We start from the raw sequence: 57,671 nt of genomic DNA, 5'->3' as shown, positions 1-57,671 counted from the left end.
GATACGACGACCAGCAGGGGTTCTATTTATAATTACAATGCTATGCGGTAGCCTTTCGCTTCAATACTTGCTTTAATATCTGAAAGTCCCAATTTGGATGAGTCATATTTTACATTCACGGTGTGCTCTTCCAGGTTTGCATGTCCCTCAGCACCAATCGCTTCAAGCGCACCCTCGACCTTCCTGGCGCATTTCTCGCAGTTCATACCCTCGACCTTGACTGTTGTTTCTTGCATAGTCTCACCTCCTCCCTCACTGAGTTCCATGCTCTCGCTACTGCTCTCTATTCATCAAGTTATCCTCGAAGCTTCACACGTTGCAGACGAAGTGCGTTCAGAACAACAGATACCGAGCTTAATGCCATAGCGGCCCCGGCTACCCAAGGCGCCAGGAATCCTAATGCTGCGATCGGAATACCCAGCGTGTTATAACCGAGTGCCCAGAACAGGTTCTGCTTAATGTTGCGCATCGTCTTCCGGCTCATATAGATCGCATCCGGAATACTGGACAGGTCGCCACGCATCAAGGTTACATCAGCGGCTTCCATAGCTACGTCCGTACCTGTACCGATCGCCATGCCGATATCTGCGGTTGCCAGCGCCGGAGCATCATTGATGCCGTCGCCGACCATAGCCACCTTCTTGCCTTCTGCCTGCAGCTTCTTCACTTCCTCGGCTTTGCCTTCCGGCAATACCTCGGCGCGGACGTGATCGATACCGACTTGGTCGGCAATCGCTCTAGCCGTACGTTCATTGTCACCGGTGATCATGATGACCTGGAGACCCATTTCCTTCAAACGGCTTACCGCTGCCGCCGAGCTCTCCTTAATCGTGTCAGCTACAGCGACCATACCCGCATATTCATTATTAATCGCGACCAGCATCGCCGTCTTGCCGGATTCCTCCAGCTTCGACATTGAGGCATAAGCATCTGTCGCGTCTACATCAAACTTATCCATCAAACGGCGCGTACCCATCAGAATATCGTTGCCTTCGACCACAGCCTTGATGCCGAATCCGGGAATAGCCTCGAAGGAATCCGTACCCGGCAGATCTATATTCTTCGCCTTGACTCCCTCGACGATCGCTTCAGAGAGCGGATGCTCCGAATTTTTCTCCGCTGCACCAACTAATCTTAGGAACTCAGCCTCATTCCGTTCTGTCAGCACATCGGTAAGCTCAGGTTTGCCTTTGGTAACTGTACCTGTCTTATCCAGGATAATGGCGTCGATCCTATGCGTCTGCTCCAGATGCTCGCCGCCTTTGAACAGGATGCCGAATTCCGCCGCACGGCCAGACCCAGCCATAATCGAAGTTGGAGTAGCGAGACCGAGCGCACAAGGGCAGGCAATGACGAGCACGGCGATCGCTTTTTCCAAGGAACCGGCAAAGTCCCCCGGAGAGACAAGGAAGTACCAGATGAGGAAAGTAACAAGCGCGATCCCAACCACAATCGGAACAAAAATGCCAGAAATCACATCAGCTACACGCTGAATCGGCGCCTTCGAGCCTTGGGCCTCTTCCACGACTTTAATAATCTGCGCGAGTGCCGTCTCTTTGCCAACCTTGGTCGCATTAATTCTGAGCATGCCATTCTTGTTCATGGTTGCGCCTATAACGGTATCGCCCGCCTTCTTCTCCACGGGAATGCTCTCACCTGTCAGCATCGACTCATCCACCGACGACATGCCCTCCAGCACTACACCGTCAACCGGAACTTTATCACCTGGACGAACGAGCACGACATCCCCCGTAATCACTTCTTCGATCGGAATACTTAATTCTTGACCATTACGGACGACTAGAGCTGTCTTCGCCTGCAAGCCCATCAACGACTTGATCGCTTCGGACGAACGCCCCTTTGCCAGTGCTTCGAACAGCTTACCCATGACTACCAGCGTAATTAGCACGGCACTGGTCTCATAATACATCGATGGTCCATGATGAACATCAGCGCCGTTCGCAGCCCACGCGATCGTTAGATACAAGCTGTAGAAATAAGCTGCAGACGTACCGAGCGAGATGAGCACATCCATATTAGCACTGCCATTGCGAAGCGCTTTGTACGCTCCGATGTAGAACTGTCTGCCTATATAGAACTGAACTGGCGTAGCCAGAATCAGTTGGAACCATGGATTCATGAAAAGATCCGGGACCCAGATCCACGTTGTAAAGGAGAAATGACCCACCATCGACCACAATAACGGTAAGGAGAGGATCGCCGACACGATCAGCTTGCGCTTCTGTCGGGTTATCTCTTGCTTACGATGCTCGGATGGATCCGCCTGCTCCTGCTTAAGGGAAGCTTTATAGCCTATCTTCTCTACCCTTTGCTGCATATCGGGGACGCTGACTTCAGCCGGATTATACTCCACATGAGCGGTCTCCATCGCAAAGTTAACGGTCGCTTGACTCACACCGGGTATCTTATTCAGTGTCTTCTCAATTCTCGTGGCACAGGCCGCGCAAGTCATGCCGCTTAATTCGAGCTCTACCTTTTCCTTGATGGTGTCATAGCCGAGCTTCTGGATGCTCTGCTCCATCCTTGCTACATCGACGACACTTGGATCATAAGTAACTGTCGCCCGCTCAATCGCGAAGTTCACATTCGCTTCCGAGACGCCTTCGAGCTTATTTAAACCTTTCTCAATCCGATTCGCACAGGCCGCACAAGTCATCCCCGTTATCTGCAAGGATGTCTGCTTTGTTCCTTCCATTTATATCACCCGCTTAAAATTAGGATATTACTCTAATGCATGTTCAAAAAGTCCGGTTTTCAGCACCGAGAAGGTTGGATGAAGCTAGGGCCTGAGGAGCGGAGCGTACGTAGTGAGTACGTGAGCACCTGAGATGTTTCCGAAGGAAACATGACTTCGTAAGCATTTGCTAAGGCCTGGCTGAATTCAAGATTCGATGTCGAATATGCTCTCAGTGTTACTTCGTGTTAGATATAGAATTTATTCGTTATCAACGGAGTTGATGAAATTCTATATCGCAAGAAAACCTACATTTGAATCGCGGTCGCTCATCCTTGAATGACTTCGATCGGTTTTCTTATCAAAAGCGGACTTTTTGAACTACCTTTATTACTCAACGTCGTAGCCTTGATCCTCGATGGCCTCCTTAATATGGTCAATGGAGAGCTTGCTCTCGTCGAACTCTACAGCAACCGTTCCCTTCTCCAGATCAACCGTTCCTTTTGCCCCGATCTCTTTTAGAGCTCCCTCCACCGAATTAACGCAATGACTGCAAGACATTCCCTTCACGTTAAGCAATACATTTTCCATTTCGATTACCTCCTGATTATTCTAAGGTTCGCCAATAACTTATGGCGTTATTATTATCTTTCCTCAATTCCATAACTATATAGTACAGATCATTGAGCGTCCTGATTACAAATATAGTATACCCCTCTACCCTATATTTAGTCAACGGTTATTCTCGACAAATCCCAAATAAAAATTCCCCTATGCAAAATCCGCAGCAGACATCCATCATTGTCCAGCCAATGGAGGAACGATATAATAATACGATAACGACAATTTTGGAGGCTTCTATATGGATCCAAAAACGAGGCATAAGGACGAATTACAACGCGGCAAACAGAATAGGATTCAGCTTGTCATCGAAGCGGCCGAAGAAGTATTCAAAGAAAGAGGCATTGATCAGACCACGATGCAGAATATCGCGGATCGAGCTTGCGTTGGTGTAGCCACCGTATTCCGCTTCTTCCCGAAGAAGGAGAAGCTTGTCGTCGCCGTGGCGACGAGAAATCTGGAAATCGTACTGCATACCTTCCAAGCGATCGCCGAAATGCAGGTGCCCTGTTATGAGAAGATTAGCCTTCTCTTTGATGATTTCATAACTCTGCTCGATAGCGACGATAGTTCCAATGTGAAGCTTCTTGAGAATTTCGAGAGCTATGCCGCCTACTACAAAGAACCCATCGAGGATATCGATATCTTTAATAAGATATATCGGCAAATTTCCGACGTCTTCTCAAGCATTATCCAGCAAGGGATGGAGGACGGCTCCATAAGGAATGATATTCCGGTAGATAAAGTACTGACAACGGTCATCAACACATTCGGAAATTTCGCAAGAAAGCTGTCCCTGCAGAAGAATATTCTCACCGTTGAGCCTGACCTGGATCCAAAGGAACAACTCCTGATCCTGAAGGATATCCTGCTTAGTTATCTTAAGGGTTAAGCTCAGCCATGAACCGCATGAATCGCTATTCTTATTCACAATGAACCGTGCAACATGAGAAGAGGCCTGCTAATGAATCGTCATTAGCAAGCCTCTCTGTCTAATTAGTGAGATGAAGCATCAGCTCGAAAAATTCTGCCGGACAGAGCGGTATTTGGTAGGAGAAACCCCCTCACGTTTACGGAAGGCCCGCGAGAAATTGTTCTCATCCACGAATCCAACCTGCTCTACAATCTCTTTGATGGAGAAGTTGGTCGTCTCGAGCAGTTCCTTAGCCTTTTCGATACGAATTCTAGATACATATTGCATAAGAGGAAGCCCGTTCTTGTTCTTGAAATAGCGTGTTACGTAAGAAGGCGTCAAGGATAGCTGCTCAGCTACTGTCGAAAGACTCAGATTGTAATCCGCATAATTCTGGGCCACATAGCTCAGCATTGAAGAATACAGGCGATCCTCATTCGAATCCTCTCCAAGGCTGTCCTGGATGCTGCGGGATACATCAAGCAGATTGGCACAGGCCTCTCCGACCGTCTCGGACTTATGATCAGCCAGCGTCTCCAGCTTATACTTAATCGCTTCGCGGTGGGAGAGCGAGATATTGTTCACGATCTGGTTCAAAGTAAATATCATCTGCAGAAAGGTCAGGCGAAAAGCAGAGGCATCCTCCAGCCAAGTGAACCTCTCCTTCAGCTCCTGAATCAATCGCTGTAATCTCTCCGGATCCTTCGAGCATACCGCAGTATGTAATTCCTCCGCTATATCGGTAATCTGGCGTTTATCGCCGACCATATCCTCCTCTATTTTCTGCTGCTGAATGACCTCCGACTGGGTGATGATCGATTGCTTGCCTGCAAAAATGCGGTACTCAGCCAATGATGTGGCTGAATTATAGGATTGGTACAATTCCGCCGCCGATTGAGGTTCGCCGATCGTACAGGACAAGGAAAGTTTAAAGTGCCTGTCCATAAATTTCAGAACCTGGGCTGCGAATGCCCGACTTCGCTCCTCCCATTGATCAGCGAACTCATTATTCCATGATACGATGCCTACAATACCGTTATCGATCGCCAGATCCAGCGCATAATTAATACCATGCTCTCCGGACAAATTCTCAAACACATTGCATACCGCGTATTTCAGCAGCCACTGCTCGCTTAGCGGCTCTTTTCCCACCTTCGAATTGTAGTCATCGAACATAATCACCAGCACATTGCTCCATTCTCGGCTGTCAAGCAACTTATGGAGTACGCTGCGGTTAGCCTGCGTCGTGTTATCTACATTTAATTTGCCCATTAAAACGGCGAGCAGCAGCTGATTCCGAGTCAATATCTCCTGATTATGCATCATATGGGACATATTAATGCTCTCGTCCCTCATTTGCTCGATATAACGCGTGAGCTGGGCAAGTTCATCTTCATCATGAGCGATGGATCTCTCCGTTAGCGAAGGAAGACGGCTAGACAGCTCCTGGATCGGCTCATAGCTCTTGCGGGCCGAGCGGAAGCTAAGCACCAGCCCAAGTCCCAGTGACAGCAGTACAATTCCGAGCGAGACCGTAAGCGCGACATAATATTCATGGAAATAAGCATTCCGCTGGGTAGCGTTCACCACATGGAACTGCTGCTTCTCAGAGGTTTCCTGCAAGAGAAGATACCCACGGAACCTCTGCTCCGAATTCTGGACAGCAAGCGCCAGCTCCCTCCAATCCAAATCAGGACTTCCGTCCAAGTAGAAGAACGGTGTACCATAGCGATCAAAAATAATCAGACTGCTTGCCGGGTCGATCGTCCTCTGGAAGCTGTCTATCATAGCCGCATAATTCAATTTATAGATCATGATTCCATTTGAATAAGGCGTACTGTCCAACGGAACGAGAAGCAACAATACATGATCCCTGCCCCCTTGATTATGCTCGTTGGTTAATGAGGACAGCAGCATCGGCGTCTTTAAGTCCTCCATCAGCGAACGCAGGCTCTCCGGTGCGATCTTGCTCCGGCAGATGAGCTTGGCGTAGCTCTCCGCCGTATACATCCCCGTATCTGTGAAGATGACATCCTCCAATGAGCTATACGGCGTATTCCTATAAAATAAACCGATCGAATCAAGCTCCGAAGAAGGCGCTTTCAACTTATCAAGTTCATCAGCAATCAAATACGGGTAATTGATCTGCTCGTGTAATTGATAAGGAAGCAGCCTGGTGTCATGTGAGACGGACAAGGTCAGCTTCTGCAGATCAAGGATCCGAGTATCCAACTGCTCGGTCATGTGCGCCATGAATCGATGAGTATTCTCCGTCAGACGATGATAGGTATTTGAGAGAGAAATAATATTAGTAATTAACAGCAACAGACCAGACACTGCCAGAATCAGCAAATACCTGCCAAGAAAATTTCGATACAGCTTCGATTGCAGGGCTTTCCGCACAATACTCACTTCCCATGATGAAATATGCAAAAAAGATTATATCGAGTATACGAATTTTGACTAGGGTTATCAATTGATCTTAGCCAAATAGCAAAAATAGACGATTCACTGCGAAAATTGCCGGGTTCAAATTCACGCCAAAAATCAATCCTTGCCGTCAAAAGCCAAATATCGATGATTGCCCCATCCGAGCGGATTCTTTAATATCAAGGCCATAGAAACGCGATTCCGGCCGGACTCGGTTCTGATCCACAAATATACAACTATGATCTGCTAAGGAGAAGGAGGCTTATCTTATGCCTGTAAAGGCTAAATCGGCGCCTGCTTCGGTCCATAAATCCGCCAGAAAGAAGCTAGGCATACGGAACAACTGGGATTACCTGATCTTCATTATCCCAGTCATCCTTTACTTTCTTATTTTCTGTTATGGCCCGATGTACGGCGTACAGCTGGCATTCAAACGCTTCAATCCGGCTCTTGGGATCACATCGAGCCCCTGGATCGGAACGGATAATTTCGAGCGGCTGTTTGGATCATTCCAATTTGCCCGTATTTTAAAGAATACATTAGTCATCAATTTGCTTAAAACCTTCATCAGCTTCCCAATACCAATCATCCTTGCGCTTATGTTCAATGAGATCAGACGGGAAAGATTGAAGAAGACATTTCAGACGATCACTTACGCTCCATATTTCATTTCCACGGTTGTTTTCGTCGGGATTATCAATTTATTCCTTACCGGAGAGAACGGCTATATCAACAATGTTCTAGAGATGTTCGGAATCGCTCCGATTCCCTTTCTAACCTCTCCCGATTATTTCTCCGGAGTCTATGTCAGCTCTGATATATGGCGAAATAGCGGGTGGAACTCAATTATCTTTATTGCCGCATTATCTGGAGTGGACCCCCAACTACATGAATCAGCGCAAATCGACGGGGCCAGTCGGTTCAAGAGAATTATTCATGTGAATCTCCCTTGTATTATGCCGACCATTGTTATTCAATTCATTCTACAGATGGGGAAGATGATGACTCTCAGCTACGAACGCATTCTTCTTATGCAGAACAGCCTCAATATTGAGGCGTCTGAGGTCATATCTACTTACGCTTACAAGACAGGTCTGATCAATATGGATTACGGATTCTCTACTGCCGTGGGGCTCTTCAATAACGTTATTAACATCGCACTGCTGTTGGCCGCCAACAAGATCGCCAAACGCTACAGCAGCAGCAGTCTGTTCTAGAGGGAGGGAAAACCATGGAAGCAGCTTCACAGCGCATTCGGGAGTCTAAGGGAGATCGCGTATTTCTAACGATAACTTATATTCTGATCGGGATCCTGGTTCTGGCTATCCTCTACCCGCTCATTTATGTAGTCAGCGCTTCACTCAGCGATCCCAAGCTGGTCATTTCCGGAAAAGTCGGACTGATTCCGAAGGGGTTCAATCTGGAGGCCTATCAGCGGGTGTTCATGAATCACGAGATCTGGATCGGATACCGCAATACGATTCTGTATACAGTCATCGGCACCGCCGTCAATATCGCTCTCACGATGATGGGTGCTTATCCGCTGTCGCGCCGGAATTTCCCTTGGCGCAGGTCCTGCATGGTGTTCTTTACGATCACGATGTTCTTCAGCGGAGGAATCGTACCTATGTACCTGCTCGTCCGCGATCTAGGCCTGTATAATTCGATGTGGGCCCTGATCCTGCCGACTGCCATCAACGTTTACAATATGATTGTGGCAAGGACTTTTCTAGAGACAACCATAGACGAGCAGATTTATGAATCGGCTTATATCGACGGTTGCAGCAATATACGCGCCTTCTTCTCCATCGTGCTGCCGCTTAGCGCCCCGATTATGGCCGTGCTGGTTCTGTTCTATGCCGTTTACCATTGGAACTCCTACTTCGAGGCGATGATATATCTCAAAGATCGGACGTTATATCCGCTGCAGCTGTTCCTCCGCGAGATTCTCGTGATGAACCAATCGGATAATGTCATGATGGATTCCATTGAGATGGACACGAGCAAATTCCTCGTCGCGGAAGGCGTCAAATACGCAGTAATTATCGTGTCGAGCGTACCGATCCTCATGCTCTACCCATTCCTTCAGAAGTATTTCGTAAAAGGAATGATGATCGGAGCCCTTAAGGGATGACGCTTGCGAGAGAACGAATTCACGAATTCACTAGTTCACCATATAAAAGGAGTTGCTTACGATAATGAAAAAGAGACTTGTCTTGCTGATCACGCTCGTACAAATCGCGTCGCTTCTCACCTTAACTGCCTGTGGGACGACTGGCAAAGGGAATGCAGACGTTGCGGCCAAAGATGAAGAGACCGCGGCCAATATTACAAAGACCGGCCTTCCTATTGCCGATAAGCCGATTCATCTCCAGGGGCTTGTCGCCAAATATGAGCTTGTTACAGACTGGAACCAACATACGGGATTAAAAGACTACGCGTCAAAATCCAATGTCATCATTGACTGGGATAGTGTGCCACAGAACGCTTTTGAAGAGCGCCGAAACCTTCTGTTCGCTTCCAATGATCTGCCTGACTTCGTCATGCGGGCCGGTCTGACACCACAGCTTATCACTTCGTATGCGGCCGCGGGTCAAATCATCCCGCTTGATGATTTGATCGAAGCCGGCTATGCGCCTAATTTATCCGCGCTGATGGCAGCGGACGAAGGGATTCGCAAATCGATCACCTCGGCGGATGGCCATATCTACTCCCTACCCAATATCAGCGAAGCCGACGGGCGCATTGGTTCGTCATGGATTAACAAGAAGTGGCTGGACAAGCTCGGACTTGAAATGCCCACAACAATGGATGAGTTCTATCAGGTCATGAAGGCGTTCAAGGAACAAGACCCCAACGGAAATAACAAGGCTGATGAAATCCCGCTCTCCGGATACAAGGAGAAAGCCAATAACGGGAACGAATTCTTCAAATCGTTCTACGGGAACTGGGGCTTCGGCGGTAATTCGGGAATTATCGCACCTTACATGGATGTAGATGATAACGGTAAGATCCGTTATATCGCCACAGATGAGAAATTCAAGGAGATGCTGACCTACTTCAGCAAGTTCTGGGCAGAAGGCTTGATCGATAAGGAGATGTTCTCACAGGATATGAACCAGGTTGTAGCCAAGGTGGATGAAGAACGGATCGGCTACGTGGCCAAAGGTAACAACAATCTATGGATGGGCAAGAACCGCGGAGATTACGTGCAGAATCCGGTCATGAGAGCGATCGACGGCGATGTCTATTGGACAAGCGTCAGCCCGAAGGTACGGGATATCGGCTCCTTTGTCATCACCAGCAAGAATACGCATCCTGAAGCTACACTGCGCTGGGCGGACTATTTCCTTAGTGAAGAAGGGACCGCCATGGCCCGCCTGGGGATTAAGGATGTGACCTACACGATCGACAGCGACGGATTCTATAAATTGAAGGATGAATACGCGAATAACCCTGATGGCCTTACTGTAGATGAAGCGCTCTCCGACTATACGATCTTCCAAGGCGGACAGATACCGCAGCGGGTTACACAGAAGGTCGATCAGAGCGCGGCTGTACTTCCTGAGATGATCGCTAATAAGGATGTCGTCCGCCCTTATCTCGTACCCGATGAGAAGCTGATGATCCCGAACTTCTCCGAGGATGAGAATATCCAATTGAGTACCTATGCCACAGATATCGAAGCATACACCGAGGAACAGGTGGTCAAATTCATTACAGGTGCCAAATCACTTGATGAGTGGGATAATTATGTGAGTACACTCAATAAAATGCATCTGGATAAATATCTTGCGATTTACCAGGCGGCCTATGACCGCTGGAATCAGCAGTAATTATCCACGGAAGATGGGAAGGGGAAATCAGCATGAAATTTTACGGTACGAGCGCGGCCGAAGGGATTCCGAATCCGTTCTGCTCCTGTCCGGTATGCGACAATGCCCGGCGAACAGGCGGTTCAGAGATCCGGCGCCGCTCGATGATCCGGCTCAATGAGCAGGTATGCATCGATCTGAGCGCGGATTCCTTTCAGCAAGCGATCGAATATGGGGACTTCACCAAGCTTAAGCAGGTGCTTGTAACACACACCCATGAAGACCATTTGAATTATATGATGATGAATGTACGCAATATGGTCATCGAACACCAAGATGAACCATTGCACTACTACTTCACCGATAAAGCCTATGAGATCGTTGATTTCTACCGGCAGAGCCGTCCAATCATCAAGGGGATGACAGCGGATTTGGAGAACCGCGGCATTATTGCCTTCCATAAGCTCGAATTCAATAAGCCGGTAGAGATAGCGGGCATGACGGTAACGCCACACCGCGGCAACCATATCGGCAATATGGGCGAGAACTGCGCCAACTACTTGCTGCAAATGGCCGACGGGAAAAAATACTATTATGGCGTCGATACGGGGTGGTATTTACCGGATACGTTCAAGGCGTTGGAAGGCGTGGCGCTTGATGTGCTGATAAGTGAGTGCACCTTCGGCCTGACTGAGGGGCGCGGGCTCCATCCGGATGGGCATCTAGACGCATTCAGCTGTATGGAGCTATTCCGCAAATTACTGGAGCAAGGAACGATTCATGCCGGCTCCCGCATCTACCTAACCCATATTAACCACTACACTTCAACGCATGCCGAGCTGACAGAGTGGTTCGCCAAGCAGGATTTCCCGTGTGAAATAACCGTGGCTTGGGACGGGATGGAGATCAGATAGTAGAAGTGTCTCTCAAAATACACAGGGTGCCCCAGTCCTTCCAGACTTCAGGGCACCCTATTTATTTTCCTATGGGTTCAATCTTTCTATTTCCCCGCTCTGATGTTCTCCATCGTCACCTGCTCGAGCTGAACATCCGAGAAATCACTAATCAGGCCCTCGCCAGTTGGCGATTGGGAGACCAGTCCAACTTTGAGGGTATTCGAGGCTTTCAAGTTGAACACTCTGACCATGTGATAATGAGAACCGTCCGTAGAGTAATGCATGGAGAAGGCATCGCCCTTCCGGCCGATTTGCAGCCATACGCTCTTATCTGTCAGGTTCTGGCCGTTGGCATCGTCAGATACTCCATTGGTAACGACACTAACTACTGCATATGTATTTAGATCCGTATATTCGTAACAGAGTTTAGCCCAGCGATCCTCACGCTCGCTATCCATAATAAATAGAGCGGCTCCATCAAAGGTAGATATGAATTCATGTCTTACTTTGGCGCGAAGCACGAAATCACCTTGCACATTAGCATATAAGAAAGGCGCATTATTCTTAACATCGCCGCTCTCTGGATTGATGAAGTAATCCGTCTTTCCGGGTGCAGAGATTTGCAGCAAATTGTCCTTCATTTCGAGCTGAGACTCATTCAACCAAAGATTAAATAAATGCAAGACCATCTCTCCTAACATAAAGTTTGCCCCCATTATAGCTTATATCTGAATATACTAACAGATACTTCCATGGAAATGATAGAGAGTGGTCCAATTAATAATCAGTCGTCCAGAGGAAGGCTCTCAACCGCTGTAAAGAACACATCTAACATATCCATATCGAAGTTGACTTTGACATACTCGGAGACCTTATCCAACTCTTCCAAACTGCTATATTCCAGGCATGGGCGACCCTCGCTCCATAACACTCTGCATTGAAATAACTGGGCCACCTGCTCAAGAATATAGTCTTGATCCGCTGCTCCACGATTAAGTACCAATGATCTGACGCTCCCTTCCTATGTGACTTTTCTCATTAGAACTATCTCCTCTTATTATTCAAAATTTAAGTTAATTGTTCCGATGACATTTATCACATCTCAAGGCTAATCCTCTATTTGATATCGATGCTCCCCGAACGACTTCTGACGGTTAATGAGTTCTCCCCAGCGCCTATGATCCCGCTGATTTCCTTGTCAGTATTCGTCGTTCGTGAGAGATTTTCTAAGTGAACCGCAGTATCTCCAAATGATTTTACCGTATTCTCGTATGAGCTGTTTGCCTAACTGCGGGACAAAGCGACGTACCTGCCGAAGCAGGAGTTCATTGAGAATGGGCGGCGCCATCGCCGTAAAAAGATACGGAAGGTACTCAATATTGGCTGATGACTGCCGGAAAATCAATTGAACGAGCCAAGTGATCGGAATCGCGGCTAAATAGCCCAGAAACGAATTCATGATTAAGGCATATGCTCCATAAAAAATGCCTAAAGCGGAAAATTGCTTATGATTCTTAAAGTAGGAAATACCAATGAAGCAAGCAAATAACGAAACTGCCCCCCAGACCCCAACGAAATACGTGGAGACCCAGCCAATCAGTAAAAAGACAGATAACCAAACGATCATTTCTCTAATCGTAAATGAGTAGCGCGAAACGGATTTGAAAATAAAAAAGAAGCTCAATATTTGAATTGCCATAATCAGATTAAACATTCAAGCACCACCAGCCCTACATAACGGCTCCAAAATTAAGCAGCAATCTTCCTAAGTCGCCACTTTCTTGCATTACTTCTCATTCTAAGACGAAAGTGCGAAAATGTCTCTCTCGAACGAAAACAAAAAGCACCCCTATATCGGGTATAGGTGAGACAAAGTCCCACGTTCCCGAAATAGAGGTGCCTTAAATTTACTCAGACACAATATTCCGCTGCCGTTATTCATCCTCCGCCAGGACAGGCTGAATTGCAACTTTTGAGGCGGTACGCTCTGAATGCTTCTCTTCTTTCAGGTGCTGCATATACCGCCTGGTCTCTACCACCACAACTCCTGATAAGCCTAATAAAGCGATTAAGTTAGGCAATGCCATTAGTCCGTTCACTATATCTGCCAGCAACCAGATAGCCTCCAACTTAATAAATGCGCCGAAGGCGATCAAGAGGATAAACACAATGCGGTAAGGCAAGATCGACTTCACACCGAACAAGTAAGTGATACAGCGCTCACCGTAATAGTTCCAGCCCAGAATCGTCGTGAATGCAAACAGCATCAGACATAGCGTGAGAATGATCGAGCCATATGGGATTGCAGCATCAAAAGCAGCTTGGGTCATCATCGCTCCACGCTCAGCGCCTTGCCATACCCCTGTTACGATCAAGGTTAATCCCGTTAGGGTACAAATAATAATCGTATCAAAAAAGGTACCCGTCATCGACACAAGTCCCTGCTCCGCCGGCCACTTGGTCTTTGCAGCCGCTGCTGCGATCGGCGCGCTCCCCAGGCCCGATTCGTTGGAGAATACCCCGCGCGCGACACCGTTACGGATCGCCATCATCACCGTGGCCCCGAGGAAGCCTCCGCCCGCCGCTGCTGGCTGGAATGCACTTTCGAAGACCAGCGCCACCGCATGCGGGATTTGATCAGCAAAGGTGAACAACACGACTAGTGCAGCAACAATATAAAGAATAGCCATCAAGGGTACAACCTTCGTTGAGACCTTGGATATGCTCTTAATCCCGCCAAGGGTAACCAAAGCGGTTAACACCGTCATAATCCCCGCCGTCACGATAGCTGGTACGCCCCAGCTCGACTGCGTTGACGATACGATCGCATTCACCTGCGGGAACGTCCCAATGCCGAAGAGTGCAACTAGAACCCCACTTATAGCAAAAAATACAGCAAGCGGCTTGAACTTCCTCCCCAGCCCCCGCTCAATATAATACATCGGTCCGCCAGAGACCTGCCCTTTGTCATCCATCGTCCGGTACTTCACGGCTAATAAGCCTTCGGCATACTTTGTCGCCATCCCAAAGAATGCGGCCATCCACATCCAGAACAACGCTCCGGGGCCACCAACTTGGATTGCAGTGGCAACCCCAACGATATTCCCTGTGCCGACTGTTGCAGCCAGCGCCGTCGCCAGAGCGCCGAAGCTCGACACGTCTCCTTCACCCTCGTTCTTGGCCTTGAATACCAGTCTTAAGGCGAGCGGCAGCCGAATGACCTGCAGCAGCCCGAGCCGGCAAGTCAGCCATATTCCTGTTCCCACTAATAAGATGAGCAAAGGCGCTCCCCACACCCATTGGTTAATCTGCTCTAATACTTGCATTTGCTTCTCCCCCTCATGATGTTGCATTTTCCTAGAGTAGACATGAAAAAGAGTCAAATCCTTCGGATTTGACTCTGGGGACATTTTGCAGATTGTCGGCACGTCAATCTTTATATATGTGAAACTAAGCACATATCGATTGAAGTTATATACCACATATAAATTCCGATACCGATCCCGCAATCCCTGTCCTTTTACCTGAGAGTTTTAACGCGGTGCTCATTGGCTGTTACCCTGCCTGCGCGCGTATTGCCCCTTCGGTGCTCCATTAACGGAGTCTCTCCAGAGTCCTGTCCATTTACGGTCCTGCCTAAGGTCGGGTGTTCCCAACCCTATAGCGCCTGAGAGTTTAATGCCCCTTCGGCCAAGCCTGACGCTTATCTCCCGTAAACTTCATCCAGTGTATATGCAATTAGACGCTAATCATTATAGATTCTCTTGATTGATTTGACAAGGAAGTTTGTGTTATTGGAGTTAATTCCCTTTAATTTTTTTGAGTTTGTAACTAAATTCCTAAACATTTCATTCTATTAGCCATCCAGTACCATTGCCTATCATTCTTATACTTGGTAACATACTATTATTTAGGAATATATTAGGAGTATAGATAAAGGAGAGAAATTAATGACGATTCAGCAGCAAGCAGCCATGCAATCGATGATCGAATGGCTGGAGCATGAAAATGAGCTTGGGCGAAAGCCTAGCAAAATTGAGATTGTGGGGGAATTTGAGCTACACGAAATGCACTACTATATTTTCAAGTACAAAAAATCGATGTTAGGAAAATGGCTGCTCGGAGTCTGCGGCGGATATGAGAATCCATCTGATACAGAGCACTGTGGTCATATCTTCAGTGAGATGCAGCCGTATGATCCGGCCACTGCTGAGCAGGAAGCCATCAAGATGGTCGAGATGATCCGCGAATACTGGATGAAGCAAGCGGCAGCCATAGAGGCTGAACAATCGGAAAGTGATGATATAGAAGAGCAGGAAGGTGCATCCGGCATATTCAACGGATTCGTTCTGCTGAATACCCATGAATGCGATCTTGAGCAGATCAAGGCAAATTTACTGGAAGACTGGGGCATCGTCTGCCCACCGGCTGATGAGGAAGATGCAAGCTCTGCAGAGAAAGAAGGAACTGTAGTCTTCGAAGCAGATGGATTCACTCTGGCACTTAGCTTCGTAGATGCGCCCGTACCGGATGGGGAGGCCGAGCATAACGCAAAAACGAACTATCTCTGGAAAGAAGCTGCCGAGGTAACCCGTACACATGTCGCGCAGATTATTCTGGCTGTCTTTACGCGTTCTGGCTCCTCTCTTGATAGCGGCAAGCTATTTACGAAGCTAGCGGCAAGCTGTTTGAAGCTGCCCAATGCGATAGGAATTTATACCGCAGGAACCGTATTCCAGCCAGAACCGTATATTGAGATGGCCGAGATCATGAAGCAGGATGACATATTGCCACTGCTGAACCTGGTCTACTTCGGTCTGGTTGGAACAGAAGCCGGTATGGGGGCATATACCTACGGGTTACGAGCATTCGGCAAAGATGAGATTGAGATCATCGACAGCCAGGCCACCCCTAGCGACCTACGCGACTTCCTGATCAATATTACCGATTATGTGCTCGAATATAACGTTACTTTACGGGACGGGGAGACGATTGGCTTCTCCGAAGAGCAGAAGCTGCCGATTACCCGTTCCGAAGGTAAGTTCGTGGATGGGGTTAGTCTGAAGATTAAATTCTGATGCTCCCTTTGGGAAAGATCTTAACGGCAGAGTTAGTAGGGCCCTTTCCTGCCTGCAATGGCAACGGGGATTGAACAACTACAGATCTGCATTTCTTAACATATGAAATCGCTTGTTTTTAGAAAAAGCCTGCAAATCTGCAGGCTTCTTCGCTATTCTCTTCGAAATCCAGTAAAATGGAGAAAAACCTGCAGATTTGCAGGAATTACTCCCTTTTACCGGCTGTGTCGTTAATCTATAGTATGGCTTGAGCAAAATTAGACCTCTCCCCCACTGCCCGCTGCTAATCAGCAGTTGCAAGCATATTCATAAGCTGCTGCTCAATCCCGGTAATCTTATGATTCTCCCTGTAGCAGATATATTTCTCTAGTTCACAAGCAGGATGGTCGATCACTCGGTAATCCCTGATTCCTAGCCCGGCTGTATCCGATTCTGGAATCAGACTTATTCCCATGCCGAGCTGACACATGCTGATCAAGGATTCAAATGCGGCAATCTCTACGAAATCTGTGCAGACCACGTGATGATCTTCAAGCAATTGCTCGAACACTTTCTTGTAATAGCAATTACTGGAGGAGATAATCAGGTTCTCATCCTTCAAGAGCGTATTCAGCGGCTTATCAATATTTCTGCCAATCAATACTAATCTCTCGGTTCCGTACTTCTTGTAATGAAGTGGGCTCACATCCGTTCTCCCAACCAAGAAGCCGATGTCAATCAATCCGTCAGCGATTTCATTCTCGATCTTCTGCGTACTCCCGGTTCTAATCGTCACCGTTAGGTTCTTATACTTCTCATATAACATCCCCATCGCTTGATTGAAATTTGGCGGATGCTTGCTCACCATAAGGCCGATTCTCAACACTGGATTCTCCTGATTCATCATGCTCCGGGTCTCTTCCCATAACAATACGATCTTCTTAAATTGGGCATAGAGCTTCTTCCCCTCTTCATTCAACTTCATCCCTCTTGGTCTTCTATAGAACAGTTCTGTATCAAATTCGCTCTCGATCTTCTTGATCTTGGCCGTCATATTGGATTGCAGTTGATGCAACTCCTGCGCAGCAGACGAGATGCTTCCGTTCTCTGCGACCGCGATGAATGCTCTCATATTCTCAATATCCAACGGACTTCACCTCTTACGTATCACTTATTTTGATATATAGATTAAATATATACATTTTTTTTAATATGACAGTAATATTATACTACTGCTAAAGACAGGGAGGTTACAGGATGAAGAAAATAAAAACAGGCATCATCGGGGGTTCAATTCGAAACCGCTGGGCCAGTTCGACACATATTCCGGCTCTGCTCCACAGCGAGCTTCATAAAATTACGGCAATAGCGACTACAAATATGGCTTCAGCCCGAGAAGCGGCGGACCAGATTGGAAATGTCAGCGCATATGACGATTACAACAAAATGCTCGAATCTAGCGATGTCGACATGGTTATTGTCAGCGTGAAGGCCCCCTATCACCACGAAATCGTGCTAAATGCAATCCGGGCCAATAAGCATATTTACTGTGAATGGCCTCTGGCCATCACTGCGAATGAAGTCGACGAGATCATAACGCAGATCAATGGCTCTCAGGTCCGACATGCCATAGGTTTACAGTCGCGCCAGTCCGACGAGGTACACAGAGTCAAGGAGATGATCGATCGGCAAGAGATCGGCAGAATTCTGTCTGTTAATATGAAGTCCTCAACACAGGCCAAGGGCAATTGGGTGGACTCCGGCAGCAGTTATATTCTGGAACGCAGCAATGGAGCGACACTACTGACAATTAACGGCGGTCACGCTTTGGATATCGTGAGCTATCTATTTGGACATTTTACCGAAGTTCAGGCCAGCCACCATACACACTATTCCGAAGCCCACATTACGGATCAGAGCCGTACGACCCACAAAAATATAGAAGATCAGTATCTTATCCAAGGCAAATTCAACCGGGAGATCCCTATATCTATCCATCTACAGGGCGGAGCCTACCCTCAATTCTTGCTTGAAATTCAGGGGGAACAAGGGATCATCCGACTCTATCAGAACCGTTCCATCGGGCATCCACAATACGGCGGTCTAAGCATATCCATGGTGAAATACGCTTCGAGTCAAGCGATTACTTCTAGTCAGCAGGGTGACTTCACGGTGGTGATGGAGGATATGAAGGAGTTCCCGCTCACCAATGTAGCCCGTGCCCACCAGTCCTTCGCCGAAGACATTCTGTCCAATTCAGACAACCCTAAGACACCAGACTTTCATTATGCTGCTTATTTGCATCAATTGATTAGTGCAACAGAGGAATCGGCAAGAACCGGCAGAAGAATATACCTCGATTGAAGGGTCGATCCGTGAGCCCGCTCAACTTAAATAAGGACACCTCCCAGGTGTCCTTATTACGTAAGATATAGCCTAATGACCCGTCCCTTAGAACAGTAATAACAAAGTTCCACCTACTACGAGCAGCAAACCGATGAAGGATCTGGCCGTCAACTTCTCTCTAAGTATTACAATGTTGGTTTGGCTCCCAGCCCCGTCATCGCGGCCAAGCGACCGGATCACACATACCTAGATGGAACTTGATTCCCGTACCTGTATCATCAATAAAATACCCCTTCTTAAATATTTTCCCCGCCGTATACCTCTCATCATGAAGCCCCTGACATACGATGCAATAATAATACATTACCCCTTCACCTCTTCTTATGAAATTGATGCCTTCCTTCATTTTTAAGACATGGTACCATTTAATGTTAAAATAATCGTTACCACCGATACCGCTGAATAAAGCGATATGATTCCCCATCCAAGCAGGCGTTTCCATCCCGAGTTGGCGTATTCCCCCATAACCTTTCGATTGTTAGTAAGCAGAACTAGGAAGATCAAATCTGGAACAAACAACATGGTTGCAAAAATCTGAGTAAAGACGGCCAGCATACTAAGCGGCAAGCCCGGAATTAATATTACGACAGCCCCTAATAACAGACAGCCAAAGTAGAGACCATAGAACTTCGGCGCTTCTGATATTTTGTTGTTCTGGCTCCTCTTCCAACCAAAGGCCCCAGCAACGGTATAGGCTGATGAGAAAGAGATCGTAATGGCAGCGAGCCAGCCAGCATTAAACAATCCCAAGGCGAACAAAATGCTGCCTATGCGGCCGGTAACCGGTACGAATGCGGTAATCAAATCCGCCGGATTGGAATCGTCGAGATTAGCCACATTGCCCATCAGTGCCGCACCGCAGATCATAACGGCCGCCGCGAAGATCGGCTGAAGCAAAGAGCCCAGAGCAATATCGATGCGTCCTAACCGTAAATCTTTGCGTGTTAACCCTTTGTCTAGCGTCGTGTTGTTGTTGTAATACAGCATAAATGGAGCGATGGCATTTCCGATGGTCGCTAGGATAAATACCAGCATTCCATCTGATTTTAAGTCCCAAGTTATACTCGGCCAGCTGGTAAATACTTTACCGATCTCAGCGGGATCGGGATGAGTCATAAAGGCGACGATGATGAATACAACATTGACTACCCCGACCAGTATTCCTAATCGCTCCTTAGACCAATACCCCATAAAGAACATTACAAAACTGACAAAGGCGAAACTGATGAGATCAGCTAGCCATAGCGGCAGCCCCATAAGGGTCAGTCCAGCCGTCATTCCTACAAACTCGGTTATAATGTACATCAAGTTGGCCAGCCCTAAGGCTGCTACACTGGCGTAATGCCAGAACTTCCCGAAATAACGAAGAAGCAGTTCCCTGTATTCGGTCTTGGTGACCGCCCCTAGACGCATCGACATCTCCTGCATGTTATAGTCAATCGGGGCGAGCAGGAACAATAATGGGAGGAAGAAGCTTATGCCAAATACGGCCCCAGTCATCGTATAACTGATCATGCCTCCGGCATCATTGTTTGACAGCGAAGAAATAATACCTGGTCCAAGAAGTGCCCAGAACAGCCATAGCTTTCTTCTAAATCCTACCTTGCCCTTTGTCGCCTTCTCTCTAAAGGAAACACTTGTGTCCAATTGACTTCCTTCAGAAGGAGCTACACCCGAATGTACTTCGCTCATTCTTTTCTCACTTCCCATATGTTGTATTCATTACATGGCTATTTTATTGTGGAGCGTTGAGACATGTGCATGGCCACCTCAACGTTGTTGAAAAAATCTCAACACTATCCACATAAAATGTATGTTCAAAAAGGTCGGTTTTCAACACCGAAGCTTATCCTTCCGATGTGCGTTTCTTCGAAACGCTTCAATTGGATGAAGCTAGGGGCTGAGGAGCGGAGCTACACGTTTTCGTAGAAAACGACCTCGGAAGCATTTACTTTTAGTTGGTACGTGAGCACCTGAGAAGTTTCCGTAGGAAACATGACTTCGTAAGCATCTGCTTAGACCCGGCTGAATACAAGATTCGATGCCGAGTTACTTCTTGATTCACTTCGTGATCAAAAGCGGGCTTTTTGAACTACCTCTATAAGAAACAAAAGAAGCAACACCGCGGGATTTAGCGGCCTGCTCCTTTACATTTAGAAAACATTATCTATAAACTTCTACTCCTAGTTAACGGTCCATTAACAAACCGGATGTATACTGTTCGTACAGCAGCACATAATACATGAATTCGAGGAAAGGGATGTTGCAATAGATGGGAATCCATACGTACTTTCAGTCGTTAACAGATCTAGAGCGGATTATCCGCTGTCCGGGCAGATTCAAATTCCAGGAGCATAGCGTATCCGAACATTCCTGGAAGGTCGTACAATACGCCAAGACGCTTGCAGACATTGAGGAGAGCCATGGAGTTGCAGTAGATTGGAAGAAGCTCTATGAAATTACGAGCAGCCATGATTACGGTGAGATCTTTATTGGAGATATCAAGACACCTGTGAAGCACTATTCCTTGGAACTGCGGGCGATGCTGCAGCAGGTTGAAGAGGGCATGGTCGCGCATTTCATTGATGAACATATACCTGAGGAATTTCAAGCTATCTTCCGCAGACAGCTGCGCGAAGGCAAGGATGATTCCGTGGAGGGGCAAATCCTTGAGGTTGCCGACAAGATGGATCAAATCTATGAAGCATTTGCTGAGTTGCAACGGGGGAACACTGAGAAAGAGTTCGTCACGATGTACCGTGTTGCTCTGATTAAGATCAAACAGATCAAGCTGCACTGTGTCGATTATTTCCTGCATCAAATTCTGCCTGACCTGGTTCGTGAAGGCTCACAATCTCCAGTCGACATTGAACAGATTACGAATGAAGCACTGGCCACGGTCTCCCACACTTAACCCCCGCTTCAGCCTCAAAAGACAAATTTTTAACTTAGATTCAGCTCAACTGCCTCATCATAACGGATCGGCCTGATCCCCCTATGTTTGTATTCAGAAGATAGTCGCGGATTTGACCAGAACAGGCTGTCATATTGCCGGGTTCTGGCAATTTGCTGTCCCGACTCATAGGCATTGCCTAATGTTCTCATCTCCTCCGAGTCCACAGCCGGATGGGTCACGAGTAAATATCGCTCTGATCCAAGGGTCTCGATCTGCCCAAGGTGCTCGATAACAGCATCATCATTCGCGCTTATGCTTATATTCTGAAATATATAGTCCCACCAATAGATCAACCCCCTTGCTGAACACCAGGCACGAAGCTCATCCTCAAGGCCAGGGATGGCTAATTCGGGCTCCATATGCGTATCGACATATGTGATATGGAAGCCCAATTCTGTAAGTTTGGCGAACTGAGCTTCGAGTTCAAGCATTACCTCCGCCATGACGGGCGGATGCTCCTCGAAGTAGTGAGGATACGGACTGAACCAACCGTCTGCCTCAATCAAGGAAGGAACCGATGCAGGGTCCGCCACCGGACCCCATTTGATAACGTTCCACTCGGCATTCAAGACGAAATGCAGTCCGAAGCAGACGTCGTCCCTCCCTGCGAACATCTCAGCCGCTTCGCGGACGGCAGGGCAGGTCGCCATAATGGAGACATTTCTCAATACTCCACCTTCCAGCGCCTGCTCGATACCCAGGTTCGCGGAATGATTGCTTCCGCAATCGTCAGCTCTCGTGATGATACAGATCTCTCTAGCCATATGACACCTCCTGCATTATTACGGAACAAACCCATTTTGCTACTCCAGCCTCTATTACTTTACAGCCCCTTCGGCAATACCCTTGATAATGTATTTCTGGGCGATGGCATAGAAGATGACGACAGGAATAATGGTCAAGGTCAAACCAGCCATAGCCTGATTCCAGACGATCGTGAACTCGCCGAAGAAGTAGAACGTCGACAGTTGGATCGTCCTCAGCCCCTTATCAGACAGCGTCAAGGAGGGCAGCAGATAGTCATTCCACGTACTGATGACATCCAGTATTGCAACAGTAATCGTTATCGTCTTCAGCATGGGGAACACGATTCTCCAGAACACGCCGAACTTGCTGCAGCCATCTAACGTCGCCGCCTCTTCCAACGCAATCGGAATCGACTTAATGAATCCATGGTACAGAAATACGGCGATACTGGCGTGGAAGCCGATATTCATGAAGATCAGTCCACCATGTGTGTTCAGCATCGGAATATGAAGGTAGGTGCGAATCCAGTCCATCACTTGCATCAACGGCATCATCAGCGTCTGGAATGGAATCAGCATCGTCGAGATAAACGCCATGAACATCAGCTTGCTTAGTTTATTATCGGTTCTGACCAGCATCCATGCGGTCATGGAGGCAAGAACAACCACGAAGATCACAGTCATCACGGTGACGAAGGTCGAGTTGCCCAGAACCGTTAGGAAATTCATCTTCTTCATCGCTGCTTCAAAATATTGAAGGCTGAAGGATTCCGGCAATGCCAGCGCATTATTATACAATTCTGCCCGCGTCTTGAAGGAGTTCACGAGCATAATGTAAATCGGCGACAGGAACAGGAGTGCAAGAAGGGCCAACAGAATGGAGCTGATTGCTCTGCTAGTTCGTCTCATTACATCTGCACCTCTTTCTTCTTCGTGATGATTACCTGCGTCAATGTCACCAGGGCCACGATCAAGAAGAACAGGATCGCCTTCGCCTGACCGACTCCATAGCGGCCATAGCCGAAGATCTCATTGAAGATGTTCATCGCGAACATTTCCGTCGAATGAACCGGTCCGCCGTTCGTTAAGCTCAAGTTCACGTCATAAATCTTGAACGCACCAGATAGCGTCATGAAGAAGCAGATCGTGAAGGATGGCATAAGCAGCGGGAAGGTGATCTTCGTCAGCCTGTGCCAGATATTCGCGCCATCCACCTTAGCTGCCTCCAGCAGTTCGTCAGGAATTCCTTGAATCCCGGCGATGTAGATGATCATCGTATATCCGGCCATCTGCCAGGTAAATACGATGACTAGAGCATATAAAGCGAAGTTAGGGTTGATCAGCCAGTTGAAGAATATCCCTTCAAGCCCGGTCTTGCCACCGAGGAACTTGAACGCATCCGTGAAGATGAACTTCCAGATGTAACCGAGGATCAATCCGCCGATCAGATTCGGCATAAAGAAGAAGGTACGCGCCAGCTTGCTAGTGCGCAGCCCGTTTGTAACCAACAATGAGAAGGTTAAGCCCAGCAGATTCACACTAACGAGTGCTAACAGTGTGAACTTAAGGGTATGCCCTGCGGAAGAGAAGAACCGCTCATCCTGGAATATCGTTGCGTAGTTATCCAGACCGACAAATACTTTCGGGTTAGCCGAGATTCCATCCCAGCTAATGAATGAATAGGCAATCCCGATAATAAACGGAATAATGACGACGATCGTAAAGATGGTGAACAAGGGCATCGTAAATAACCCGAACCAAAGTTTGTCTTTTCTTTTCATTACCACACGCCCTCTCCAGTTCAGTCTAATTTGAAACGGGGATGATGAAACACAAAAGCCTAACACTAGGGGATAGGCTAGGCTTTTTAGAGGTAGTTCAACATACTTTTAGTGTCTCATCCACGCTGTTCAAATCGATTACTTAGCGGCTTTTGCCCATGCATCATCCAGATTCTTCAAATACTGCTCACCGGTCATACCATTGTCCAGGAAGAATTCAGAGGTTACTGGTGTCAGATCATTCACGATAATGCCTTGCGGGAAGTAGTTCATCGCCCACGGAATGGTATTTCCACTCTTCGTTGCCTCGAATACAGCTTGAGACAATGGGTCCAGTCCGTCTGCTTCGATATTGGTCATTGCCGGAATAAACTTGAATTTATTCACGATCGTATCCTTACCGGTCTCACTGTTATAGACCCAATCCAGGAACGCGTTAGCCGCCTTGATCTCCTCCGGCTTCGCCCCATTGTTGATAACCCAACCGCCTGGAATATCGACAGACAGCTTGTTATTGCCAGCGATCGGCAACGCTGTCATACCGATGTCGAGATCACCATAATCCGCCAGCATACCATAGCTCCAGTTGCCTTGGTGTACCATTGCCGTCTTGCCCGTCGCAAAGTCACCCATCTGTGTATCATAAGTAACTTCCATCGGATTCACAGAATTCTGTCTAATCACTTCCATAAACTTGGCGAATTCCTGGAATTCCTTCGTGTCGGCCATCTTGACTTCGCCATTGTTCAGCTTATTGATAAAATCAATCGGATCTGCCTGAAGGGCAAATGGTGTATTCAGAATATGTCCGATCAGGAAGTAAGCTTCTTGGGACAGGCTCAGCCCGTTAATTCCCTCTGCCTTCAAGCTCTCCATCTTGCTCGTAAAGGAAGCGAGATCGGTTACGTCCTTCGGATCAACCAGACTCTTGTTGTACACCAGACCGAAGCCTTCAACCCCTATCGGAACGCCGACAACCTTGTTATCTACTTCCAGCGCCATATTAGGCGCAATATTTTTAACATAGCTCTCATTGCTCATGTCGTAATAGTAGGATTTAAATTTCTCCGCCTCCGCCCCGGACGCTATACTGAAGATCGTAGGTCCTTCCTTAGCGGCTAGTTTCGCTTGTAGTTGAGTGATGTAAGCATCACCAGCCGAACCCCAAACCTCAACCTCGTTCCCAGTCTCTTCTTTGTATTTGTTGGCCAGCTCCTCCAACGCTTCAGCAATCTCAACCTTGCTCTGGAAGAGAGAGATCTTCGCTTGCTTCTCCGTACCTCCGGATGTATTCGAAGAGTTCGTGTCTGTGCCTGAATTTGCGGAATTGCTATTTGTCTTGCCGCCACAAGCGACGAGAGATGCGATCAATACCATCATCGCCAGGAAACCAAATGCTTTTTTTGTCTTCTTCATGCTTTCGCCCCCGTTAGATATTTTTGACCAGATCGTTTCATTGTGAGCAGATTCCTTTAGAGACAATAGTTGGAACGTTTGCCCTATTGCTTTGACAACGTTTTCAAGCTATCGTTCCCTTGCTGCTGCTAAGTCAATTATATTTCGACAAGATCGGTCTCCAATAGGTAAACTCTTCGCCAGTATAGGTAAAATCTGAATCATTCCGGGCGATTAACGTTCCTGCTGCTTCTTGCGATATTGAGAGGGAGACTCCCCGACATGCTTCCTGAACACTTTGCCGAAGTAATTATCATCCTCATAGCCTACAAGCTGAGATATCTCGATAATGCTAATCTCCGAATGACTAAGCAGAGACTTGGCCTTGTCCATCCGCAGCTGCGTCAGATAGTTCATGATCGTCATATCATAGTTCTCCTTGAACTTCTTGGAGATATATTGCGGACTGAAATAGAACCTGTCAGCTAGCAGAGTCAGACTAATGTCCTCGCCAAGATGGGATTCAATATAATGCCGGATCGCATGAATGCTGCGCAACGAGGCTAGATTCTCCCCCTCCGATTCAATCATCATCCAGAAGGTATGTGTCAAGGCCTTCTCCCATTCTTCCAGATCGCTAATCCACAGCGATAAAGGCTCGATATGCTGCTCCAGCTCAAGCTGCCGGGAAATACGCATAATGAGCAAATTAGCCTCGATGGTATAATGCTGCAGTTCTTTTAACGATAAATAGCCCCTAGCCCGCAGTTCCAGTACAAAGGAGCGGATCAATTCTCCCAAATACTCTTTGTCCTGCTTCTTCAACGCCTCCAGCACCAGTAATTCGTTATCCATGAGGCTAGGCGTTCGCCGCTGATCATCCTCTATCCGCTGCCCGTCAAGCACATTAGACTTCAGAATTTCCGTCTTCGCCTCCTTCAATCCGGTCAGAATATCTCTATAGCCGAACTTCTGCCGGGAGAACCCTGAGAAGGTCTCCATTCGGATGGTGGACATCCAGGACTCCTCCAGCTTCCGACGATAATAGTCCATCTCGGCAGCTGAAATATTCCCTACTGTAAGTACGCAGAGGAAGGATTCCATCCGGAAGAAATAGGAATGGGTCAGCGGATTCAGTACATCGCGCAAAATGTTCCTGACTGAGAACAATAGTAACGACTCGTCCCCCATGAATTGCCGATCGACGACCTCGCCAGCATTCCTGGGCAAGAACAGCAGGATATAGAAGTCTTCCAGCGGGAAGCCCTCCTCTGTGAGCAATTGACGGACTCCTTCGTGATTCACCGTCTCGCTCTGCAGATAAGTCACCATCTTCTGTTCATTGAGCAGCACCTGCGCCTCATTTACCTGATGGCTCCTTTTCCACTCCTCGCTCTTATTCTGCTTGCTCTCCAGAATAGACAGGACGGCCCGGGCAATGGCCTTATCCAAATCGTCGATCTTGAAGGGCTTCAGTAAATAATCCACACCATCTGCCAGTAGAGTAGCCCGGGCATAACGGAATTCCTGGTAGCCGCTCAATACGATGACTTTAGAATCCCAGCCCTCCTCACGCAGGGCTTCAAGAAAGCCAATCCCATCCATACGTGGCATACTCATATCGCATATAATCAATTCCGGAGCCTCCCGACGGACGATGTCCAGGGCCTCTATTCCGTCTCCAGCCATATATATCTCAGAAATGTCGTGCTTGGCCCATTTGATGGACAGCTCTACACTCTCCCGAACAGGCTGTTCATCATCCACGATCAACACTTTCATCTTCTTCACACTCCTTCTTCTGTATAAGTTGAACTAAAGATTGTACTGATGTTCTTCCTTAGTTCAACTCCCATGCTGATAAGGGATTTCCAAGGTTACCGTCGTGCGGATGTAAGGCTCGCTCTCGATACTCCAGACGAAGCCCTCCCCACAATATAATTGCAGGCGCTTGAATACATTGATCAGACCAATTCTTGAACGGGATTCTTGCTGGATCAACTGTTCCGAATATTGATCGCGAATCTCCCGGATCGTCTCTTCACTGAAGCCGCGCCCGTTATCAATAACACGTATGATTAGCTTCTCAGCCGCCTCAATCTCTACATGTATCTCGCCGATACCTTCGCCCCTCTCAATGCCATGAACAATGCTGTTCTCAACGAGCGGCTGCAGCACCATCTTGGGAACAGGGATGCCTAGCGCTTCCTCCTGACAACTCTGCTTGAACTGTATCCTATCTTGATATCTACCAATCTGCAACGAAATATAGTAATTCAAGTGCTCCAGTTCGTCCTGAAGACGAACCTCCTCCGTATCGATATCCATACTATAGCGGAACATCGCCCCTAGCTCTGCTAGCTTATCGCTGACCTCCGGCGCATTCTTCTTAATAGCGAGCGAGCCGATTGATTGCAGCGTATTGAACAGAAAATGAGGATTAATCTGGGCCTGCAGCATTTTCAGACGGGCCGTCGAGACCTCTAGCTGGTAGCGATACTGCTGATTCCAGAGGATATCAAGCTGCTTAATCATTTCCTGGAACCGGTCCTCCAGAACGCCCAGCTCGTCCGATCTTGTCGAATTCGCCTGGATATCGAAATTACCCATCTGGATATGCTTAATATGCCTGAGAATCCGCTTAATCCGGAACAGCATGAAGTACGAGATCAGACCCGCCATCACCGTGATGAACACGGTTACAATCAACTGAATGGTGAAGGATTCGTTCAGCGCCTTCTTCCCCGCCTGGTCAATAACCGCTTGAGGGATGAACCGGACCAGGGTAATCGGAAGATTATAAGCATCATCCTTATAGTAGATGTATATTCCCTTCGGATCATTGATCAGTCCCTTGACCGCTCTGGGTTCTTCGCGCAGCCGCTCTATCCAATCCTGATCTTCATCTGGACCCGGTGTCGCATACAATAGCTGCAGATCATCCTGAAGGAAAATATAAGTCCTGCTATCTTCATCAGTTCCTAGAGGATTGGCCAGCTGCTTCAATTCCGCATCCCGTACAATCATCGTCGTCATCCCGAGCAGTTCCCGGTTCGACGTGTCGATGAAGGTCTTGTTAATCCGCAGTCTTCTCTCTCCGCCCCACTCCACAACCGAATATTCCTGACTGAATTCACCGCCTTCCTCTACAGCCTGAGGCTGTTCGGAAAAGTCTGGCATTGGGATACGCTCATTGAGATCGGATTTAACGATGAAAGGCTTGTTCGTCAATGCACTCTTGTAGACGATCGACCTGATCTCCGGAAAGGCCGCGTAGTTCCGCCCTATTCTCTGCTTGATATATACGGATTCCGCCGGGGTCTGCGTCTCCCTCTTGGTCAGGAGCCGCATTAACTCAGGGTCTCCATAATACGTATAGGAGAGCAGTGATACGTCATGAATATACTTCGTGATGCCCGACATCTTGATTGCCATAGAGCTCTGATTCAATTCGACCAACTGCTCTTGGACCGCACGCCCGATCGTATGATAGGACATATAATTGGTGATTAACAAGGGAACTGTCGTCGTAATCAGCATACTTAGCAGGATCTTGGCGAACAGACTCCGCTTCATCAGGAACATCCTAATCCTCTCCTATAACCGTAAAAGTTATCTCTATTTTAAAACAAAAAAGATTCTCCTGTAACAGAAGAATCTTCTATATCTATCAAACAATTACTTATTCTGTGGCGTATCTGTATCCGCACTGTAATTAAAAAACACATCGCGCCTGTTCCACTCTACGTAGAAGCTGAGGCTCTTCCCTTTCCTCTCTTCATGAGAAGTAACGATGAAGCCCCTGTATTTGTATCATTCAGAAAAAATATATATTTACACCCTAGCAATAATAGATTAAGATGCATAACTTAATGCTTTGAAAACGCTTTAAAAGCATGGTACGCTAAATTTGATTCTGATTTAAATATTTTACACTAGGAAGTGAGCCATTGTTCCAGTCCTACAAGCCGAGATTCAAAAAGAAGAATAGCGTCTATATCATCTTCGTCTTATCTTATGTCTCCATCTTAATTCTTACGCTCTCAAGCGCGTTCGTCTACTATGCCGAGATCAACCAGCGGATTACGAAGCAGACCGAGCTATCCACCGTGACTCTGCTGAATCAGCTTAAGACGGGAATCGAGGACGACCTTCTCTATATAGGCGAGTTGAGCAATGAGATTGTATTCAATAAAAAGCTGGAGCTTGCTGCCAAAGGGGCTACAGACAGCTACACCGAGCTGATGAAGGACATGGCTAGTAAAAGAAAACCTCGTGAGCTTCTGTTCGACTATTTCGTCTATATGAATCGTACAGATGAGATTGTTACGCCTAATATTCAGATGGATGCCCGGAAGTTCTTCCATCTGATGTACGAATTCAAGGAGCTGGATTATGCAACCTTCGCCAAGGACTATTTGCACGGTAATCATTTTCAGGAATATATGACCATTCAGACAATGAATCAATATGAGAGCACCACAATTGAGGTGCTGCCCTATATCCAGTCGTTCCCGATGACGACAAGCTCTGAGCCTCTGGGACAGGTCATCTTCCTGATCGATGCTCAGAATATGTTCACCCTCGTCAATCAGATGCGCCAGGTCACTAATTCGGATGTGTATATCCTGGATGAGAACAACCGCCTGATCATCAGCTCGGCCAATGCACCAGGAATCGATATGCAGAAGATAGACGAGGTGGTAAATGGCAGGAGCTCGCATGAAGAAATTATCAATAAGGTCGTATCTGAGAAGAATGGATGGAAATATATCTCTTCCACACCAAATAGCCTGTACTTCAAAGAGAATACAAAATACTTAATGAATTTTATCGCTATTTTCCTCATCTATCTGATCGGAGGGCTGTTCATCGTCCGCTTCCTGGCCAAACGCAGCTATAAGCCACTGAAGGAGATCAATGATCTGATCCAATCGCATGCTCAAGCTCCAGGAGACAGCAGGAACGAATACGAGAATATTAAGAATACGCTGCTCGACCAAATCAGGAACGGCAAAGAGCTGAATGAGGTGATTGAGAAGCAAATTCCCATCGTACGGCGCGATTATCTACTGAACTTAATCCGGGGCATGATGACGAATTATGATGAGGCCGCTCAGCAGATCTCCTCGATTGGCATCCTTTTCGCTAGTGATACCTTCCTAATCGGCGCTCTGGAGATCGATATGGACAGCTCATTTTTTATGGACCATGCCAATCTGTCAGAGAAGAGCCTGTCGCTTACACGCGTCGTAGCGGAGAATGTCGGCTGCGAGCTGATGAGCGAGTATTTCATATGCTATTTCCTCGACGCCGGCCGCAATCAATCGATCTACCTGCTTAATCTGCGTGAAGGTCTCGATCCTGCTGAAGCTGTCGCAATGGCCAGGAAGCAGGCGAATACGTTGATCCAATTTGCCGCCAAGCATTATCGACTGAATTTGAACCTAGGCATCAGTACTCCTCATTCACGGCTAGTCAATCTGCAGAATTGCTATGACGAAGCCAAGAAGGCGCTGGAGTACAGCAAGCTGCGGGATGTATATGAGACCGTCTGCTTCGGTGATCTGGGCCATCTGCACTTTGACTATTATTATTCGATGGAGACAGAGCATCAGCTCATTGAACTGCTGAAGAGAGGGCAATACGAAGAGGCCAAGGAGTTCCTGAATACCATCTTTGAGATTAATACATCCAAAAATATCGGGGTCGGAGCAGCCAAGCTGCTGCTCTACGAGATTGCCTCCACTCTGCTGAAGGTGATGAATTTCTCCCTTGTCACCAAAGGAGATGATCCTGTGACCGATGAACGGATCATTGAGCAGATGATTGACCATGCTTCACTCGATGTGGCCAAGCGGCGGTTCCTCAATATGATCGACAACATCGCTCAGCTGTCGGAGCATCGAGTGATCAGTAAAACGGAGAAGCTGGTTCAGCAGATTGCCGAATATATCGATGAGAACGCCGGAGAGCACTGGCTTGATTTGAATCGTTTGTCGCAGGAATTCGAGGTAACGCCCCAGTATATTTCCAATGTATTTAAGAAGTATAAGCATGAAAATATCAAAGATTATATCGCCAAGCATATGCTGGGCAGAGCTAAGGAACTGCTCGTCAAGACGGATCTGTCTATAAGGGAGATTGCCTTACAATTGGGGTATGCCAGCGAAGTCGGCATTACACGACTGTTCAGAAAATACGAGGGCATAACGCCGGGCGATTATCGGCTGGAACATAAGGATAGCCGGAATGAGCCATAGCTTCGAATGCTGCATCTATTGCTGTTGCTGAAGAAAGGGACCGCCATCTCCACAATTCTAGTGTAGAAATGGCGGTCCCCTATGTTTCTGAAATAAATATAGCTACACACTCACTTGTTGAGCGTCCATCACCCGCTTCACGAAATCAGCGATTTGAACGGTTCTCCCGGTCAGGCGCGACTCCTCGACGGCGAAGGCCATCACATGGCTGTGAACCGATTGCTGGATCAGATTGGTGTTATCCCTCTCCCCCTTGATAATCGCGACCAGTTCCTCCATGATGCCTTCATCTCCGCCACTGTGCTTGGCGCTGCCCGGATTGATCCTGTATTCATTCATCGTACCGGTTGCGAATTCCGTAACCTCGATCACGTTCTTCTCCATCGAGGCCCGGATCTCCCCCTTCGTTCCCATGAATTTCATCGTCCTGTCGCAATCGTTCGTGAAGGCGCACATGGTAAAAGCCACAGTTACTCCGTTATCGAACAGCAGGTTCGCAACCTGGTGATCAACTACATCATTATCGTTATGGAATACGCATTTGCCATAGGGCCCCTCCATCAATGCCCGCTTCCTCGCTTCGTAGCTCATATCCGAGCCAAGGCAGGAGGTCGGCCAGCTGGTGTCTTCGGTCAGATAAATGTCCGGCGCATAATACGGGCAGGTGCCGCTATGACTGCATCCATCGGTACAACGCTCCGGCGAGCCTTCAGGTGCGTTCTCCTTCTTGAAATACTTCAGATCGCCGAAGGAGGACACGGTACTGCATTTCGAATCCAGCAGCCAAGCGAGGATGTCCATGTCATGGCAGCATTTGGCCAGAATCATTGGCGAGGAATCGGCCGTCACATGCCAATTGCCGCGTACATAGCTGTGCGCATAATGCCAATACGCTACATTCTCCGCGTGCATCACGGAGACGATGTCGCCGATGACTCTTCTGTCGATCAGCTCCTTCATTTTGCGATAAAATTTCGTATAACGCAGAACATGGCATACCACAATCGTCGTTCCATACTCCTCCGCAAGTCTCTGCAGCTCCAGACATTCCTGCAAATTGGGAGATATCGGCTTCTCCAGCATAATGATATAGCCCTTGCGAATCGCCTGACAGGCGTAATCGAAATGCTGGTTATCCTGAGTGCAGATCAACACCGCATCCGCCAGCTTCGGTTGGACGAAGAACTGCTCGCCTGAAGCGAACGCCATCTCATCCTTAATATGATATTCCTTCTGGAATGACGCACGTCTGCCCTCATTGGGATCGGCCACTGCCACAAATTCAAGCTCATATTCATGTGTTCTGGCGTAAGGAGCATAAGAGAACTGCCCCCGTTCACCTGCTCCAACCAGAGCCAACGTAATTTTTGCCATGATGCAACCCTCTCCTCAAGTCCTGATATGAATGATTCCTCATGAGTAAGCATGAAATCTGCTAATTCTACAATTCGTCCCGAATCATAATTTTGTTCGTTACCACCTGCGCCCCCTGGCGCGCAATCTCAATTCCATCCGCGAAGGCGCAGTCCTGAACAACATTCGGGCGCCGGGAACGCGAACTCCGCTGCGTAAAAATCAGCTTATCGGCAGTGCAGCCGCGGATTTGCACGCCATCGGCATTAATCAGCATCGTACCGCACTGCGGATAATTCTGCGTCTTCACGATATGCACATCCTCGAGCGTCAGGTCGGAAACCTTGGCGCGGGCGATCATCCAGCAGCCGGAGTGCCGCTTCACAGCAATTCTTCTGGCGCTCTCCCCCCATGTCGGTCCGCTGTTAGCAAAGGAGATCAAACCGGAATTTCCAACGTAGGTCAAATCATGCTCGAATTGGCCATGCGTGACGAAGGCGCCATGATAGTCGCCGTCGCCATGGCAGTTCTCGACCATACAATAGGCGCTTCCTGTAAAGTCATTCAGATGACGCGCATTGCTGGTCGTACAGTCACGTACCCTGCCATACAGGCAATGAATCTGCTGCGTTAAATAACCCGTACCGCCTACGATGACCTCAACGGGATTAACAAGCGTGCAGCCCTCGGTCACATAATGGGTATTGTGCCTGCGCATAATGACGGGCCAATAGGTATGATAAGCCTTAAGCCCGGAGGCGTTGCACTCCACCGCATATTCGAGCGCTAACGGCTGGGCTCCTTGCTTCTCGCCTCCGGTATTGCCCCAGAACACCATATTGCGTACATGGATGTGGTGGACAGGTTCGACTTTCTGATAAGTAAGAATGCGTCCTTCGGCAAGCTCCCAGCCCATTTTATAGTTGAGCCGTACATGTGTCGCATCGATAACCTCCGTCACCATCAGCAGCTTATCGATCTCCTTCTCTTCCTTGCCGGCCAAAGGGTTTACCATCACCACCCACCAGTCGTACGGCCGGAAGGCGCTGCTATCCGCAACCTCGAAGATATCCTCCAACTCCCGCAGCGGCTCGGTCAGTGTTAACTGCTGTGTGCTCCCGGTAAGTCTGCCGCAGAAATGCATAATAGCGCCGAAAGGATCATTAGGCTGTGCGGGCTCGATGCCATCCGCAGTAACCGTGCAGTTGTTGAAGTCCAGCTCCAGCCCGCTGCGGTGAAATTTGTGGCGCTTCGTAAAGCGCAGATCGGTATAGGCCTCAATACGCTTGATCTCCGGATCATTAACCATCGCCTCAAGCGCATGATCAGCAGGCCGCTCGGGGCCAAAGATACCAAAATAGCGGAAATCGCCTACACCGCCATGAAGCAGCCGCCATCTTCCAGGGGTGGTATGAACGCTTGCCTGACCAGGAGGCCCCCCAGCCATCCCGGCACCCTCCCGTCCTACAGGCATAGCCTCACCAACGCGCTGCGCAGACTCAGGCGCAACCACCGTTCCGCCGTTATGGCTTAACGTGCAATCTGGCTGCCACTGCAGCCTTGCAGCGAATCCGCCTGACCCAACGCGGTCAGGCTGGACGGACAGAACGGCGGTATCGCCGTTCTGCAGCCCCTCCATCGGCAAGGCCATTAATTCATCGATCGAGTCGATATGATAGATCACAGGTATCCCTCCGTCATTCCGATAGAATACTTGATTATTTTATCGCTTCGTTCCACCTTTGCAGTGCCGCCGTTTTAATCTCCATCAGCTCCGGCAGCCCCATTTTATCCAGTGTCCCAATATAGCTGTTGAAGTTATCCAGACTCTCCTCGCCAATAATGAACTTCGTTGTCATTAGGTTGACATAAGAGAACAGATCATTCTCGATGACATTCCCTCTCTCTGATTCCTTCGTCGTGAAGCGGGCGTTAACCGGATATGCATCTCGATAATACGGAACCTGATTCTGATTGACCTGATTCACCTTCATCTCCATTAGAGGATAATTCGCCGGGATAGCCGTGAAGTCCAGCAGCCCAGGCAGCTCCATGTTAACGGAGACTGATTTATTAATATCGCCGAAGCCTGTGATCGGCGGAATCCATTCATACTTGGTCTTAGTGTCATCCGTGTACTTCCAATGCTCGTCTTCATAGCCCAGGAAGACTGTATTGCCATAGAAGCCATCTACTGCGTTCTCCTCTGTTGCATAGAACATATCGAGCAGTCGGATCGCGGCCTCCGGATATTTGCATTTATTCGTAATGACAGCGCGGCTGGTGTACAGATTATCCGGCGTCTTCACAACTCGCTTATCATTCGTCGATGAGATGAGCGGAACCAGACTAAGCTGCTCCGTCTTTGTCGTCTCAGGGTCAAGCAGGGTCGGAGAAGCGTTGTATACGCCGACCAATCCGCCCTTCACCTTCGCCTGCCACTGCTGGGAAGTCTGGGTAGAGAATTCCCGGTCGATCAGGCCCTCTTTATATAGCTTGTTGGCGTAGGCCAGGAACTCTTTATACTCGGGCATCGCCGGAACATAGACTACTTCGCCCGCATCATTGACATCGAAGCCGATGCCGCCGGTCATTCCGGTGAACGCAGGGATCAGCAGGTTTTGCATCGCGATCAGGCCGACACCGGAGAACGGAATTTCGTCATTCGGGTCGCCGTTTCCGTTCGCATCCTGCTCCTTGAACGCCTTCAGCATCGTATAGAGCTCATCCGTCGTCGTCGGAGGGGTCCGGGTACCGACATTCTTCATCCACTGTGAATCAAAAAAGCTAAGATGCCCCTGTGTAGTCGCCGTCTTGAAATAGTAAGGCAGACCGTAGATTTTCCCATCCATCGAAGTAACAGCGGCACGGACAGCCGGCTCCTTCTCGAGCAGCGCCTTAATATTCGGTGCATACTTATCGATCAGATCGGTCAGGTCGAGGAAGATCCCCTGCGGGCCATAGGTCTCTTCATCGGTCTTCTCTGCGCCTCTCAAGATAATGTCGGCATATTCCCCGCCAACCAGCGCAATATTCTTCTTCTCGTTGAAGGTGTCGCCCTCAGCCAGCTCGAACTTCAGATCAATGTTTGTCTTCTCCGCCAACCGTTTGAAGATCGCAAGCTCGCTCCATTCGGTGCCGCCCGGGTCCTTCTTGCCCATCACCGTCAGCGTAATTTTATCCTTCGTAATCGGATATTCACCGACCGGATTCAAGTAATCCGGCCCTGCATCCGCCGCCCCTTTGTTGTTCGAGGCTGAGGAATTATTCTTCGTCCCATTGCCCGAATTAGCCGAATTGGTCAATGTCGAGCAGCCCATCATGGAGGCGAACACCAGTATCATGACCATGAACCCTGCGAAGCTTCTTGTTTTTACCCCTCTTTTCATTCCTTGCTCCTCCTCTATTTATGTTTATATTGTCAGCCTTTGACCGATCCAAGCGTGACCCCTTTGACAAAATACTTCTGGACAAAAGGGTACATCGCCATCACCGGCAAAGACGCAATCACGATCAGCGCATACTTGATCTGCTCGGCCGCCCGCAGCTCCTCCTGCAGCAGTCCTGCCGTATCACCGCCCTGCTGCAGCAGATTAGCGTTGAATTGACTCTTCAGCAGCGTCTCGCGCAGCACAATCTGCAGCGGCTGCCACTGCTCATCACGGATGTAGATCAGGGCGGTGAAGTAACCGTTCCAGTGAGCGACAGCGCTGAACAATGCCATTACCGCTACGATTGCCGAAGATAGCGGGAGCACGACCTGCAGGAACAAGCGGATGTTGGAGCAGCCGTCGATCTGCGCCGCTTCCTGAACCTCTGTTGGAATCGTCGTCTGGAAGAAGGTCCTCGTAATAATAATGTTGGTCATGGATGTCGCCCCCAGTATGACCATCACCCAGGGCGAGTTGTACAGTCCTACGCTCTTCACCGTCATAAATGTCGGAATGAGACCGCCGGAGAAGAACATCGTAATGAGGAACATAATGGTAAAAAATTTATTTCCTATAAAATCTTTGCGCGACAGCGCATATCCCGCCAGCACGGTCACAATGACATTGATTGCCGTTCCGCCAGCCGTATAGAGAATCGTGTTGAAGTATCCTCTAAGGATGCTGTTGTCATGGAAGATGCTCTTATAGCCGGCAAAGGAGATCTCCTTGGGCCATAACAGCATTTTGCCGGAATTGACCAGGTCCGGATTGCTAATAGAAGCGCTTACAATAAACCATAACGGATACAACGTGAGCAGCAAAATTACAACCAGAATAACGAGATTCGTCGTATTGAACAGCTTATCGGCCTTCGTCTCTTGTACTTGCACAAAATCTCCTCCCTACCACAATGATGTCTCGCCGACTTTGCGGGCAATTCTATTAACCATGATGAGCAGAGCCAGATTGATGAGATTGTTGAACAGGCCGACCGCAGACGATAAACTGTATTGCGCCTTCTGAATCCCCAGCTTGTACACGTAGGTGGAGATTACCTCCGAGCTGGCGATATTGATATCCTTCTGCATCAGCAGTACCTTCTCGAAGCTCAGGTTCATAATCCCGCCGACACTGATAATCAGCATTATAATGATCGTTGGCATAATCGCCGGAATATTGACGTGTATGACCCGCTGTAGGCGAGTCGCCCCGTCGATCGTAGCCGCTTCATGCAGCTCGGGCGATACTCCGGCCAGCGCCGCGAAATAGATGACCGAGCCGTACCCTGTCGCCTGCCACACGCCTGACCATACATACATATGATCGAATAGCGCTTCCTTTTGCAGAAATAGTACTGGTTCGAGACCGAACATCCCTGTCAGTTGGTTGACCAGCCCTGAGTTGGAGAAGAACAGGTCGATCATGCCTACCAGAACGACGGTGGAGATGAAGTAGGGCATATACGTAACATTCTGCACCAGCTTCTTGAACCGGGTGCCGCGAACCTCGTTGATCATCAGCGCCAGTATAATCGGAGCCGGGAAGCTGATAAGCAAATAATACAGGGAGATCCGGATTGTATTCCAGAATATTTCACCGAACCGCACCGAGCTGAAGAAGGTTATAAAATGCTTAAATAGGGGATCAGCCCACGGACTGCCTCCGAAGCCCTTCGTGGCGATAAAATCCTTGAATGCGATCTGCACGCCATACATTGGAATATAAGCAAATATAAAAAAGTATAAAAATGCCGGTAGTATAAATAAGTATAGCGCCTTGTTGCGTTTCACCATCAGCCATTTATAATTCCTGCCTGCTGCCGTCTTCGTATGGGTTGTACCCGCAGGAACTCGCTGCTTCTTGGCTATTAACAAATTTGTCCCCTCCTGTTGTAAATGAATGAGGCTGCTATCTGTCGACGATAACCTGCCCTAATCATAAGAGGCCGCTTGCCGTTCCGTAAATCGCCGTTATTTAATTCCGACACTCAAAATTTATAATCTTAAAAAATGAATGCCCAGCTTAAATGATGATCGTTTACGAACAGAGACCCGCCGCATATACTGTCTTTACTGTGTAAGCTGGACTGTTGATAGTACGTATACACCACCCCCGGCTTGCTGATTACCGTGAATTGTTACTGGAGGGTCTAGGGTTGAACATTCTACTTATTGTTGTCGCCATTCTACTGTTCGCAGGGCAGACGCTATCTATGAAGCTGATCAGGGCACAGCATTTACGAGACAGACTGCTTATCAATGCCGGGTTTACACTGATCGCGTCTGCGGGATTGCTGCTGTTCAGTCTTGCTCAGCCCGATATTCGGCAGGTTAGCGCTAATACATGGGTGTTAGGAATCATGTTTGGACTTTGCTTCACGCTGACGATCATCTTCTATAATCTGGCGATCAGCGCAGGGCCGCTCTCTTACACGGCCTTCTACTTCTCGGCTAGCATGATTATCCCGGCGCTCACAGGCATCGCAGCCTTCGGCGAAGCGCTGAAGCTCGCGGTCGCCGTGGCGGTGCTGCTATTCCTGGCCGCCTTTTATTTCATTAATATTAATCCGGACAATGGCGAACCGAGGGGCCATGTAGATACAGGGAGGGATAGGGGGAGATCGAGGTGGAAGTTGTACTGCCTGTTAACCTTCTTATGTAACGGCATGTTAGCAGTTATTCAACGGTTCCATCAATTCAGAATGGAGGGCACCGAGTCCAAGGGGCTGATGCTTGTCGGCTTCTGCTTCGCTTGTCTGTTCTATACATTAGCTTATACCGTGCTGGTCGTTACAGGGAATAAAAAAGGACGCATCTCCCTATCTCAGGAGAGCGCCTTGCTGTATCAAAATATAGTGCCGATCCTGCTGCTGGCTGCTACTTCGCTGATCGGCAATCTGATTATCACCTATTTGGCCGGAGTGGCGCCCAGCTCATATCTATTTCCGCTCGTGCAGGGAAGCATTATTGTGTCGATTACCTTATGCTCGGTACTTATCTTTCGAGAGAAGCTCAGCCGATTGGGCCGGATCGGCATCTCGCTGGGTGTGCTGGCGATTGTGGTGATCAACTTATAAAGAATGCACGCCCTTATTATAGAATGCTGCATGAAGAGAGGGTACTTCTCAAGCGATAGAGTCATTAACTATAGAAGTTGAACTTTCCGGCTGCCTTGGTCCGGATCATCATTCGTTCAACGAAATTACATCGAGAGGAGGACATCATCAGTCATGGAACGAATCGCATTCATCATGTATTTACATCCAGGAAATCAATTTGAATATCACAAACGCCATAATCAGCTATGGCCGGACATGAAGCAGACCCTGAAGGAACACGGCGCTTCCAACTACTCGATCTTCCTCGACCAGGAGGCCGATACCCTGTTCGCTTATCTGGAGGTTGAGAATAAAGCCGATTTCGATAAAATCGCAGAGACAGACATCTGCAAAAAATGGTGGGCTTACATGGCCCCCATTATGAAGTCCAACCCCGACAACAGCCCCGTGGCTAAAAACTTGAAGCAAGTGTTCTACTTGCCATGATTCAAGAAGGAGCCGCATGCCTGCGGCTCCTTTTTTACAGCTTTACTCACAGTGACTCCATTCCATACGCAATCATAAAATTATCACTATCGAAATAAATGAGATCGCCCTGATCATAGTGCCAGACCGCCTGCAAATGAGTCGGCTGCCGAATGCCACCGATGTTCTTGTATTCCTTAAAGAGGGCCGACCAGGTCACCCGCTGTACAGTTCCATCGGTAGATATAACCGCCCTGTCCTCCGTTGTGAAGCTTAGAGCCTCCCCGACCTCGCTGAAGGTAAAGACACCACTAGCCGATATGCCTTTATAAGTAATTGTCGCTTTGGCGTGAGTATCATCAACAGGCTCCCAAGCGATATAGTCCTGAAGAGCGACGTTAGGAACGACCAACGATTCAGAGAGGAATGTGGCGAGACAGGCCTGATTCATCTCTTCCCCCGTCTGATTGAACAATGGTATAACCTTGCCGAGTACTCCCTTCATACCCCCACGCCCATCTATATAAGAGTCAAACCCCTCGAATGGAATACCATACATCGACGTATCGATATAGGCCAGTCTTACGGGCTCGCGAACAAAATTATACTGTGTATAATCAATTTTGACCGCTGGTTTATCCGGTGCCATGATGAAATCAACTTGCTTAAACGCTGCCTTCATATAAGACATTTTCGCAGTGCCGATATATCCGCTGTATGCGAAGTATCTTTGGACCGGCTCCGGCAACTCTTGAATATCCTCCAGCGTGAAGGTGTCACCCCCAGCCGCTTCAGAGCTTCTGATCTGTTCAGTGACTGTCTGTTCAAATTGAGCTCTAGTCATAGAATAGGGGATGTTAAAAAAGATAAGGATTCCAGCGATGATGACGAGAATCAGAATAATCACCCACATAAGTCTTCTACCTCCTGTCCTTCTCATCAAGCTCATTCTCCATTCTACTTACATTATCAGCCAGCCTCATTACTCCTTTGTACAGTCCGTCCGTTAGCCTCTCATCAAAGCTATCGAACAGACTAGCCATAAACTCATTCTCTTTACCGCTTCTGTCCTGGAAATAGGCCGTACATCTAGGAGTAAGGTGAATTCTGACGATTCTAGCATCCTGTTCATCTTGCATCAGCGACACGAAGCCCTGTCTCTCAAGTAAGGCCGCCATCTTCTTCACACTCTGCCGGGAGTTCCCGGTCACCTCGGCCACCTCGCTTATCGTTGGGGCTGGATGCTCCAGCTTCGAGATAACGGCAATGAACAGCCACTGCTTCAGCGTAATATGGTCATCTAGCTTATCGCCCAGCACCTGCAGCCGATTAGCAAGGGTAAGAATACCGCCAAAGATATATGCCTGCTTCTCCATATTGATCAATTTACATCACTCCAATATCAAAAAAGGTAACTAGTTACATATATAATACGTAACCAGTTACCTTTTTGTCAAAGTCTATTTTGGAGCTATCCGGCGCTAAAGTCCTTCTATGTACTTCACGCTCTCATCTGCAATAATCTCAGGCTCATAATCGTGAACATAATGACCACAATCGAGAATCATATACTTTCCATTAGCGGCCGATTCCGCATAGTTCATTAATTGCTCCTTCCAATCAGATAGCGGTATCTCTCCCCCATCCGATATGAAGAAGTATATGGGCACTTCGGGAATCCCGCCCTCCGCTACCTTCCTGGCATTATCTGCAATCATCTTCACTTCTTCATTCATATTGGAGGTTTGCGTCTTCTTGTAGAAGATCGCCCGGTATACGCCCTTCTCCTGCTCGGATAGAAGATTCTCCTTGATCGCAGGCGAAGAGTTCACAACCCCCGGGAAGAAGCGGGTAATGCCCACCCGGGCTCCAAAGCCCGTCAATCCCATCATAAATTTGGACGGCAGAGGGTATTTATCATAGGCCTCCGGCACAGCAGGATCGAGTCCAATAATGGAAGTGACTTCGCCCGGGTACTTCTGCGCCCAGTAGAGCGCTTCTATCCCAGACATGGAATGCGGGAATAGAATATACGGCCCTTGCTCGCCCGCCAAGCTCAAGGCACTTCTCGTCTCCTCCAGGATCGTGTCGATATCCCAATATACCGCTGCAGTCTCACTATAGCCATAGCCCGCCTTCTCTACAACAACGACTCTATAACGGTCCGACAGCTTAGAATACAAGCCCTTGAAATCCAGCACTGGCGAGGACGTCCCGCCCCCTGACAGGAAGACCAGTGTCCTTGGCCCGCTCCCTTCGGCATACACATGCATCCGGTGATTGTTCACATTCACCATGGTTCCTAGCGGCGTCAGCAGGACCGCCTCTCTATTAAATTGAATCCGATGATTAATGAAGCTGACTGCGATAACTAATAGCAAAATGCTTATGATTACAATGAATACCCAGCTAATCTTCTTCAGAACCTGTCCCATTCGACCTCCAGAAAATGTTAATCCAAACCTATTAATATAACCATACCTTCGATGTTACTCAGCAGCAACAAATAAAGGGGACGAGAAATTGTCCTTAAATCTAAGGTAGTCCATAATCCCATTTGCGTCATCATCGCCCGTAAATGTCATAGATAAAGAAAACCGCAGGATGCAAGCTCGGTCAGCTATGCATGCTCTGCGGTGAACTGTTTTCTCGTCGGATTATCTCCTATTATACACTGTCTTAAGCCAGCTTCTGACCGCAGTTCGGACAGAAATTAGCACCTTCGTTCTTCGCACCGCAGTTCGGGCAGAAGTTCGGTTTAGCACCGTCTCCTTGTGGAGCCGAAGGGTTGTTGGCAGGCTGTGGCTGGCCCCCAGCGGCTGATTGCGAACCTTGATTCATATTCTTCATCATTTCATTCGCCATGTTCATTCCCATCATCATCCCAGCCATATCCGAAGCAGCGCCACCGCCCTGTAACTTACCAGACGCCATAGCATCGGTGATGCTGACCTGCTGATATTTCTGCAAGTTGCCGATCATTTCATGGGATGCTGTCTTCGTGATCATATCCTGAATTTCTTGCGGGTAATTGAAGCTCATCACCTGGAAGCCTGTGATTGTCATGCCATTCGCCATAACTTCCATATCCAAGTCCTCACGAATTCCCTTGGCAATGTCAGAGGCATTAGCCTGAAGATTGAACATGTCCTTGCCTTCTCGACTGATCCACTTCATTAACAGTTGATCCAGTATGGAAGTGATGCGGATCTTGACATCCTCAACAAGGTAGCTCTCCTTCATTCCGGCGATCCGATCGATCAGCGTAACATAGTCATTTACTTTGAAATTGAACGTACCGTTCGCGCGAATCGGCATGCCGCCTGGAAGCTGCGGAGTCGGGATCAGAATCGGATTCTGGGTCCCCCATTTCACGGTGAATTCCTTCGTGTTCACGAAGAGGACTTCCACCCTCATGCCGCTGTTGAAGCCAAATTTGAAGCCTTTCAGCGTAGATAAGAATGGAATGATCTCAGATTCAATGTTGTATTCCCCGTCTTCTTGGAAAATCCCCTCGACCTTGCCACCATTCATAAAAATAGCGTCCTGACCTGCACGAATAATTAGCTTACTGCCCTTCTTGATCTCCCGATTGCTCCACTTCCAGAAGATCATATCATCACGGAACTCTTCCCATTCTACAACGTTGGCAAATTGATTCTTAAAAAATCCCATATAAAGTCCCCTCCCGAAATCTCTTATAGTTCTTGAACTTCCTCTTATATTAGAACGAGCCTCTGCTGCCGCTGTGCGAGTGTCCCCCGCCGGTAATTCCGCCGCCACCACCGCCGGAGCTGGAACTACCAGAGCTCTTCTCGATCTTTTGCTTCGTGACCGTAGTCCGGATGTACTGATCCTGCTTGCCAACGATCCCAGAAGTGCTGGCATCCTCATAGGTGTGCCGGTTCACGGTGACGCGTCCGCCTGTGCGAGCAGCCATAATCCCAACTACCAAGGCTCCAATCACCAACGCCCCGCCCAATTGGAACCAGATACTAAACAGAATATTATCTGGGTTCACTCCAGGCTTGAAGCCCATATATTTATAGGATGTTTTGATATATTTCTCAAAAGCCTGCTTATAATCACCCGCTGAGAGATCAGATGTGATCTTGTTACGGATCTTATCCAGTCTCTCATCATTCAGATACTCCTTCGCCTTATAAAATCCAGCTAAATATACATCGCGATTCTTCATATCTAGTGTAAGAAGGACCGCATTGCCATGTGGCTTATCATATCCGGGCGCCTGATTATCATAGAAATTCTCCGTAATCGCGACGACATCTAAGTTCTGGTCATTGTTCGTCGTAATAATGATGATATCAGTGTCTCTTTTGGCCCCATATTCATTAGCCATCTTATTCACTTCGATGTAATCTTCTTCCGTAAGCAGATTCGCCTTATCATAGATCAACTTCTTATTTTCTGTAGCTGCTGCAGCAAATGGAGTAGGGCTAAACAGATATCCTACTAGAAGCAGCATAATGGCCGCTAAACCTAGTAATGCACCACGCTTCTTCACAGGAATCCCCCTCCCATCGCCCAGGAGATGATCTTAAGTGACAGGAAGGAGACGCTAGCGACAGCTGCAAACCATGCGGCCATTTTCCCCTTACTAAGCGGAGGCTTGCCTACCACTTTGCCCGTTTGGCCGTTCATCGCAAAGGTATAGCTCTTCCGGTTGTAGTCATATTGGAACATCCATACCGGCACCATGCAGTACTCTGCGTTCATCACCTTCGTATCAATCTGCTTATCGGTAAAGTGGAAGGTCGTATATCCCGATACCGACGATGAGATCGACTCCTCGATATATTGCCTGATCTTATCTTTGGCCCTCGGTAACAGCTCCGTATCCGTATAGCTGTACTTCTCCGCAACATAACCGGCCAAATATGGGGACTTGAAGCTCCGCAATTGATCATAAGGGAAAGGCTCTAGCCGATCCATCAGCCCATCATCCATCTTCTTCGACGAGTCAATCGGCACGCGTAGATAGTTCAGATGAAGGCTCCTATAGATATTAAAATGCTGCGTTTCCGTATAGCGGTAATCTCCCCGGGTGTAGGTTCGCACTATTGTGGCATGCCCATGTGCATCCACTTTATTATGTAATTCATACAACCAGAACGGGACATATACCCCTGTTATCCCTTTGATCCGATTCGCAGCCATAAATCCACTCGGGGTCAGCAAGCCATTCTTGCACCATTTCTTGAAAGCCTGCATCGCCTGCTCCTTACTGATCGAGAAAGGAATGACTAACGACGGAGCGAGCTTCCCGCTTAAGCGATCACCGAGAACAACCGCCGAGCCGCAGAAGTTACACATGGTGGCCGCCGTCTCTACATCAGCGATAATGACAGCTCCACAGCTTGTGCAGTGATATTCCTGCACTTCATTGGCTGAAAATTGCCGCTGACCAAGAGGGTCAAGACTCCCCTCGATTTCATCCTGTCTCCCACAGTAATTGCAAGATAGTGTTCCCTTCTCCGAATCGAAGACCATACCGCTGCCGCAATTCGGACATTTGTACTCAATTACGTTCATCTGCTCACCTCAATAACAATAGAAATAGCATGAAACTATATTACTTGTTATCCAGATCATCCTTCCTAACACCTGCACGAAGCTCGGTCAGCGCTTCCGCCTCATGGATCGCCTGTGTCATTTGCTCTTCAATCACTCGGAACGAAGCCTGACCGGAAGATAGGCCATCAGAATTCATTTCCTGTTGGAGTCTGGCTTCTGCCAGCTTCCCCTTCAGCTCGATCCGTCTCTGCTCCAGCTCTGCCAGATCCGCTATCAGCCTATCCTGGACCTGCTTCATGCTGGCAGCCTTAGAAGAAGCCAGATTGTAGGCATTCTGCAGGTCGCTTAACCTTTCGCCAAGCTTCTTGGCTTGCTCCAGAAATTTTTGCGATTCATCCTCATTACCTGCTTCTACCGATTTATCTGCATACCGCTGCATTTTTATGATCTCGGCACAGCACTCGTCCAGCGCGTTCTTGGCCCTTCGCTCCTCCGCGAGCAAAGAAGCCGTCTCTGCTTTCACTTTACCCAGATCGCTGTTCAAACTGCGCAAATACTCATCAATCGACTTCCCAGGATCATCTGATTGGTCTCTCCAAGAGTTCACATTGGCCCTCGTCATGTTCTTCAATCTTGAGAAAATCCCCATCGATTACCGCTCCCTTCCTAGAAGTACATCTTCCATATAATACAGTAGTTCTAAGCAAAAGGTTTCAATTGGGGGTATCATAATATAAACAATACCTTCATTAATTCCAGGCATCAAGGTAAATCTGCATCTCTGGGCGTACTAAAAAAGACAACTCCGATAAATGAATCAGAGTCGTCTTTCTTCTCCGGCATACGCAAGGCAAGGATGGCAGATCAACTCTATGAAATAAGAGCTGAGCTTGAGGTACTTATCTTCTCCTGCTATTACTTAATAACTACATATTCCAAGTTAACAAGTTTTGCATAAGTAATAATTTGGTCTGTTGTTAAAGTTAATGAGACTACGGTATGGTGACCGCCGCCATGTTCAATCCAAGCTTTAACCCCATCTTGGAAGTTTGGCTTAACATTCCAAAGTACACGAGCTACTGGAAGGTTTGGAGCTGGAACAGTCGGCACAAATGCCGAAACTTCGTTGATCAAAAGTTTGTAATGAGTACCAAAGTCTGCCATGGAAACGACCACACCGTCTCCTGCTTTACCATCAAATACTAAACGAGCTGGATCGTCTTTACCGCCAATGCCTAATGGGGAAACGATAAGTTTGGGTTTGTTGCTTGCCAAAGTAGGGTCTACTTCAAGCATATGGGATTGTAGGATGGATTCTTGTCCAACCGTCAATTCATACGTGTAATCTTCCATAAAGCCAGTGGATTGGTTATGGCTCATTACTTTGAGCAAGCGATCTAAAGCCGCTGTTTTCCAATCACCTTCGCCGGCAAAACCATATCCTTGTGCCATCAATCGTTGAACAGCAAGTCCAGGAAGTTGTCTCATACCGTGTAAATCTTCAAAATTCGTTGAGAAGGCATTGTAGCCACCTTGATCAAGGAAACGTCTAATGGCGATTTCATAGCTTGCTTGTACTCTTACGCTAGCTTCCCATGCTTCTTTGCTATAGTTGCCGTAATCGAATTCATAAAGCTCTGAATACTCAGCGAACAACGCATCAATTTCTTCTTCCTTAACTTCATTAATAACTTGAACAAGGTCGCCAATACCAAAGTAGTCAACAGTCCAACCAAATTGGATTTGGGCTTCAACTTTGTCTCCTTCGGTTACGCCAACGTTACGCATGTTGTCACCAAAGCGAGCTACCTTGATGTTGAAGCTTTCGTTATAAGCAACGGCTACGTCCATCCATTCCGCAATTTGCTTCTGGACTTCTGGTCGTTCCCAGTAGCCTACAACCACTTTGTTTTGCTTGTTCAAACGTGCATTAATAAAGCCATATTCACGGTCACCATGCGCTGCTTGGTTTAGATTCATGAAGTCCATATCGATGGTTGCCCAAGGAATACTTTCATTATATTGCGTAGCTAGATGGAGCAAAGGCTTTTGCAGCATCTTGGTTCCGCGAATCCACATTTTTGCAGGCGAGAACGTATGCATCCAAGTGATGACACCAGCAACTTCATCTCGGTAGTTGACTTCTTTCATGATGTTTGTGATTCTATCTGCACTAACAGCCAAATCTTGTAGCACTAGTGGGTAGGGCAAAACTCCGCTTTTATTCAAAGCATCTGTCATCGTTTGTGCATGTGCTTTAACTTCAGCCAATGCTTCTTCCCCATAAAGATGTTGTGATCCTACGACGAACCAAAATTCTTTTGCTACTGCTGTTGACATATTCATCCTCTTTTCGTCATTCTATAGTTTGATTATTTTTGACCGTAATACGCGTCTTTTCCATGTTTGCGCAAGTAATGTTTATCTAAAATACCTTGTGGTAATTCCTCCGCGAAATGGTTCAACTCTCTTGCAAACAAATTCATTTTTGATACTTCATCCAACACGACACTGTTCATTACCGCGGACTTTGCATCATTTCCCCAAGTAAATGGTCCATGTCCTTTAAGCAAAACACCGGGTACCGCCATAATATCTATCCCACGTTGTTCAAAGGTTTCGATAATTACCTTACCCGTTGCGGCTTCGTAGCCACGATCGATTTCCTCTTGAGTCAAGAAACGCGCACAAGGAATGGAGCCATAGAATGTATCGGCGTGCGTCGTTCCCATTACAGGAACGTCAAGTCCTGCTTGAGCCCAGATGGTCGCCCAAGTGGAATGCGTGTGCACGATCCCTCCGATTTCGGAGTAATGTTTATAAAGCACTGCGTGAGTAGGTGTATCGGATGAAGGCCTCATATCCCCTTCGACCACATTGCCATCCAGATCAACAACTACCATGTCACTGGCTTTCATCGTCTCATAGCTTACACCGCTAGGCTTAATTACGAATAATCCACTTTCGCGATCAATCGCACTCACATTTCCCCATGTATACTTAATAAGTCCTTGTCTCGGTAATTCCAAATTAGCTTGAAAGACCTCTTCCTTAAGCTGTTCTAACATCCTGCTCCCCTCACTTTCACACTAAATTGTCGACAGCGGATTGCTCAATCGCCAAACCTTTTTTATATCTTTCGATAAAGGTTTCAAATCCCTTAATATCGGCTGCATCTGGATAAATCTCTTCTCCCTTAACGTCTTTGAACACTTTCTGATCGAGGAAATCTTCCAAACTTTCTTCCTGATCTTTGTTCCTCATGTAAGAGGCAAGAATAGCCATTCCCCATGCGCCACCTTCTCCAGCGGTCGACATTACGGAAACAGGAGCATTCATTGAGGCTGCCATCATTTTTTGCCCAACTACCGGAGTTTTAAATAAGCCACCGTGACCTAAAATGCTGTCAATGGCAACATTCTCTTCCTTCGTCAAAATATCCATGCCAATTTTCAAAGCTCCAAATGCGCTAAACAAGTGAGCACGCATAAAATTAGCCAAATTGAATTTGCTCTCCGGAGAGCGGACAAATAGCGGACGCCCTTGTTCTAACCCGGTAATGTTCTCGCCTGAGAAATAACCATAACTGAGTAATCCACCTGCATCCGGGTCTGCTTCCAAAGATCTATTCAGCAGCACACTGTACAATTTATCAGCTTCTACCTTTTGTCCCATCGCTTCATAGAACTCGCGGAACAATCCAAGCCAGGCATTAAGATCACTTGAACAGTTATTAGCGTGAACCATTCCCACCGGACTTCCGGTTGGTGTAGTAACTATATCGATTTCCGGATAAACCTTGGAAAGCTCTTGTTCTAATACAATCATGGCAAAAACAGAGGTTCCTACGGAGACATTCCCGGTGCGTCTTCTTACGCTATTCGTAGCGACCATCCCGGTTCCGGCATCCCCTTCTGGAGGACTAAGCGGAATACCTGCTTGTAAATGCAGTGATGGGTCCAAAACTTTGGCTCCAGCTTCGGTTAATACACCCGCTTGCTCACCTGCTACATACACCTTAGGAAGCAGGTTGCTGATCTTCAAGGGATAGCCCTTACTTGCAATAAGTTCATCAAACTGTTGTATCATGGATTCATTATAATTTTGTGTGGATTCATCAATCGGGAACATCCCTGAAGCATCCCCGACACCAAGTGCTTTGTTACCGGTCAATAACCAGTGAATATATCCTGCTAATGTCGTAACAAAACGCACCTGCGGCACATGTTCTTCTTTGCATAATATCGCCTGATAAAGATGAGCAATGCTCCACCGTTCAGGAATATTGAATTCAAATAGATCAGTTAATTCTTTGGCTGCCTTGCCTGTTGTAGCATTACGCCAAGTCCGGAACGGAACGAGCAGGTTGTCTTGTTGGTCAAAAGCCATATATCCATGCATCATTGCAGAAATCCCGATCGAACCCACGGTTTGGAGGGTGATTCCATAATTTTGTTGAACTTCTTGCTTCATTTCGCGATAAGCGTCTTGTAGGCCTTTGATGATGTCCTCTAAGTTGTACGTCCAAATTCCGTCCTTCAACTGATTTTCCCATTCGCAACTTCCCGAAGCGATTGTTTGAAAGCTATGATCAATAAGTACTGCTTTAATACGCGTAGATCCTAATTCAATCCCAAGCGAAGTTTCTCCCTTATTAATGGCTACTTGGACGCTTAATCGATCCGATAACACGTTAGTCACCTCTCTGACAGCGCTTTTTATAAGTCATGATAAATCTGTTATCTTATTTGACAGCTTTAGTATATTTATTTGTACGTACATTTGTCAATAATATGATTATATATACGTACATTTATGGAGATAATAATAATTTCGGTCTATACTTATGTAGACTATCTCCTTTTTATTTATTTTGTAGTCATGCTATAATTTGTACATACAGCTTCATTGAAAATGTAAAAATCTAAGCGAACAAGTATGGAAAGAGGAATTACATGAAACCAAAGTATCAAGTGATTATTGATGATATAAAAAGTAAAATCCTTGCTGGGGATTATAATGTAGGGGAACAAATTCCTACTGAGTCTGCTTTGCAGTCCTTATACGAGGTTAGTAGACAGACTGTGCGAAAAGCTATTTTAGAACTATCCAACGAGGGATTCCTACGAAGTGAGAAGGGTTCGGGCACCTATGTCAGCAACCAATATCTCTCGAAGACTGGTGGGAGCTCCCATAAGAAGACAATAGGCGTAATTACGACCTATATCTCAGACTATATCTTTCCGTCCATAATCCGCGGGATTGAGAGCCGAATGAATGAGGATAATTATTCCTTGCTATTGGCCAGTACCAATAATGATGTTGCTCAAGAAAAAAAAGCACTGGAAATGATGCTGTCCCACGGCGTGGATGGTTTAATTATAGAACCAACAAAGAGTAATTTATATAACCCCAATATTGCTTATTATCTTTCGTTCAAGGAGCAGGATATTCCACTCATAATGATCAATGCTTTTTATGAAGAAATAGAGCTGCCTTTCCTTTGTCTGGATGATGTGCAGTCCAGTTACCTGGCAACCAAAGAATTGATATCCAAAGGGCATAACCAAATTGGACTTATTGCAAAAATGGATGATCTGCAAGGAAAGTATCGAATGAAGGGGTATATCAAAGCGCTCGAAGAAGCTAAATTGCGGTTTAATCCTGAACAAATTTTTTCGTTCAATACGGAGACGAAACAGACGTTATCTACAAACTTGACCGATTTCCTGAATAAAAATAAGGATACCCTCACTGCTATTGTCTGTTATAACGATGAGGTCGGTTTGGAAGTAGTCCATGCCTGCAGGCAGCTGGACATTTCTATTCCAGAGGAGCTATCGATTATTGGCCAGGACAATTCCTATATCGCCAAGAATTCGAACATCAAACTAACTACTTTGACTCACCCCCAAGAAACGATGGGTCGTGATGCAGCGGATTGGGTTATTAAGAAATTACAAGGAAAAAAGGATCTGCCCCACAGCACCTATTATCAACCTGTGTTAATTGAAGGTGAAACTGTAGTCGCGAGATAGGATACTATACTTTATGTTTAATTGGAGGGGTACATCATGTCTTATGAAGCCTTCAGAAGAGCAAATGCCCTTCTCAATCAACATATCTCACAAATCAGCGGGAATCAGGCATCCTTCAAAATTCACTATTGGGGCTTCATGCCTCTTCATTACAGCAATTCTCTGCATCGGCACTCTTTTTTCGAGATTTGCTACGTACTAGAGGGTTCAGGTGAATACACAGACGATGGCGTCGATTATCCATTGCAGGCTGGAACCCTGTTCTGTTCAAAGCCCGGCGTATGGCATCAAATTCGCAGTGAACAGGGCCTTGCCTTGTTTTTCGTAGCTTTTGAAGTCGATGAATCTCAGACCTCCGAGGCTTATACGAGAGGCTTCCGCAGCATAGCTCACCATGGCAAGATTGTCGCGGACCCGGAAGACTCTCAGATCACAACGCAGATTTGGCAGACGATTCTATGCCTGATCGAGAGTACACAGCCCATCCCCAGAGATATGCTGCAGCATCTTGTTCTCTCGCTACTTCTATCCTTTCTGCATGGTCTCTCTTCTACGCCCAATCTAAGTGGTGATGCCTTGAATGAGGATACCGAGGAGCACCGCCAGTTGAGACGAGCCAAGCTATATATAGAAGATAACCTCTCTTCACCTCTGCGTATTGAGCAAGTCTCTCAAGAGCTGGGGATTTCCTCGCGGCACTTATCCAGACTGTTTCACACCCAGCTAGGTCAGACCTTTGTACATTATGTGCAGGAACGGAGGGTACAGAAGGCCAAAGACTGGCTGCTTAACAGTGAGATTGCCATTAAGGATATCGCCGAACGTACTGGATTTGAGTCCGTCCATTATTTTACCCGTGTATTTACAAGAAAGTTGGGTGTTGCCCCGGCCAAGTTCCGAAAAGCTCAATTTACAGATGGGCGGCAAAATAGGAAACAGATATAATCCCCCCTCCCCCTGCCGCTCTCCCCACAATGTCCGAATTGCACAAAAAACAGGAGCCTGTTTCTAAAGATTTAAACCTTAAACCTTCTTACAATGAAGCTAATCATTTGTATAGGAGTGTGGCTTGAATGTTTGAGAAAAGGCCTGTCAACCCTGTTCGCTATCATCCGATCCAACCTGATTCAACGATACCTTATGCTAAGGCAGGTTTGCAGCAAGGATATGAGGCGATATCCGCACCATTGATCTCTCTAGCCGAGCAGGACCACCCTAGCCTCCTTCGCATCGCTCTTGATGGAACTCATGGAGCCCAGTTCCATTCTGTTCAGCAAAGCATGATACAGTCCCTTGAGAAACAGGGATACTCTACTCTCGTCATGGAAACAAGCCGCTTTATCAAGACAAGTAAGGCGCTGCGTCAGCATTTTCAGCAGAATATTACGGATAACCGCGCCTTCGGCTATTTCACAGAAGGGACGATTGAAGATTATTTTCGGTCCAACGCCAAGCAGGAAGCCGCAAGCACCCTACATGATGCGACCACAACCGCTCAATCCTCCAGGCTGCCGCTTTGTGTCATCACTTATGGTCCAGGTGCTTATTGGCTGGGCGACGGTAATTTCGACATGACCTACTTCCTGGATATCTCGCGCGAGTACCAGCAAATCGAATACAAGCAGCAGCTGTTGAATTTCGGATTCGATGAGAACGAAGATGACACAGAGAAGTACAAAATAGCGTTGTTTGTGGAATGGCCTATTTTTGAAACCTATCGCAAGCAAATTCTGAACGCTGTCCACTACTACATCGATATGAATCAACCTGAGGCTCCCGTGATGACAACAACCTGTACGCTTCGTCAAATGATCTCCAGTATCGCTCAAGCACCTATGCGCGTGAAACCGTTCTTTGCTCCAGGGGTTTGGGGTGGTCAATTTCTTAAAGAATTCGCCGACCTACCCGCAGACTGGGCCAACTGCGCGTGGAGCTTTGAACCAATTGCCCCAGAGAACTCTATCATTATGGAATATGAAGGCAAGCAAATTGAAATTCCCTTTCTCCTTGTCATGCATTATGAACACGCCTCGATTCTCGGAGAACGGCTCGTTAAGCTGTTTGGGGATTATTTTCCGATTCGCTTTGACTATCTGGATACGATGGATGGCAGTAACTTATCCTGTCAGGTTCATCCGAAGCAGGAATACATCCGTAACCAGTTCAACGAGTTCATGGCGCAGCAGGAGTCCTATTATATTATGGAGAGCAAGGGCAACTCCGAGGTGTACCTGGGACTAACGGAGTCATGCACCAAGGAAGGCTTCTACACTGCCGTACAGACCGCTCAAGATACCGGAATCCCGATTGAAATAACGGATTATGTCAATTCTTATCCTGCGAAGAAGGGTGATCTCTACCTCATCCCAACCGGAACAGTACATGCATCAGGCAAGGATAATCTAGTGCTTGAAATCTCATCCACCACATGGTGGTTCACCTTCAAAATCTATGACTATCTGCGTCAAGGCTTGGACGGAAAGCCACGCCCTATTAACATCGATCATGCGTTTGAGAATATCGACTTCTTCAAGAAGACCAAATGGGTTGAGGAGCATCTTATTCCATCCCCAACCCTGCTGCGTTCGCAGAACGATAACCAGGAGTATTTATTAGGTCAGCATGCTGATTTACTATTTTATGTGCATCGAGTGCATTTGCACGATATATGGGAGGATCATACGAACGCTGAAATGGTGATGTACAATCTCGTCGAGGGCGAACAGGTGCGGATCATATCATGTGCGGATAAATCTGTGCATGTAGAGTTTAAATATGCTGAATCCTATATTCTGCCTGCCAGCTTCGGAGCTTACCGAATCGTTAATCTTGGCAATGGTCCGTGCAAACTCATTAAAGCGGGCGTATCCAAGACCTGGGATGTGAGTCTCATTGAAGCGTAACATCGTTATTGCGCTTGATGTGGGAGGAACATTTATCAAAAGCTGCATCATGCTGAACCATGTCCCTATACCCGCTAGTCAGAAGGAATTTCCTTCGTTAGCAGACCAAGATCAAGAGACGATTATCGAGCAATTTATTCATATTTTTAAATACCAAGCGGACTTTTACCATTCACAATTCATTGAACAAGACAGTCATTGGCATATTGGTTTGGCCTTTCCCGGCCCTTTCGATTACGAGCAAGGAATTTGTTGCATTCAGGGATTGGATAAATTCGAATCACTTTACGGATCTAATGTAAAAAGGGCCTTACATGAACGGCTTGCCCAAGAAGGTACATGGGCAAGACCGCTTCAACCGGCAGAGATTAGGTTTGAGAATGATGCCAGACTGTTTGCACTAGGCTTCAGCACGAATTATCCGCAGGATCGCTTCATTGCGCTAACTTTAGGCACCGGACTAGGCTCTGCTTTTATTTACAAATCAACCATTATTGATCATTTCCAGGGGATTCCGGCTAATGGCTGGCTGTACAATCAGCCCTACCGTGATGGAATCATCGATGATGCTTTCTCCAAGCGCGGTATCCTGCAGCTTGCCCGCAGCCTGGGGGTGATGAAGCCTGATCTCGACGTGAAAGAACTGGCAGAAGACGCTATAGCAGGTGATATTTTATCCAGAGAGGTTTTTACGGAGTTTGGCCAGCGTCTTGCAGACATGCTCATTCCGTATATTCGGGCTTTTCAACCAAACCTCCTCGTATTCGGAGGGCAGCTCTCAAAGAGCTTTCATTTATTCAGTACTGCTCTTCAAGGCTTCGCCGATCTGCATCAAATTCAAATACACACTTCAGAGCGTATGCTAGAAAACACATTCCTAGGCATTTCACATATGTTCCGCTTTTGATCACGAAGTAATACAGGAAGCAACTCGACATCGAATAAAGGAGATATCTACATGCCAAGTCAAAAACCGTGGAAGATTTACGCCATACATCATTCTCATACCGATATCGGTTATACGGAACGCCAAGAGAAAATCCAGCAATACCATGTAAATTTCATACGTCAGGCCCTGCAGATTTTTCGTGAAATCCATTCAGGCCGCCATCCGGAATGGGCAGGCTTTAAGTGGGTATGTGAGACATTTTGGCCGGTTGAATCCTTTATGGAAAGAGTGAGCGAGCAGGAAAAGGCGGAATTTGCAGCTGCCGTTCGCCGCGGTGAGATTGGCCTTTCCGGAACCTACCTCAATATGAGCGAATTGATGGATAAAGAGCTGCTAGAGTCGATGATCGGGCGCATTCAAAGCTATGGGAAGTCTATTGAAGCTCCGGTAACATCCGCCATGACTGCTGATATTACCGGATTTAGCTGGGGATATGGCCAAGTCCTGCTCGATGCAGGCATTCAGAACCTGATCACCTGTATTCATACGCATCATTCTATGTATCCACTGTGGAAGAAGCAACAGCCCTTCTGGTGGGAAATGCCTAACGGTGAACGACTCTTAACCTGGAATGGCGAGCATTATATGTTCGGCAATGATCTCGGATTTATCCCGGGAATCGGCGGGTCCTATACAATCAAAGATGAACTCGATACTAGCCAAGGCGTTACCTTCGAGATCGCGGAGACGCGAATACAGCGTTATATTCATCGCTTAGAGCAGGATGGATATGCGTTCCGCTTCGCTCCGGTCATGTTCTCCGGCTTGCCAACGGATAATGGCTCACCTAATCCTCAAATCATGGAGTTCATTCAGCAGTGGAATGCCAAGCATGGGGAACAGATCATGATCGTCTCTTCGACCTTAGAAGAGTTCTTCACGGAAGTCCGTGAACACGCTGCAAGCCATCCCGAGGATATCCCTGTCCATCGCGGCGACTGGCCGGATTGGTGGACGGATGGTGTAGGCTCGACTCCAAAGCATGTGCAGATCTACCGCGAAGCTGTACGTGCGTATCACAAGGTGAAGAGATTAGATCCACATTGCAAGATTGTGTCCCCTGATACCATCAAGGATATAGAGTATCAGCTTACATTGTTTGCAGAGCATACCTGGGGATATCATTCTTCTGTCACCGAACCGTGGAATCCATTTGTCCAGGAATTAGGCGTGCGTAAAGAGGCTTTTGCGTCCAACGCGAGCACAGCGGCACATCGCGCGCTCTATGACATCCTGGAGCATAAGGGGGATGTACTTCTATCTCCCCATCGGCCGATGAAATTTAAGCTATCTAATCCATTCGACTTCGTTCAGGAGGATTTCGCCCATCTTATCATGGAGGGTTGGCACTACAGCCTGATTAAAGATGGATTTGAGGTGCGCGATGTAGATAGTGGCGAATTGTACCCTTCTCAGCTCAGACTTGCCTCGCGCGGTGTAATTATAAGTATTCCAGTTACACTTCAGCCGGGCGAAGAGAAAACCGTCCATATTCAGGCAGTTAAATCCGGCGAATTCAGAACCGCATATCGTAGCGACTATGTCGGAGCTGATCGAATGATAGATCTGGATGTGACGAGTAACGAGCAGTCATTCAAGGTGACATCAACGTATATTGAGACCCCATTCGTCCACATCAAATGGGCCAAAGGAGACGGCATTACCTCTTGGATCGATAAACGCATGGATAAGGAAATGCTTCGTCAGGATCGCCAACACCACGCCTTTACTCCCGTATATGATGTGACCCGCGCAGCTAAGGTGGAGGATCAGTACGAAGTGCGACGCAAAATGGGCCGCAACCGCAAAGGCCCTGATGCGGTTACTTCAACGGGAATCCTCACGAAAGCTGAAGTTATTACAGAAGGCGATGTGTATGGTACCGTGGAATTAACCTTCGAGGTAGCAGGCTGCTCTCATTATTCGCTGTTCGTTACGGCTTATGCCCAGCATCCTCGGGTTGAT

At 47.5% G+C, this 57,671-nt stretch carries 48 protein-coding genes and 1 riboswitch (1 of these 49 only partly in view); of the genes, 16 read left to right on the top strand and 32 right to left on the bottom strand.

Features of this window, described 5'->3' with window-relative positions:
- Nucleotides 1-32: 32 nt before the first annotated feature.
- The 3 genes from ABD014_RS20140 to ABD014_RS20130 form a co-directional block, all read right to left on the bottom strand.
- Nucleotides 33-236 carry a heavy-metal-associated domain-containing protein gene (locus ABD014_RS20140; protein ID WP_343864192.1) on the bottom strand — a complete coding sequence of 68 codons (204 nt, stop codon included), beginning with the start codon at nt 234-236 and terminating at the stop codon, nt 33-35.
- A gap of 59 nt (nt 237-295) precedes the next feature.
- Nucleotides 296-2,716, bottom strand: coding sequence for a heavy metal translocating P-type ATPase (locus ABD014_RS20135; protein ID WP_343864191.1), 2,421 nt, complete (start codon nt 2,714-2,716; stop codon nt 296-298).
- Between the two features lie 369 nt (nt 2,717-3,085).
- Entirely contained in the window at nt 3,086-3,286 is a 201-nt protein-coding gene (locus ABD014_RS20130) for a copper ion binding protein (RefSeq protein ID WP_343864189.1), read from the bottom strand.
- A 271-nt stretch (nt 3,287-3,557) separates the two neighbouring features.
- Here ABD014_RS20130 and ABD014_RS20125 point away from each other — a divergent pair, with 271 nt between their 5' ends.
- Nucleotides 3,558-4,208 carry a TetR/AcrR family transcriptional regulator gene (locus ABD014_RS20125; RefSeq protein ID WP_343864187.1) on the top strand — a complete coding sequence of 217 codons (651 nt, stop codon included), beginning with the start codon at nt 3,558-3,560 and terminating at the stop codon, nt 4,206-4,208.
- A 120-nt stretch (nt 4,209-4,328) separates the two neighbouring features.
- On the opposite strand, the gene ABD014_RS20120 is transcribed toward ABD014_RS20125, so the two are convergent.
- Nucleotides 4,329-6,632 carry a helix-turn-helix transcriptional regulator gene (locus tag ABD014_RS20120; RefSeq protein WP_343864185.1) on the bottom strand — a complete coding sequence of 768 codons (2,304 nt, stop codon included), beginning with the start codon at nt 6,630-6,632 and terminating at the stop codon, nt 4,329-4,331.
- A 296-nt stretch (nt 6,633-6,928) separates the two neighbouring features.
- On the opposite strand from ABD014_RS20120, the gene ABD014_RS20115 reads away from it, so the two are divergent.
- The 4 genes from ABD014_RS20115 to ABD014_RS20100 all read left to right on the top strand — a co-directional run bounded on the left by ABD014_RS20115 (nt 6,929) and on the right by ABD014_RS20100 (nt 11,388).
- Entirely contained in the window at nt 6,929-7,876 is a 948-nt protein-coding gene (locus tag ABD014_RS20115) for an ABC transporter permease (RefSeq protein WP_343864183.1), read from the top strand.
- Nucleotides 7,877-7,890: 14 nt separating this feature from the next.
- Entirely contained in the window at nt 7,891-8,793 is a 903-nt protein-coding gene (locus tag ABD014_RS20110; RefSeq protein WP_343864181.1) for a carbohydrate ABC transporter permease, read from the top strand.
- A 64-nt stretch (nt 8,794-8,857) separates the two neighbouring features.
- Nucleotides 8,858-10,495, top strand: a complete 1,638-nt coding sequence (locus ABD014_RS20105; protein ID WP_343864179.1) for a type 2 periplasmic-binding domain-containing protein — start codon at nt 8,858-8,860, stop codon at nt 10,493-10,495.
- A 32-nt stretch (nt 10,496-10,527) separates the two neighbouring features.
- Entirely contained in the window at nt 10,528-11,388 is an 861-nt protein-coding gene (locus ABD014_RS20100) for an MBL fold metallo-hydrolase (protein ID WP_343864177.1), read from the top strand.
- An 86-nt stretch (nt 11,389-11,474) separates the two neighbouring features.
- On the opposite strand, the gene ABD014_RS20095 is transcribed toward ABD014_RS20100, so the two are convergent.
- The 4 genes from ABD014_RS20095 to ABD014_RS20080 form a co-directional block, all read right to left on the bottom strand.
- Nucleotides 11,475-12,059, bottom strand: a complete 585-nt coding sequence (locus tag ABD014_RS20095; RefSeq protein WP_343864529.1) for a DUF1349 domain-containing protein — start codon at nt 12,057-12,059, stop codon at nt 11,475-11,477.
- Between the two features lie 95 nt (nt 12,060-12,154).
- Nucleotides 12,155-12,373, bottom strand: coding sequence for a hypothetical protein (locus tag ABD014_RS20090; protein ID WP_343864175.1), 219 nt, complete (start codon nt 12,371-12,373; stop codon nt 12,155-12,157).
- Nucleotides 12,374-12,568: 195 nt separating this feature from the next.
- Nucleotides 12,569-13,084, bottom strand: a complete 516-nt coding sequence (locus ABD014_RS20085) for a hypothetical protein (protein WP_343864174.1) — start codon at nt 13,082-13,084, stop codon at nt 12,569-12,571.
- A 220-nt stretch (nt 13,085-13,304) separates the two neighbouring features.
- Complete coding sequence (locus tag ABD014_RS20080) at nt 13,305-14,696, bottom strand: alanine/glycine:cation symporter family protein (protein ID WP_343864172.1); 1,392 nt, start codon at nt 14,694-14,696, stop codon at nt 13,305-13,307.
- Nucleotides 14,697-14,872: 176 nt separating this feature from the next.
- Nucleotides 14,873-14,992, bottom strand: a riboswitch (glycine riboswitch).
- Between the two features lie 328 nt (nt 14,993-15,320).
- Between ABD014_RS20080 and ABD014_RS20075 the strand changes: the two genes are divergently transcribed.
- Entirely contained in the window at nt 15,321-16,448 is a 1,128-nt protein-coding gene (locus tag ABD014_RS20075) for a DUF4261 domain-containing protein (protein ID WP_343864170.1), read from the top strand.
- Between the two features lie 283 nt (nt 16,449-16,731).
- Here ABD014_RS20075 and ABD014_RS20070 read toward each other — a convergent pair whose 3' ends face one another.
- A complete protein-coding gene (locus tag ABD014_RS20070) occupies nt 16,732-17,574 on the bottom strand; it encodes a LysR family transcriptional regulator (protein WP_343864168.1) in 843 nt (280 codons plus the stop codon).
- 110 nt (nt 17,575-17,684) lie between these two features.
- Here ABD014_RS20070 and ABD014_RS20065 point away from each other — a divergent pair, with 110 nt between their 5' ends.
- Nucleotides 17,685-18,791 (top strand): Gfo/Idh/MocA family protein, encoded by a 1,107-nt coding sequence (locus ABD014_RS20065; RefSeq protein ID WP_343864166.1) that lies wholly within the window; start codon nt 17,685-17,687, stop codon nt 18,789-18,791.
- Between the two features lie 196 nt (nt 18,792-18,987).
- Here the strand turns inward: ABD014_RS20065 and ABD014_RS20060 are convergent, their stop codons facing one another.
- Entirely contained in the window at nt 18,988-19,137 is a 150-nt protein-coding gene (locus ABD014_RS20060; protein WP_343864164.1) for a DUF3973 domain-containing protein, read from the bottom strand.
- Between the two features lie 44 nt (nt 19,138-19,181).
- Nucleotides 19,182-20,525 (bottom strand): NRAMP family divalent metal transporter, encoded by a 1,344-nt coding sequence (locus tag ABD014_RS20055; protein ID WP_343864162.1) that lies wholly within the window; start codon nt 20,523-20,525, stop codon nt 19,182-19,184.
- Between the two features lie 580 nt (nt 20,526-21,105).
- Here ABD014_RS20055 and ABD014_RS20050 point away from each other — a divergent pair.
- Nucleotides 21,106-21,747, top strand: coding sequence for a YfbR-like 5'-deoxynucleotidase (locus ABD014_RS20050; protein ID WP_343864160.1), 642 nt, complete (start codon nt 21,106-21,108; stop codon nt 21,745-21,747).
- Between the two features lie 29 nt (nt 21,748-21,776).
- Here ABD014_RS20050 and ABD014_RS20045 read toward each other — a convergent pair whose 3' ends face one another.
- The 6 genes from ABD014_RS20045 to ABD014_RS20020 form a co-directional block, all read right to left on the bottom strand.
- Nucleotides 21,777-22,553, bottom strand: coding sequence for a ChbG/HpnK family deacetylase (locus ABD014_RS20045; RefSeq protein ID WP_343864158.1), 777 nt, complete (start codon nt 22,551-22,553; stop codon nt 21,777-21,779).
- Nucleotides 22,554-22,607: 54 nt separating this feature from the next.
- Nucleotides 22,608-23,444, bottom strand: coding sequence for a carbohydrate ABC transporter permease (locus tag ABD014_RS20040; RefSeq protein WP_126994944.1), 837 nt, complete (start codon nt 23,442-23,444; stop codon nt 22,608-22,610).
- Nucleotides 23,444-24,316 carry a carbohydrate ABC transporter permease gene (locus ABD014_RS20035; RefSeq protein ID WP_343864152.1) on the bottom strand — a complete coding sequence of 291 codons (873 nt, stop codon included), beginning with the start codon at nt 24,314-24,316 and terminating at the stop codon, nt 23,444-23,446. Before ABD014_RS20035 ends, ABD014_RS20040 begins: the two co-directional genes overlap by 1 nt.
- 138 nt (nt 24,317-24,454) lie before the next feature.
- Nucleotides 24,455-25,732 carry a sugar ABC transporter substrate-binding protein gene (locus ABD014_RS20030; RefSeq protein WP_343864150.1) on the bottom strand — a complete coding sequence of 426 codons (1,278 nt, stop codon included), beginning with the start codon at nt 25,730-25,732 and terminating at the stop codon, nt 24,455-24,457.
- Nucleotides 25,733-25,945: 213 nt separating this feature from the next.
- Entirely contained in the window at nt 25,946-27,493 is a 1,548-nt protein-coding gene (locus ABD014_RS20025) for a response regulator (protein WP_343864148.1), read from the bottom strand.
- Between the two features lie 63 nt (nt 27,494-27,556).
- Nucleotides 27,557-29,296, bottom strand: a complete 1,740-nt coding sequence (locus tag ABD014_RS20020) for a sensor histidine kinase (RefSeq protein ID WP_343864146.1) — start codon at nt 29,294-29,296, stop codon at nt 27,557-27,559.
- Nucleotides 29,297-29,661: 365 nt separating this feature from the next.
- Here ABD014_RS20020 and ABD014_RS20015 point away from each other — a divergent pair, with 365 nt between their 5' ends.
- On the top strand, nt 29,662-31,974 hold the full coding sequence (locus tag ABD014_RS20015; RefSeq protein WP_343864144.1) for a helix-turn-helix transcriptional regulator: 2,313 nt from the start codon (nt 29,662-29,664) through the stop codon (nt 31,972-31,974).
- 102 nt (nt 31,975-32,076) lie between these two features.
- Here the strand turns inward: ABD014_RS20015 and ABD014_RS20010 are convergent, their stop codons facing one another.
- The 5 genes from ABD014_RS20010 to ABD014_RS19990 all read right to left on the bottom strand — a co-directional run bounded on the left by ABD014_RS20010 (nt 32,077) and on the right by ABD014_RS19990 (nt 38,626).
- Nucleotides 32,077-33,348: a Gfo/Idh/MocA family protein gene (locus tag ABD014_RS20010; protein ID WP_343864142.1), complete on the bottom strand. Its 1,272-nt coding sequence runs from the start codon at nt 33,346-33,348 to the stop codon at nt 32,077-32,079.
- 67 nt (nt 33,349-33,415) lie between these two features.
- A complete protein-coding gene (locus ABD014_RS20005) occupies nt 33,416-35,011 on the bottom strand; it encodes a hypothetical protein (RefSeq protein ID WP_343864140.1) in 1,596 nt (531 codons plus the stop codon).
- 34 nt (nt 35,012-35,045) lie between these two features.
- Nucleotides 35,046-36,716, bottom strand: coding sequence for an extracellular solute-binding protein (locus tag ABD014_RS20000; RefSeq protein WP_343864138.1), 1,671 nt, complete (start codon nt 36,714-36,716; stop codon nt 35,046-35,048).
- Between the two features lie 32 nt (nt 36,717-36,748).
- On the bottom strand, nt 36,749-37,648 hold the full coding sequence (locus ABD014_RS19995) for a carbohydrate ABC transporter permease (protein WP_343864136.1): 900 nt from the start codon (nt 37,646-37,648) through the stop codon (nt 36,749-36,751).
- 12 nt (nt 37,649-37,660) lie between these two features.
- The gene (locus tag ABD014_RS19990) at nt 37,661-38,626 is read right to left on the bottom strand and encodes an ABC transporter permease (RefSeq protein ID WP_379338692.1); all 966 of its coding nucleotides are present in this window, start codon (nt 38,624-38,626) and stop codon (nt 37,661-37,663) included.
- Between the two features lie 287 nt (nt 38,627-38,913).
- Here ABD014_RS19990 and ABD014_RS19985 point away from each other — a divergent pair, with 287 nt between their 5' ends.
- Nucleotides 38,914-39,834, top strand: a complete 921-nt coding sequence (locus ABD014_RS19985) for a hypothetical protein (protein ID WP_343864132.1) — start codon at nt 38,914-38,916, stop codon at nt 39,832-39,834.
- A gap of 153 nt (nt 39,835-39,987) precedes the next feature.
- Nucleotides 39,988-40,302: an L-rhamnose mutarotase gene (rhaM, locus tag ABD014_RS19980; protein WP_343864130.1), complete on the top strand. Its 315-nt coding sequence runs from the start codon at nt 39,988-39,990 to the stop codon at nt 40,300-40,302.
- Nucleotides 40,303-40,348: 46 nt separating this feature from the next.
- On the opposite strand, the gene ABD014_RS19975 is transcribed toward rhaM, so the two are convergent.
- The 10 genes from ABD014_RS19975 to ABD014_RS19930 all read right to left on the bottom strand — a co-directional run bounded on the left by ABD014_RS19975 (nt 40,349) and on the right by ABD014_RS19930 (nt 50,508).
- Complete coding sequence (locus ABD014_RS19975; RefSeq protein WP_343864128.1) at nt 40,349-41,194, bottom strand: DUF6544 family protein; 846 nt, start codon at nt 41,192-41,194, stop codon at nt 40,349-40,351.
- A gap of 7 nt (nt 41,195-41,201) precedes the next feature.
- Nucleotides 41,202-41,657 carry a MarR family transcriptional regulator gene (locus ABD014_RS19970; RefSeq protein WP_343864527.1) on the bottom strand — a complete coding sequence of 152 codons (456 nt, stop codon included), beginning with the start codon at nt 41,655-41,657 and terminating at the stop codon, nt 41,202-41,204.
- A gap of 105 nt (nt 41,658-41,762) precedes the next feature.
- On the bottom strand, nt 41,763-42,716 hold the full coding sequence (locus ABD014_RS19965; protein WP_343864126.1) for an alpha/beta hydrolase: 954 nt from the start codon (nt 42,714-42,716) through the stop codon (nt 41,763-41,765).
- A gap of 244 nt (nt 42,717-42,960) precedes the next feature.
- Nucleotides 42,961-43,956, bottom strand: coding sequence for an SPFH domain-containing protein (locus tag ABD014_RS19960; RefSeq protein WP_343864124.1), 996 nt, complete (start codon nt 43,954-43,956; stop codon nt 42,961-42,963).
- Nucleotides 43,957-44,005: 49 nt separating this feature from the next.
- On the bottom strand, nt 44,006-44,806 hold the full coding sequence (locus ABD014_RS19955) for a TPM domain-containing protein (protein WP_379338606.1): 801 nt from the start codon (nt 44,804-44,806) through the stop codon (nt 44,006-44,008).
- On the bottom strand, nt 44,803-45,834 hold the full coding sequence (locus ABD014_RS19950) for a TFIIB-type zinc ribbon-containing protein (protein ID WP_343864122.1): 1,032 nt from the start codon (nt 45,832-45,834) through the stop codon (nt 44,803-44,805). The genes ABD014_RS19955 and ABD014_RS19950 overlap by 4 nt, the downstream gene beginning before the upstream one ends.
- A 40-nt stretch (nt 45,835-45,874) precedes the next feature.
- Nucleotides 45,875-46,465 carry a PspA/IM30 family protein gene (locus tag ABD014_RS19945; RefSeq protein WP_343864120.1) on the bottom strand — a complete coding sequence of 197 codons (591 nt, stop codon included), beginning with the start codon at nt 46,463-46,465 and terminating at the stop codon, nt 45,875-45,877.
- Between the two features lie 266 nt (nt 46,466-46,731).
- Entirely contained in the window at nt 46,732-48,156 is a 1,425-nt protein-coding gene (araA, locus tag ABD014_RS19940; RefSeq protein WP_343864118.1) for an L-arabinose isomerase, read from the bottom strand.
- Nucleotides 48,157-48,188: 32 nt separating this feature from the next.
- A complete protein-coding gene (locus ABD014_RS19935; protein WP_343864116.1) occupies nt 48,189-48,884 on the bottom strand; it encodes an L-ribulose-5-phosphate 4-epimerase in 696 nt (231 codons plus the stop codon).
- Nucleotides 48,885-48,900: 16 nt separating this feature from the next.
- Nucleotides 48,901-50,508, bottom strand: a complete 1,608-nt coding sequence (locus ABD014_RS19930) for a xylulokinase (RefSeq protein WP_343864114.1) — start codon at nt 50,506-50,508, stop codon at nt 48,901-48,903.
- Between the two features lie 263 nt (nt 50,509-50,771).
- Between ABD014_RS19930 and ABD014_RS19925 the strand changes: the two genes are divergently transcribed.
- The 5 genes from ABD014_RS19925 to ABD014_RS19905 all read left to right on the top strand — a co-directional run.
- On the top strand, nt 50,772-51,854 hold the full coding sequence (locus ABD014_RS19925) for a GntR family transcriptional regulator (RefSeq protein ID WP_343864112.1): 1,083 nt from the start codon (nt 50,772-50,774) through the stop codon (nt 51,852-51,854).
- 36 nt (nt 51,855-51,890) lie between these two features.
- Nucleotides 51,891-52,799 (top strand): helix-turn-helix domain-containing protein, encoded by a 909-nt coding sequence (locus ABD014_RS19920; RefSeq protein WP_343864110.1) that lies wholly within the window; start codon nt 51,891-51,893, stop codon nt 52,797-52,799.
- Between the two features lie 128 nt (nt 52,800-52,927).
- Nucleotides 52,928-54,757, top strand: coding sequence for a class I mannose-6-phosphate isomerase (locus ABD014_RS19915; RefSeq protein WP_343864108.1), 1,830 nt, complete (start codon nt 52,928-52,930; stop codon nt 54,755-54,757).
- Nucleotides 54,747-55,664, top strand: a complete 918-nt coding sequence (locus ABD014_RS19910; RefSeq protein WP_343864106.1) for an ROK family protein — start codon at nt 54,747-54,749, stop codon at nt 55,662-55,664. The genes ABD014_RS19915 and ABD014_RS19910 overlap by 11 nt, the downstream gene beginning before the upstream one ends.
- Nucleotides 55,665-55,715: 51 nt before the next feature.
- Nucleotides 55,716-57,671: the 5' portion of a glycoside hydrolase family 38 N-terminal domain-containing protein gene (locus tag ABD014_RS19905; RefSeq protein ID WP_343864104.1), read on the top strand. It continues 492 nt past the right edge of the window; 1,956 of the gene's 2,448 nt are visible here — the first part of the coding sequence; the start codon lies at nt 55,716-55,718; its stop codon lies off the right edge, out of view.

The sequence above is a fragment of the Paenibacillus motobuensis genome (genome assembly GCF_039521865.1).
Classification (GTDB): Bacteria; Bacillota; Bacilli; order Paenibacillales; family Paenibacillaceae; genus Fontibacillus; species Fontibacillus motobuensis.
Note: the sequence above shows the minus strand (reverse complement) of the source record. Positions and strands in the feature narration are given on the sequence as shown.

What these genes read in the sequence shown, in the direction of transcription:
- ABD014_RS19950 (WP_343864122.1), bottom strand. Translation starts at nt 45,834, where the DNA reads ATGAACGTAATTGAGTACAAATGTCCGAATTGCGGCAGCGGTATGGTC.
- ABD014_RS20060 (WP_343864164.1), bottom strand. Translation starts at nt 19,137, where the DNA reads ATGTATTATTATTGCATCGTATGTCAGGGGCTTCATGATGAGAGGTAT.
- ABD014_RS20035 (WP_343864152.1), bottom strand. Translation starts at nt 24,316, where the DNA reads ATGAAAAGAAAAGACAAACTTTGGTTCGGGTTATTTACGATGCCCTTG.
- ABD014_RS20075 (WP_343864170.1), top strand. Translation starts at nt 15,321, where the DNA reads ATGACGATTCAGCAGCAAGCAGCCATGCAATCGATGATCGAATGGCTG.
- ABD014_RS20105 (WP_343864179.1), top strand. Translation starts at nt 8,858, where the DNA reads ATGAAAAAGAGACTTGTCTTGCTGATCACGCTCGTACAAATCGCGTCG.
- ABD014_RS20045 (WP_343864158.1), bottom strand. Translation starts at nt 22,553, where the DNA reads ATGGCTAGAGAGATCTGTATCATCACGAGAGCTGACGATTGCGGAAGC.
- ABD014_RS19970 (WP_343864527.1), bottom strand. Translation starts at nt 41,657, where the DNA reads ATGGAGAAGCAGGCATATATCTTTGGCGGTATTCTTACCCTTGCTAAT.
- ABD014_RS20100 (WP_343864177.1), top strand. Translation starts at nt 10,528, where the DNA reads ATGAAATTTTACGGTACGAGCGCGGCCGAAGGGATTCCGAATCCGTTC.
- ABD014_RS20095 (WP_343864529.1), bottom strand. Translation starts at nt 12,059, where the DNA reads ATGGTCTTGCATTTATTTAATCTTTGGTTGAATGAGTCTCAGCTCGAA.
- ABD014_RS20065 (WP_343864166.1), top strand. Translation starts at nt 17,685, where the DNA reads ATGAAGAAAATAAAAACAGGCATCATCGGGGGTTCAATTCGAAACCGC.
- ABD014_RS19935 (WP_343864116.1), bottom strand. Translation starts at nt 48,884, where the DNA reads ATGTTAGAACAGCTTAAGGAAGAGGTCTTTCAAGCTAATTTGGAATTA.
- ABD014_RS20125 (WP_343864187.1), top strand. Translation starts at nt 3,558, where the DNA reads ATGGATCCAAAAACGAGGCATAAGGACGAATTACAACGCGGCAAACAG.
- ABD014_RS20000 (WP_343864138.1), bottom strand. Translation starts at nt 36,716, where the DNA reads ATGAAAAGAGGGGTAAAAACAAGAAGCTTCGCAGGGTTCATGGTCATG.
- ABD014_RS20030 (WP_343864150.1), bottom strand. Translation starts at nt 25,732, where the DNA reads ATGAAGAAGACAAAAAAAGCATTTGGTTTCCTGGCGATGATGGTATTG.
- ABD014_RS20110 (WP_343864181.1), top strand. Translation starts at nt 7,891, where the DNA reads ATGGAAGCAGCTTCACAGCGCATTCGGGAGTCTAAGGGAGATCGCGTA.
- ABD014_RS20020 (WP_343864146.1), bottom strand. Translation starts at nt 29,296, where the DNA reads ATGTTCCTGATGAAGCGGAGTCTGTTCGCCAAGATCCTGCTAAGTATG.
- ABD014_RS20080 (WP_343864172.1), bottom strand. Translation starts at nt 14,696, where the DNA reads ATGCAAGTATTAGAGCAGATTAACCAATGGGTGTGGGGAGCGCCTTTG.
- ABD014_RS20085 (WP_343864174.1), bottom strand. Translation starts at nt 13,084, where the DNA reads ATGTTTAATCTGATTATGGCAATTCAAATATTGAGCTTCTTTTTTATT.
- ABD014_RS20050 (WP_343864160.1), top strand. Translation starts at nt 21,106, where the DNA reads ATGGGAATCCATACGTACTTTCAGTCGTTAACAGATCTAGAGCGGATT.
- ABD014_RS20140 (WP_343864192.1), bottom strand. Translation starts at nt 236, where the DNA reads ATGCAAGAAACAACAGTCAAGGTCGAGGGTATGAACTGCGAGAAATGC.
- rhaM (WP_343864130.1), top strand. Translation starts at nt 39,988, where the DNA reads ATGGAACGAATCGCATTCATCATGTATTTACATCCAGGAAATCAATTT.
- ABD014_RS20135 (WP_343864191.1), bottom strand. Translation starts at nt 2,716, where the DNA reads ATGGAAGGAACAAAGCAGACATCCTTGCAGATAACGGGGATGACTTGT.
- ABD014_RS19915 (WP_343864108.1), top strand. Translation starts at nt 52,928, where the DNA reads ATGTTTGAGAAAAGGCCTGTCAACCCTGTTCGCTATCATCCGATCCAA.
- ABD014_RS19925 (WP_343864112.1), top strand. Translation starts at nt 50,772, where the DNA reads ATGAAACCAAAGTATCAAGTGATTATTGATGATATAAAAAGTAAAATC.
- ABD014_RS19960 (WP_343864124.1), bottom strand. Translation starts at nt 43,956, where the DNA reads ATGGGATTTTTTAAGAATCAATTTGCCAACGTTGTAGAATGGGAAGAG.
- ABD014_RS20115 (WP_343864183.1), top strand. Translation starts at nt 6,929, where the DNA reads ATGCCTGTAAAGGCTAAATCGGCGCCTGCTTCGGTCCATAAATCCGCC.
- ABD014_RS20130 (WP_343864189.1), bottom strand. Translation starts at nt 3,286, where the DNA reads ATGGAAAATGTATTGCTTAACGTGAAGGGAATGTCTTGCAGTCATTGC.
- ABD014_RS20025 (WP_343864148.1), bottom strand. Translation starts at nt 27,493, where the DNA reads ATGAAAGTGTTGATCGTGGATGATGAACAGCCTGTTCGGGAGAGTGTA.
- ABD014_RS19945 (WP_343864120.1), bottom strand. Translation starts at nt 46,465, where the DNA reads ATGGGGATTTTCTCAAGATTGAAGAACATGACGAGGGCCAATGTGAAC.
- ABD014_RS19975 (WP_343864128.1), bottom strand. Translation starts at nt 41,194, where the DNA reads ATGTGGGTGATTATTCTGATTCTCGTCATCATCGCTGGAATCCTTATC.
- ABD014_RS19920 (WP_343864110.1), top strand. Translation starts at nt 51,891, where the DNA reads ATGTCTTATGAAGCCTTCAGAAGAGCAAATGCCCTTCTCAATCAACAT.
- ABD014_RS19965 (WP_343864126.1), bottom strand. Translation starts at nt 42,716, where the DNA reads ATGGGACAGGTTCTGAAGAAGATTAGCTGGGTATTCATTGTAATCATA.
- ABD014_RS20010 (WP_343864142.1), bottom strand. Translation starts at nt 33,348, where the DNA reads ATGGCAAAAATTACGTTGGCTCTGGTTGGAGCAGGTGAACGGGGGCAG.
- ABD014_RS20040 (WP_126994944.1), bottom strand. Translation starts at nt 23,444, where the DNA reads ATGAGACGAACTAGCAGAGCAATCAGCTCCATTCTGTTGGCCCTTCTT.
- araA (WP_343864118.1), bottom strand. Translation starts at nt 48,156, where the DNA reads ATGTCAACAGCAGTAGCAAAAGAATTTTGGTTCGTCGTAGGATCACAA.
- ABD014_RS20055 (WP_343864162.1), bottom strand. Translation starts at nt 20,525, where the DNA reads ATGAGCGAAGTACATTCGGGTGTAGCTCCTTCTGAAGGAAGTCAATTG.